Source organism: Streptomyces sp. NPDC001492 (assembly GCF_053597275.1).
This window is the reverse complement of record NZ_JBSFHW010000026.1, coordinates 57,672-113,053: the sequence shown is the minus strand read 5'-3', so window position 1 is coordinate 113,053 and position 55,382 is coordinate 57,672. Positions and strand designations below refer to the sequence as shown.

At 68.3% G+C, this 55,382-nt stretch carries 53 protein-coding genes and 4 pseudogenes (1 of these 57 only partly in view); 34 read left to right on the top strand and 23 right to left on the bottom strand.

What is annotated here, in order from left to right; all coding sequences use genetic code 11:
• Positions 1 to 845: 845 nt before the first annotated feature.
• On the bottom strand, positions 846 to 1,583 hold the full coding sequence (locus ACWC1K_RS30115) for an alpha/beta hydrolase (protein WP_450835981.1): 738 nt from the start codon (positions 1,581 to 1,583) through the stop codon (positions 846 to 848).
• Between the two features lie 535 nt (positions 1,584 to 2,118).
• On the opposite strand from ACWC1K_RS30115, the gene ACWC1K_RS30110 reads away from it, so the two are divergent.
• A complete protein-coding gene (locus tag ACWC1K_RS30110; RefSeq protein WP_450836032.1) occupies positions 2,119 to 2,694 on the top strand; it encodes a transcriptional regulator in 576 nt (191 codons plus the stop codon).
• Between the two features lie 268 nt (positions 2,695 to 2,962).
• Here the strand turns inward: ACWC1K_RS30110 and ACWC1K_RS30105 are convergent, their stop codons facing one another.
• Entirely contained in the window at positions 2,963 to 3,397 is a 435-nt protein-coding gene (locus ACWC1K_RS30105) for an Rrf2 family transcriptional regulator (protein ID WP_450835979.1), read from the bottom strand.
• A 128-nt stretch (positions 3,398 to 3,525) separates the two neighbouring features.
• On the opposite strand from ACWC1K_RS30105, the gene ACWC1K_RS30100 reads away from it, so the two are divergent.
• Positions 3,526 to 4,281, top strand: coding sequence for an SDR family NAD(P)-dependent oxidoreductase (locus ACWC1K_RS30100; protein ID WP_450835977.1), 756 nt, complete (start codon positions 3,526 to 3,528; stop codon positions 4,279 to 4,281).
• A gap of 208 nt (positions 4,282 to 4,489) precedes the next feature.
• Here the strand turns inward: ACWC1K_RS30100 and ACWC1K_RS30095 are convergent, their stop codons facing one another.
• Positions 4,490 to 5,080, bottom strand: a complete 591-nt coding sequence (locus tag ACWC1K_RS30095; RefSeq protein WP_450835975.1) for a TetR/AcrR family transcriptional regulator — start codon at positions 5,078 to 5,080, stop codon at positions 4,490 to 4,492.
• A 93-nt stretch (positions 5,081 to 5,173) separates the two neighbouring features.
• On the opposite strand from ACWC1K_RS30095, the gene ACWC1K_RS30090 reads away from it, so the two are divergent.
• Positions 5,174 to 6,058 carry an SDR family oxidoreductase gene (locus tag ACWC1K_RS30090; RefSeq protein WP_450835973.1) on the top strand — a complete coding sequence of 295 codons (885 nt, stop codon included), beginning with the start codon at positions 5,174 to 5,176 and terminating at the stop codon, positions 6,056 to 6,058.
• 111 nt (positions 6,059 to 6,169) lie between these two features.
• On the opposite strand, the gene ACWC1K_RS30085 is transcribed toward ACWC1K_RS30090, so the two are convergent.
• Together ACWC1K_RS30085 and ACWC1K_RS30080 are read right to left on the bottom strand one after the other, a co-directional pair.
• Positions 6,170 to 6,691 carry a hypothetical protein gene (locus tag ACWC1K_RS30085; protein WP_450835971.1) on the bottom strand — a complete coding sequence of 174 codons (522 nt, stop codon included), beginning with the start codon at positions 6,689 to 6,691 and terminating at the stop codon, positions 6,170 to 6,172.
• A 13-nt stretch (positions 6,692 to 6,704) separates the two neighbouring features.
• Positions 6,705 to 7,250 (bottom strand): S1 RNA-binding domain-containing protein, encoded by a 546-nt coding sequence (locus ACWC1K_RS30080; protein WP_450835969.1) that lies wholly within the window; start codon positions 7,248 to 7,250, stop codon positions 6,705 to 6,707.
• Positions 7,251 to 8,030: 780 nt separating this feature from the next.
• On the opposite strand from ACWC1K_RS30080, the gene ACWC1K_RS30075 reads away from it, so the two are divergent.
• The 4 genes from ACWC1K_RS30075 to ACWC1K_RS30060 all read left to right on the top strand — a co-directional run bounded on the left by ACWC1K_RS30075 (position 8,031) and on the right by ACWC1K_RS30060 (position 11,051).
• Positions 8,031 to 8,864, top strand: a complete 834-nt coding sequence (locus ACWC1K_RS30075) for a PIG-L family deacetylase (protein WP_450836030.1) — start codon at positions 8,031 to 8,033, stop codon at positions 8,862 to 8,864.
• 146 nt (positions 8,865 to 9,010) lie between these two features.
• Positions 9,011 to 9,511, top strand: coding sequence for an N-acetyltransferase family protein (locus tag ACWC1K_RS30070; protein WP_450835968.1), 501 nt, complete (start codon positions 9,011 to 9,013; stop codon positions 9,509 to 9,511).
• Positions 9,512 to 9,702: 191 nt separating this feature from the next.
• A complete protein-coding gene (locus ACWC1K_RS30065; protein ID WP_450835966.1) occupies positions 9,703 to 10,080 on the top strand; it encodes a VOC family protein in 378 nt (125 codons plus the stop codon).
• A 215-nt stretch (positions 10,081 to 10,295) separates the two neighbouring features.
• Positions 10,296 to 11,051: a class I SAM-dependent methyltransferase gene (locus ACWC1K_RS30060; protein WP_450836028.1), complete on the top strand. Its 756-nt coding sequence runs from the start codon at positions 10,296 to 10,298 to the stop codon at positions 11,049 to 11,051.
• A gap of 74 nt (positions 11,052 to 11,125) precedes the next feature.
• Here ACWC1K_RS30060 and ACWC1K_RS30055 read toward each other — a convergent pair whose 3' ends face one another.
• Complete coding sequence (locus ACWC1K_RS30055) at positions 11,126 to 11,449, bottom strand: hypothetical protein (RefSeq protein WP_450835965.1); 324 nt, start codon at positions 11,447 to 11,449, stop codon at positions 11,126 to 11,128.
• A gap of 289 nt (positions 11,450 to 11,738) precedes the next feature.
• Between ACWC1K_RS30055 and ACWC1K_RS30050 the strand changes: the two genes are divergently transcribed.
• Positions 11,739 to 12,797, top strand: coding sequence for an alpha/beta hydrolase (locus tag ACWC1K_RS30050; protein ID WP_450835963.1), 1,059 nt, complete (start codon positions 11,739 to 11,741; stop codon positions 12,795 to 12,797).
• 238 nt (positions 12,798 to 13,035) lie between these two features.
• Here ACWC1K_RS30050 and ACWC1K_RS30045 read toward each other — a convergent pair whose 3' ends face one another.
• Positions 13,036 to 13,602, bottom strand: coding sequence for a hypothetical protein (locus ACWC1K_RS30045; RefSeq protein WP_450835961.1), 567 nt, complete (start codon positions 13,600 to 13,602; stop codon positions 13,036 to 13,038).
• A 261-nt stretch (positions 13,603 to 13,863) separates the two neighbouring features.
• Between ACWC1K_RS30045 and ACWC1K_RS30040 the strand changes: the two genes are divergently transcribed.
• A complete protein-coding gene (locus ACWC1K_RS30040) occupies positions 13,864 to 14,100 on the top strand; it encodes a hypothetical protein (RefSeq protein WP_450835960.1) in 237 nt (78 codons plus the stop codon).
• Between the two features lie 720 nt (positions 14,101 to 14,820).
• Here ACWC1K_RS30040 and ACWC1K_RS30035 read toward each other — a convergent pair.
• The gene (locus ACWC1K_RS30035) at positions 14,821 to 15,855 is read right to left on the bottom strand and encodes a polysaccharide deacetylase family protein (protein ID WP_450835958.1); all 1,035 of its coding nucleotides are present in this window, start codon (positions 15,853 to 15,855) and stop codon (positions 14,821 to 14,823) included.
• A 315-nt stretch (positions 15,856 to 16,170) separates the two neighbouring features.
• On the opposite strand from ACWC1K_RS30035, the gene ACWC1K_RS30030 reads away from it, so the two are divergent.
• A complete protein-coding gene (locus ACWC1K_RS30030) occupies positions 16,171 to 17,622 on the top strand; it encodes a putative glycoside hydrolase (protein WP_450835956.1) in 1,452 nt (483 codons plus the stop codon).
• A 612-nt stretch (positions 17,623 to 18,234) separates the two neighbouring features.
• Here the strand turns inward: ACWC1K_RS30030 and ACWC1K_RS30025 are convergent.
• Positions 18,235 to 19,164 (bottom strand): alpha/beta hydrolase, encoded by a 930-nt coding sequence (locus tag ACWC1K_RS30025; protein ID WP_450835954.1) that lies wholly within the window; start codon positions 19,162 to 19,164, stop codon positions 18,235 to 18,237.
• A gap of 47 nt (positions 19,165 to 19,211) precedes the next feature.
• On the opposite strand from ACWC1K_RS30025, the gene ACWC1K_RS30020 reads away from it, so the two are divergent.
• Positions 19,212 to 19,718: a MarR family winged helix-turn-helix transcriptional regulator gene (locus tag ACWC1K_RS30020; RefSeq protein ID WP_450835952.1), complete on the top strand. Its 507-nt coding sequence runs from the start codon at positions 19,212 to 19,214 to the stop codon at positions 19,716 to 19,718.
• Between the two features lie 140 nt (positions 19,719 to 19,858).
• Positions 19,859 to 20,089, top strand: coding sequence for a hypothetical protein (locus ACWC1K_RS30015; protein ID WP_450835950.1), 231 nt, complete (start codon positions 19,859 to 19,861; stop codon positions 20,087 to 20,089).
• 195 nt (positions 20,090 to 20,284) lie between these two features.
• On the opposite strand, the gene ACWC1K_RS30010 is transcribed toward ACWC1K_RS30015, so the two are convergent.
• A complete protein-coding gene (locus ACWC1K_RS30010) occupies positions 20,285 to 20,953 on the bottom strand; it encodes a TetR/AcrR family transcriptional regulator (protein WP_450835949.1) in 669 nt (222 codons plus the stop codon).
• A 211-nt stretch (positions 20,954 to 21,164) separates the two neighbouring features.
• Here ACWC1K_RS30010 and ACWC1K_RS30005 point away from each other — a divergent pair, with 211 nt between their 5' ends.
• From ACWC1K_RS30005 to ACWC1K_RS29995, 3 genes are all read left to right on the top strand, one after another.
• Positions 21,165 to 21,752 (top strand): cysteine hydrolase family protein, encoded by a 588-nt coding sequence (locus ACWC1K_RS30005; protein WP_450835947.1) that lies wholly within the window; start codon positions 21,165 to 21,167, stop codon positions 21,750 to 21,752.
• A gap of 265 nt (positions 21,753 to 22,017) precedes the next feature.
• On the top strand, positions 22,018 to 23,172 hold the full coding sequence (locus ACWC1K_RS30000) for a hypothetical protein (protein WP_450835946.1): 1,155 nt from the start codon (positions 22,018 to 22,020) through the stop codon (positions 23,170 to 23,172).
• 99 nt (positions 23,173 to 23,271) lie between these two features.
• Positions 23,272 to 24,498 (top strand): CynX/NimT family MFS transporter, encoded by a 1,227-nt coding sequence (locus tag ACWC1K_RS29995; protein WP_450835944.1) that lies wholly within the window; start codon positions 23,272 to 23,274, stop codon positions 24,496 to 24,498.
• 364 nt (positions 24,499 to 24,862) lie between these two features.
• Here the strand turns inward: ACWC1K_RS29995 and ACWC1K_RS29990 are convergent, their stop codons facing one another.
• Positions 24,863 to 25,591, bottom strand: a complete 729-nt coding sequence (locus tag ACWC1K_RS29990; RefSeq protein WP_450835942.1) for an MgtC/SapB family protein — start codon at positions 25,589 to 25,591, stop codon at positions 24,863 to 24,865.
• An 84-nt stretch (positions 25,592 to 25,675) separates the two neighbouring features.
• Here ACWC1K_RS29990 and ACWC1K_RS29985 point away from each other — a divergent pair.
• From ACWC1K_RS29985 to ACWC1K_RS29965, 5 genes and pseudogenes are all read left to right on the top strand, one after another.
• Positions 25,676 to 26,148 (top strand): annotated as a pseudogene (locus ACWC1K_RS29985) (hypothetical protein).
• 39 nt (positions 26,149 to 26,187) lie between these two features.
• Positions 26,188 to 26,724: an SRPBCC domain-containing protein gene (locus ACWC1K_RS29980; protein ID WP_450835940.1), complete on the top strand. Its 537-nt coding sequence runs from the start codon at positions 26,188 to 26,190 to the stop codon at positions 26,722 to 26,724.
• Entirely contained in the window at positions 26,721 to 27,065 is a 345-nt protein-coding gene (locus tag ACWC1K_RS29975) for an ArsR/SmtB family transcription factor (protein ID WP_450835939.1), read from the top strand. The genes ACWC1K_RS29980 and ACWC1K_RS29975 overlap by 4 nt, the downstream gene beginning before the upstream one ends.
• Before the next feature lie 495 nt (positions 27,066 to 27,560).
• Positions 27,561 to 28,073 (top strand): hypothetical protein, encoded by a 513-nt coding sequence (locus tag ACWC1K_RS29970; protein ID WP_450835938.1) that lies wholly within the window; start codon positions 27,561 to 27,563, stop codon positions 28,071 to 28,073.
• 470 nt (positions 28,074 to 28,543) lie between these two features.
• Positions 28,544 to 29,362 carry an SAM-dependent methyltransferase gene (locus ACWC1K_RS29965; protein WP_450835936.1) on the top strand — a complete coding sequence of 273 codons (819 nt, stop codon included), beginning with the start codon at positions 28,544 to 28,546 and terminating at the stop codon, positions 29,360 to 29,362.
• Between the two features lie 15 nt (positions 29,363 to 29,377).
• Here the strand turns inward: ACWC1K_RS29965 and ACWC1K_RS29960 are convergent, their stop codons facing one another.
• Both ACWC1K_RS29960 and ACWC1K_RS29955 read right to left on the bottom strand, forming a co-directional pair.
• Positions 29,378 to 30,298: a helix-turn-helix domain-containing protein gene (locus ACWC1K_RS29960; protein WP_450835934.1), complete on the bottom strand. Its 921-nt coding sequence runs from the start codon at positions 30,296 to 30,298 to the stop codon at positions 29,378 to 29,380.
• Positions 30,299 to 30,394: 96 nt separating this feature from the next.
• Entirely contained in the window at positions 30,395 to 30,625 is a 231-nt protein-coding gene (locus tag ACWC1K_RS29955; RefSeq protein ID WP_450835932.1) for a DUF397 domain-containing protein, read from the bottom strand.
• Positions 30,626 to 30,902: 277 nt separating this feature from the next.
• Between ACWC1K_RS29955 and ACWC1K_RS29950 the strand changes: the two genes are divergently transcribed.
• The 4 genes from ACWC1K_RS29950 to ACWC1K_RS29935 all read left to right on the top strand — a co-directional run bounded on the left by ACWC1K_RS29950 (position 30,903) and on the right by ACWC1K_RS29935 (position 33,379).
• A complete protein-coding gene (locus ACWC1K_RS29950; protein WP_450835930.1) occupies positions 30,903 to 31,355 on the top strand; it encodes an ATP-binding protein in 453 nt (150 codons plus the stop codon).
• A gap of 4 nt (positions 31,356 to 31,359) precedes the next feature.
• The gene (locus ACWC1K_RS29945; RefSeq protein WP_450835928.1) at positions 31,360 to 31,860 is read left to right on the top strand and encodes a hypothetical protein; all 501 of its coding nucleotides are present in this window, start codon (positions 31,360 to 31,362) and stop codon (positions 31,858 to 31,860) included.
• A gap of 605 nt (positions 31,861 to 32,465) precedes the next feature.
• On the top strand, positions 32,466 to 32,918 hold the full coding sequence (locus tag ACWC1K_RS29940) for a hypothetical protein (RefSeq protein WP_450835927.1): 453 nt from the start codon (positions 32,466 to 32,468) through the stop codon (positions 32,916 to 32,918).
• Between the two features lie 329 nt (positions 32,919 to 33,247).
• Positions 33,248 to 33,379 (top strand): hypothetical protein, encoded by a 132-nt coding sequence (locus ACWC1K_RS29935; protein WP_450835925.1) that lies wholly within the window; start codon positions 33,248 to 33,250, stop codon positions 33,377 to 33,379.
• 211 nt (positions 33,380 to 33,590) lie between these two features.
• On the opposite strand, the gene ACWC1K_RS29930 is transcribed toward ACWC1K_RS29935, so the two are convergent.
• Both ACWC1K_RS29930 and ACWC1K_RS29925 read right to left on the bottom strand, forming a co-directional pair.
• On the bottom strand, positions 33,591 to 35,300 hold the full coding sequence (locus ACWC1K_RS29930; protein WP_450835923.1) for a protein kinase domain-containing protein: 1,710 nt from the start codon (positions 35,298 to 35,300) through the stop codon (positions 33,591 to 33,593).
• A 390-nt stretch (positions 35,301 to 35,690) separates the two neighbouring features.
• A complete protein-coding gene (locus tag ACWC1K_RS29925; RefSeq protein WP_450835921.1) occupies positions 35,691 to 36,227 on the bottom strand; it encodes a GNAT family N-acetyltransferase in 537 nt (178 codons plus the stop codon).
• Between the two features lie 240 nt (positions 36,228 to 36,467).
• Here ACWC1K_RS29925 and ACWC1K_RS29920 point away from each other — a divergent pair, with 240 nt between their 5' ends.
• Complete coding sequence (locus tag ACWC1K_RS29920; protein WP_450835919.1) at positions 36,468 to 36,950, top strand: GNAT family N-acetyltransferase; 483 nt, start codon at positions 36,468 to 36,470, stop codon at positions 36,948 to 36,950.
• 77 nt (positions 36,951 to 37,027) lie between these two features.
• Here the strand turns inward: ACWC1K_RS29920 and ACWC1K_RS29915 are convergent, their stop codons facing one another.
• Positions 37,028 to 38,167 carry a helix-turn-helix domain-containing protein gene (locus ACWC1K_RS29915; protein WP_450835917.1) on the bottom strand — a complete coding sequence of 380 codons (1,140 nt, stop codon included), beginning with the start codon at positions 38,165 to 38,167 and terminating at the stop codon, positions 37,028 to 37,030.
• An 86-nt stretch (positions 38,168 to 38,253) separates the two neighbouring features.
• On the opposite strand from ACWC1K_RS29915, the gene ACWC1K_RS29910 reads away from it, so the two are divergent.
• From ACWC1K_RS29910 to ACWC1K_RS29900, 3 genes are all read left to right on the top strand, one after another.
• Complete coding sequence (locus ACWC1K_RS29910; protein WP_450835915.1) at positions 38,254 to 39,309, top strand: ferredoxin reductase; 1,056 nt, start codon at positions 38,254 to 38,256, stop codon at positions 39,307 to 39,309.
• A gap of 7 nt (positions 39,310 to 39,316) precedes the next feature.
• Complete coding sequence (locus tag ACWC1K_RS29905; RefSeq protein WP_450835914.1) at positions 39,317 to 40,438, top strand: fatty acid desaturase family protein; 1,122 nt, start codon at positions 39,317 to 39,319, stop codon at positions 40,436 to 40,438.
• A gap of 438 nt (positions 40,439 to 40,876) precedes the next feature.
• A complete protein-coding gene (locus ACWC1K_RS29900; protein ID WP_450835912.1) occupies positions 40,877 to 41,467 on the top strand; it encodes an alpha/beta hydrolase in 591 nt (196 codons plus the stop codon).
• A 634-nt stretch (positions 41,468 to 42,101) separates the two neighbouring features.
• Here ACWC1K_RS29900 and ACWC1K_RS29895 read toward each other — a convergent pair.
• Positions 42,102 to 42,929 (bottom strand): ZIP family metal transporter, encoded by an 828-nt coding sequence (locus ACWC1K_RS29895; protein WP_450835910.1) that lies wholly within the window; start codon positions 42,927 to 42,929, stop codon positions 42,102 to 42,104.
• 61 nt (positions 42,930 to 42,990) lie between these two features.
• Positions 42,991 to 43,368 carry an SDR family NAD(P)-dependent oxidoreductase gene (locus ACWC1K_RS29890; protein ID WP_450835908.1) on the bottom strand — a complete coding sequence of 126 codons (378 nt, stop codon included), beginning with the start codon at positions 43,366 to 43,368 and terminating at the stop codon, positions 42,991 to 42,993.
• A gap of 262 nt (positions 43,369 to 43,630) precedes the next feature.
• Between ACWC1K_RS29890 and egtA the strand changes: the two genes are divergently transcribed.
• Positions 43,631 to 44,911 (top strand): ergothioneine biosynthesis glutamate--cysteine ligase EgtA, encoded by a 1,281-nt coding sequence (gene egtA / locus ACWC1K_RS29885; protein ID WP_450835906.1) that lies wholly within the window; start codon positions 43,631 to 43,633, stop codon positions 44,909 to 44,911.
• A 164-nt stretch (positions 44,912 to 45,075) separates the two neighbouring features.
• Here the strand turns inward: egtA and tnpA are convergent.
• A pseudogene (gene tnpA, locus ACWC1K_RS29880) lies at positions 45,076 to 45,351 on the bottom strand (IS200/IS605 family transposase); the annotation flags it as partial.
• An 8-nt stretch (positions 45,352 to 45,359) separates the two neighbouring features.
• Here tnpA and ACWC1K_RS29875 point away from each other — a divergent pair.
• Together ACWC1K_RS29875 and ACWC1K_RS29870 are read left to right on the top strand one after the other, a co-directional pair.
• Positions 45,360 to 45,791: a hypothetical protein gene (locus ACWC1K_RS29875; protein ID WP_450836038.1), complete on the top strand. Its 432-nt coding sequence runs from the start codon at positions 45,360 to 45,362 to the stop codon at positions 45,789 to 45,791.
• Between the two features lie 135 nt (positions 45,792 to 45,926).
• Complete coding sequence (locus tag ACWC1K_RS29870) at positions 45,927 to 46,457, top strand: zinc ribbon domain-containing protein (RefSeq protein ID WP_450836027.1); 531 nt, start codon at positions 45,927 to 45,929, stop codon at positions 46,455 to 46,457.
• Positions 46,458 to 47,094: 637 nt separating this feature from the next.
• On the opposite strand, the gene ACWC1K_RS29865 is transcribed toward ACWC1K_RS29870, so the two are convergent.
• Positions 47,095 to 48,321 (bottom strand): acyl-CoA dehydrogenase family protein, encoded by a 1,227-nt coding sequence (locus ACWC1K_RS29865; protein WP_450835904.1) that lies wholly within the window; start codon positions 48,319 to 48,321, stop codon positions 47,095 to 47,097.
• A gap of 938 nt (positions 48,322 to 49,259) precedes the next feature.
• On the opposite strand from ACWC1K_RS29865, the gene ACWC1K_RS29860 reads away from it, so the two are divergent.
• A complete protein-coding gene (locus tag ACWC1K_RS29860; protein ID WP_450835902.1) occupies positions 49,260 to 49,910 on the top strand; it encodes a BBE domain-containing protein in 651 nt (216 codons plus the stop codon).
• A gap of 198 nt (positions 49,911 to 50,108) precedes the next feature.
• Here the strand turns inward: ACWC1K_RS29860 and ACWC1K_RS29855 are convergent, their stop codons facing one another.
• Entirely contained in the window at positions 50,109 to 51,584 is a 1,476-nt protein-coding gene (locus ACWC1K_RS29855) for an alginate lyase family protein (protein WP_450835900.1), read from the bottom strand.
• A gap of 931 nt (positions 51,585 to 52,515) precedes the next feature.
• A complete protein-coding gene (locus tag ACWC1K_RS29850) occupies positions 52,516 to 53,151 on the bottom strand; it encodes a hypothetical protein (RefSeq protein ID WP_450835898.1) in 636 nt (211 codons plus the stop codon).
• Positions 53,152 to 53,271: 120 nt separating this feature from the next.
• Here ACWC1K_RS29850 and ACWC1K_RS29845 point away from each other — a divergent pair.
• A pseudogene (locus ACWC1K_RS29845) lies at positions 53,272 to 53,979 on the top strand (transposase).
• 216 nt (positions 53,980 to 54,195) lie between these two features.
• On the top strand, positions 54,196 to 55,080 hold the full coding sequence (locus ACWC1K_RS29840) for a TIGR03619 family F420-dependent LLM class oxidoreductase (RefSeq protein WP_450835897.1): 885 nt from the start codon (positions 54,196 to 54,198) through the stop codon (positions 55,078 to 55,080).
• A gap of 27 nt (positions 55,081 to 55,107) precedes the next feature.
• Here ACWC1K_RS29840 and ACWC1K_RS29835 read toward each other — a convergent pair.
• Positions 55,108 to 55,382: pseudogene (locus tag ACWC1K_RS29835) on the bottom strand (IS630 family transposase) (it continues 871 nt past the right edge of the window).

Below are 55,382 nucleotides of genomic sequence, written 5' to 3'. Positions count from 1 at the left end.
TGTGCTGCGCGACGACATGAGCTGCACCGCAGCACAGGGCTGGCGTGTAGAGATAGTACGGACAGCGGGAGCAGATTGTTCCGCACAGCAACCGCCTATCTCTGGCGCGACTGCTCGTTTCAGAAGGTGGGTTGCCTCCAGGGGCTTCCCCGCCCCTACGAGATGCGCGCCGGTCTTCACCTTGTCCTGGTCAACTTGCCTACGGCAGCGTCTGCCTGGGGCGGCTCCGCAACTCATTCGTGCCGTGAGGCTCCACTGCGCCATCTCCCTCCTTGGCAACGGCACTTTGCCACAGCAGTGCTCCGCCGAATGAGGTCAGAGCGACCAGTGCAGCTGGCAGCGCGGCGCGTGCTGGAGAAGCACGGGTGATGGTGGCCGTGATCCAGAGCTAATATCGCTGACCTGCCACCGACCTGAGGAAGCGGGTGGATCGGCCGCCTTGGTGCTGGTTCACGGCTTGTATCACCGGCCCGAGCACTTCGCCCTGGTGACAGAACCGGGCCATCGACCCGGTCCTGCAACGGAAGATGGCCTCGCGTTGCACCCACGTACGCGAGTGGCAGACAGGTCACTCCCCGTGCGTAGGTCAGCCCGGTCGCATCGTGGATCTCCTGCAGGAACTGCTCGCCACCCGGGCCCCGCGCAGGCGAGATTGAGCAGACGCAGGCACTCGTTGATGCGCCGTCGCGATCGCCGCGTCGGCCATCGCGGAATTTCATGGCTTCGGGCAGGGCGGGCCCCTGCCGAGTTGGCAGAGGCCCGCGAAACGATCCAGGACCTGCCCTCGCCGAGCGGCATCCTGGCCCACCACGCTTACCGGCTTCTGATGGCCTGGCGGCCCTGTCTCACTTCAGGTGCCGGACGAAGAACTGGGCCGCGGCGTCGCCCGCAAACTGTGGGACGCCCGTGTGCCCGCCCATGTTGGCGTGCAGGGACTTCTCCTTGGAGCCGAAGGCGTCGAACAGGTCCAGGGCCGCCTGCCGGTCGTTCCCTTCGTCGTCCCACTGCAGCAGTACATGCAGCGGAATGGTGACCTGACGGGCCTCCTCGAACGTGGCGCGCGGCACGAAACTCCCGGCGAAGAGACCGGCGGCCACGATCCGCGGCTCAATCACCGCAAGGCGAACCCCGATGGAGATCACTCCCCCCGAGTATCCGACCGGGCCGCCGATTTCGGGGAGCGACAGGAGGGCGTCCAGGGTGGCCTGCCATTCCGGGACCGCCCTGTCGACGAGGGGGAGGATGAGGGCGTCAATGATCTCGTGGCTGACCGGCTCGCCGGCTTCCACAGCGCGGCGCACGTCGGCGCGGGCCTGGTCGGCGGCGGCCCAACGGGGTCGGTCACCGCTCCCGGGGAGCTCGATGGTGGCCGCGGCGAAGCCATCCGCCGCGCACTGCCGGGCCCGTGCCGCGAGCCGGGGGTACATCCTGTGCTGCCCGCCGGGGTGGCCGAGCAGGATCAGCGGCGTCGGTGCGGATGCGGAAGCAGGTGTCCAGAGGATGCCGAGGATCTCACCGAGGGTGAATGCGCGTTCCCGGACCCGGTCGTCGAGGCGCTGTTCGGAAGTGAAGTGAAGGGCCATGGTCGTTGCCTTTCGGAGCACTGTTGAACGGTGCTCCCGGACGACCTATCGCCCGACCGTGACCCCCAAGGAGAGCACCCATGTCGATTCGTTCACGGGTACCACCTCCTCGTTCTCTCGCACGGCCGCCGCGAAAGTAGCAGGGGCCGCCGTGGTCCGCCAAACGGTTTCTCGCGCGGGCTCGCCACAGCTGCCTGCCAGTCGCCTGGCCATGACGGAGGGCACTGAGCTTCATCCGGGCAGGCTTTGGCCGCCACAAGCAGGCACACGGCGCGGACGGGACACATTTCGACCGGTACATACGGGATCTGTGCATCGATACCCACTCACGACCCTGGCGCTCGCAATCCGGCGTGGGGTTTGGCGACGCATGACAGGAACTCGAACGAGATGGCGCCGCAGGTGGCACGCTGCCGGGTCTCCGGCCGAACGCGCGGCAGCGACAATCCGAGGGCCGAATTCCTGTAGTATCGCGTTGCGTTGGAGTGGACGCTTGTGAGTGTTCACAAAACACCAGAAGTGCGAGGGGTTGAGAATGCCGGAGAGGAATATCGATTTCGGCAAATTCGGCGCACGCGGTGTCAAGGGACATCAAGCCGTGGCCCGACAGCTCGACTCGCTCGCCAACTTCATCTCCACGCCGATCACCCAGCGGCGCGGCCTCTTGGCCCGGTTGCACTACCTCACCCGTACCGACCACGCCCGCGCAGCGGCCCGCGAGGCCGGCCTCACCGTCACCGACCGTACCCTCAAGGCCTGGCTGGACGGCAGGCGGAATCCGTCGAGGAAGAACCTGGAGCGCGTTGAGTCCGTGTATTACACGGTGCGCCGCCACAACGTGGCCCGCTACCTGCTCAACCGTCTCAACAGGGAAGGGCGCGGCACACGGGTCGAGTTCCACCCGCTCAATCAGTCCCAGGTCCCGCGGCCGCGTCAGCGTGAGCTCGGCTTCAGGACCCTCAATGTGCGGCACTGGGACCGCATTGTCGAGGCCTGGGCCGCGGACGATGACGCGGCCTTGGACGATGCCTGGCTCAGCGATGCCGTGGTCGACCTGGGCAGTGAGTGGGGGCAGTACGAGTACGTCTCGAACATCGGTTTTGCAGCCTGATTCAGGCAGGGAAGTGCTCCGGCAGCGCTCGTAGCGGAGGTTGACGCGACGGCCGGCCGGACGCCGGGACCGCTTCCAGCCCGGAGATACGGCCGGCTGGTGACACCGCAGGTCTGCGTCGAGTTCGCCAACCGCGTTCAACTCGGCGAGCAGGATGGGATGTCGTTGGCCGAACACCCGAGCCTGCTGCCACCGCTCCAGGTGCCGCCAGCAGGTGTGTCCGGAGCCGACACCAGCTGCATGCTGATGTCACGGCGTACCGGGAAGGCTAGCGAGGTGCCGCGAGTACGTCCCGGAGCACGGTTTCGAGCGTGACGCGGGACAGCTCGTGTCTCAGGGTCTTCTCGATGTCCTCGTAGATGCCCTGCATCGCCGGCTGGATGCCGTAACCCACCACGCAGTCCTGGTCCGGGGTGGTGCGGTGCATCGCGAACAGCGGGCCGGGTTCCACTGCCTCGTACACGTCGAGCAGCGTCATCGACCCCAGCTCGCGCGCCAGCGACCAGCCCGCGCCCACGCCCCGCCGGGACTCCACGAGCCCAGCCCTGCGCAGCTCGCCGAGCAGCCGCCTGATCACCACAGGGTTGGTGTTCGCGCTGGTCGCGATCTGCTCGGAGGTGGCGACCTCATGGCCCTGGCGCTGGTAGAGACCGATCCAGGCCAGCGCGTGGGCGGCAATGGTCAACCTGCTGTTGGCGCTCATGAACCCCTCCTCTCGGCCGCAACGCTTTATGTTACGACAGCGTAGTCGTAACAGTGAAGGTTGCGACAGACTGTCGTAACAATTAGTGTTGCGACTGTTGGGAAGGGTCAATCGACGAGGTGAGAAGAATGAGCAAGTCACTCCTGGGCAAGGCCGCACTGGTCACCGGGGGGTCGCGCGGACTGGGGGCCGCGACCGTACGACTGCTGGCCGAGCAGGGTGCCGACGTCGCCTTCACCTATGTCAGCTCCGAGAAGCAGGCGCAGGCCGTCGTCGACGATGTGCACCGCAAGGGAGCGAAGGCCGTTGCCCTCAAGTCCGACCAGGCGGACATGACGCAGGCGCCGGCGCTGATCGACGACGTGGTCGCACACTTCGGCGGCCTGGACATCCTCGTCAACAACGCGGCGATCTCGGTGGAGCAGGGCCGCACGGTGGACGACCCGGACGTCGACACCGCTGCACTGGACCGGATGCACGCCACCAACTACCTCGGTGTGATCGCCGTGATCCGGGCCGCCTCCCGAGTGCTGCGTGCGGGCGGACGCATCATCACGGTGAGTTCCGGGCTGGGTTCCCGGGTCGGTGCTCCGGGCCTTGCCGACTACTCGGCGACCAAGTCAGGGATCGAGAGGTACACCATGGGGGTCGCACGGGACCTCGGGCCCCGGGAGATCACGGCCAACGTCGTGGAGGCCGGGCTGATGGAGGGCGGTATGGAAGGGCCGGGCCCCGAGACCCTCAAGGCCCTGGTCGGCTCGCTGTCCCTGCAACGCATGGGTCACCCCGAAGAAATCGCCGCGGCGATCGCCTTTCTGGCGAGCCCCGCCGCGTCTTACGTCACGGGCGCGGTGCTGGACGCCCATGGTGGCTACAACGCCTGAACAAGACGCCTGCCGGCGCCCCGCCGGAAAACACGTCTTCGGGGCGGGCGCCGCCAACCACCCGGGCGGCTGCGGGTGGCGTTCATGGCCGGGCCGTCGGTGGGCGCGCCGAGGAGATCGTGTGGATCGCGGACCCGGGACGCCTGTCCAGCGCGGGTGTTGAAGATGGTGCGTACTGCTGCGGGAGGTGGATGCGGCCGATGCCGCGTCATGAGCCGGATGCCGGTCCTTCCGCTCCGTAGCGGAGGCCGTCGAGGAGGAGGTCGAGAAGGCGGTCGGCCCGTTCGCGTTGGTCGGGAGCGCTGGTGATCAGTGCGACGCCGGCCAGGCTGAAGCCGACATCGAAGGGGTCGATGTCCGGGCGCAGGAGACCGGCGTCGGCGCCTGCGTGCAGCAGGGTGCCGAGCGCGGTGCCGAGCTTGTCGAGGGTCTCGGCGAAGGGGTCCGCACCGGATGCGACCGCGGCCCGCAGGGCGTCCGCCATGCCCTGCTTGGCGGCCAGGTAGTCGATGAAGCTGTCCATCCACAGGCGGATCGCCCGGTCGGGCGGGTTGTCGGCGAGCAGCTTCACGGCGCTGTCGCAGACACGGGCCAGCTCGTTGCGGTAGGTCGCCTCGACGAGCGCCTCGCGGGTGGGGAAGTGGCGGTAGAGGGTGGCCGAGCCGACGCCCGCGGCCTTGGCGATGGTGTCGATCGCGACGTCCGGGCCCTTCTCGGAGAAGGCGCGCACAGCCGCTTCGAGGATGCGCTCCCGGTTGCGGCGGGCATCGGCGCGCAACACGCTCGGCTTGCTGGTCAAGGCTGCTCCCTTCCTCGGAAGACCAGTCTAGCTGGACAACCGGGGAGTTCCCCGCTTACCGTTGCGGATAACTGGGGAACTCCCCGGTTACGGGTGTCGGCCCGTTGTGTTCCCCAGGCAAGGAAGACCCTCATGACCTCCCCGAAGACAGTTCTGATCACGGGTACGTCCTCCGGTATCGGCCTGGCCGCCGCCATCGGCACCGCCAGGGCGGGCTGGCAGACCATTGCGACCATGCGCGACACCGGCAAGGCCGAGGCCCTGCTCAAGGCCGCCGACGAGGCCGGTGTCGCGGACCGGATCCAGGTCAAGCGCCTGGATGTGACCGACCCCGAGGGCAGTACCGCCTGCCTGGACGAGGTCGTCGCCGAGCACGGCCGCCTGGACGCGTTGGTCAACAACGCCGGCGCCGCCCAGGTCGGCACCATCGAGCAGAGCAGCGTCGACGACGTCCGCGCGGCCATGGAGGTCAACTTCTTCGGCGTGGTGGCGGTGACCCGGGCCGCCCTGCCGCACCTGCGTGCGTCGAAGGGCCGGGTGATCACCGTCACCAGCGTCGGCGGCGCCGTCGGCCAGCCCTTCAACGAGGCGTACTGCGCGGCCAAGTTCGCCGTCGAGGGCTTCATGCAGTCCCTCGCGCCGGTCGCCGCCACCGTCGGTGTCGACGTCACCGTGGTCGAGCCGGGCGCGGTGGCGAGCGAGTTCGTCGCCAATCTCGGCCTGGACGTCCCGACACTGCTCGCCGCCGCGGGGCCCTACGCCCCGGCGCTCGAGGCCTACATCAGCCGCACCCGGCAGTCGTTCGGCAACGCCCAGACCCCCGACGAGGCGGCCGCCCCGATCGTCGACGCCCTGACCGCCGCGCGCCCGCCCTTCCGCATCCAGACCTCGCAGTGGGCCCGCGACTTCGTCGCCACCTCCCTCGCCGACCTCGACGGCTCCTCCGTCCAGTCCCTCACCGACACCTGGGTGCGCTGACCGCCCCGCGAAGCGTCCGAGTGGGGGCCGGCCGTACCCGGGCGCGGGTCGAAGACCGGAGCACACCGGACGCGCCTCGATACGCCGCTGGCCTGCCCGACAGCGCCGGTTTCAGGGCAAGTGCTGGCGCACGGACACCCAGCTTGCGAGTTGATCTTTGATCTGTCCGGGCGGAAGGTTGGGCATCAGCCGGTCGATGTGAGCGGTGAGGTTCTTGTGACGGCGCAGATCGCCGATCTGCTCGATCGGGAGGTCTCGCCAGCCAGCCGCGAGCGACTTCGCCCGGCGCGGCTCGAGCGAGAGTGCGGCGAGGGTGTCGTTGGCCAGAGATTCGGGGTTCCAGTCCGGGTCGGCGTCGGCGCCGAGGCGTTCAATGACCCAGGTCCGAAGGGCGAATTCCTGACGGCGCATACGGGCTTGCTCCCACAGGCCGACGCCGTGAAACCGCCTGTTCGCCGCCAGGGACAGCTTCGCCCAGCGAAGGCGGGCATCGCGCGACTCCACAGACCGATATACATGGGACTGCGCAACCGTGCGTATGCGCTCCAGCTCCTGCCCATGCTGAAGCCTGGCCATGTGGGTCTCCAGGCTCTCGATGCTCCAGGAACTCAAGTCGAGATGCGACTGGTCCATGTGACGCCTCCCCTCAACGTCCGTTCGGTGCGGCCAGGAGGATCCGATACCGCTCCAGGTCGACGCCGAGAATCACGACCATCAACTCCTGCCCTTCCACAACAGGCGTCTCAGGGAGTTCTTCTGGTCGGATGAGTCCTTCGACGCAGTCCGCGACTCGGACGAAGGCGCCGATCGGCGCCGGCTTGGTGACCTGGCCACCGACAGTCTGGCCAATCATGTCGGCGAATGAAGTCAGCAGATCTGCGTGTTCGTCCCACTCGGTGAGCTTGATCTTGACCTGGTGGTTGTGGTCGGCATGCCACAGGACGAGTCCGGCGACGGGCTCTCCAACGCGCGGAAGTTCCATGCACCGGGGCATGGCGGTGATCTCGGCCAGGCCGATGGCTTCGGGGCGGTGGTCGATGGCGAGAAAGACGCCGAATGGCCGGCGGCCGACGACCTCGCCGGTGACCGCGGTGCCTACGGGGAGGTTGTGAACGGTGTCGGGCCAGGCGGCTACGACGCGGGTTTCGTAGTCCTTGTCGCTCCCCCAGTCGGGCCAGGAGTATTCGGGCACAGCTGGATCATGGCAGGCTCGGCCGCGATTCGGGGTGGGTCCGGTCGGTCATAGTCGGATGGTGTTGCTGGGGCCGAGGTTGTCCGTTCGGGGAACTCCTGGTCGCGGCCTGCAGGCGTTGGGGGTTCCGCCCTGCACAAGAACGCCGAGAGCATGAATCACCATGATTCAGGAGGCATTCCGAATGTTCTGACAGCCGGGGTTACCAAGAGTGACCTGGGCACGCCAGGACCGGTGGCTTCCGTTGATGCGCTCAGGTGCCGACCAGGGATCTGCAGCGTCCGGAGTGGCCGTCGCCGACGCAGGAGTGAGTGCGCCGGGAGGTGGAGAGCTGCTCCAGCGGGCGAATTGCGGATACGGCGGCGGAACGGGAGTCGTACCTCTCGCGCTCAGGGGCTGGCGGGTCGGGCCGCTGCCGAGCGGCGGGTCTCCGCGAGGACACCACCTTCGCGACCAAGCCGGAAATGACCCTCTTTCTCTACGACTGTCATTGGCCTCGTGGAGCCAGTAAGGTGCCGCCGCCAGTGTGGCTGTACCTGGCGGGGACAGGCACGGGCTCGCGCCGGTGACTCGTTCGCGTGGGACGCCGACGTCGGGAATGCAGAGCGCCCGCGGCGGGAACAGCCGGTCGGCCGGCACGGTTGCATCGGCCGAGGGGTCGGCGCCGTAGGGGCATGGAGGACGCAAGATCGTCCGTCCCCGCAGGATCCGGGCCTCAAGATCGCGGCACGGCTGCCGCGCTATGTGAAGCAAGACATATTTCTGATGGAGGACTTTTTCATGACTGACCGGCCCTTGACACTGATGGCAGTGCACGCCCACCCCGACGACGAAGCCACCGGAACCGGAGGGGTCCTTGCCCGGTATGCCGCGGAAGGCATCCGCACGGTTCTGGTGACGTGTACCGACGGCAGTTGCGGTGACGGACCGGGAGGTGTCAAGCCGGGCGAGCCCGGGCACGATCCGGCGGCAGTCGCTTTGATGCGTCGTCAAGAACTCGAGGCGAGCTGTGATGTGCTGAAGGTCAGCGATCTGGAGATGCTGGGCTATGCCGACTCCGGGATGATGGGCTGGCCGAGCAACGACGCGCCCGGGTCCTTCTGGCAGACCCCCGTGCAGGAAGGCGCGGCCCGCCTTGCGGAACTCATGCGGCACTACCGACCTGATGTGGTCGTCACCTATGACGAGAACGGTTTCTACGGCCATCCCGACCACATCCAGGCCCACCGCATCACCATGGCGGCGGTGGAGATGAGCGAGCTGGCACCGAAGGTGTACTGGACAACCGCGCCCCGCTCGATGATGCAGCGCTTCGGCGAGGTCATGCGCGAGTTCGGCGAGAACATGCCGGAGCCGGATTCTGCCGAGGCCGACGCGATGGCCGAGATCGGCCTCCCCGACGACGAGATCACCACGTGGGTGGACACGACCGGGTTCAGCGGCCAGAAGTTCGACGCGTTGGCCGCGCACGCCAGTCAGGGCGAGAACATCTTCTTCCTCAAGATGGGCAAGGAGCGGTTCGGCGGGTTGATGGGCGTGGAGACCTTTGTACGTGTCCAGGACGCCACCGGAGCGGCCGTACCCGAGAACGATCTCTTCGCCGGGCTGCGCTGATCCGCCCCTCCGACCGGCCGGGACAGCGCATCGATCTGCACGCGAACGAACCTCTGTTGACGGGCGTGGGTGTCTCCGGCGGGTGGGTGGGCTGGGATACTCCGGTCGTGGGTGGTGGTGTGTGGGGGAGGGACGGGGGTTCAGGGATGGCGGTGTCTGCCGGGTCCGCGTCGGCGGGCCACGGGGGCTGGGTGCTGCGTGGTGCGGTGGCGGCGGACGTCGAGGTGATCGCGGAGTTGCGGGCCGCGGTGATGCGTGCGGATTTGGAGCGCCTGGGGCGCTATGACGAGTACCGGGTGCGGCAGCGGTTGCGGGACTCCTTTTCCCCGCAGCACACGTCGGTCATCATGCTCGGCGGTGAATTTGCGGGATGTGTCACCGTACGGCCCGCCGAAGGCAGGCTGTGGCTGGAGCATTTCTACCTGGCTCCGCACTGTCAGGGCCGCGGGCTGGGGTCTGCGGTGTTGCGCACGGTATTGCAGCGGGCGGATGCGCAGGGTGTGACGGTGGGCTTGAACGTCTTGCGGGGCAGCGCTGCCCGGCGGCTGTATGAGCGTCATGGTTTCGTCGTGGAAGCCGAAGATCCGGTCGACGTCTTCATGATGCGCCCGCCCGAGGTGAGGGCGGGCACCCCTGCGAGCGCCTGACCCATGACGGTGTGAGGGTTTTCGACGGCCGGGTGTCGGTCTTCCTGGTGTGCGGAGCGCAGGCAGCTTCTTGTGGTTCGTGGGTGACCAGGGCGTGTCCTCGAGCATGGCTGGAGCGGGCCTGGTGAGGCGGTCGGTTTCGAGGTCGGCCGCCTCTGGACGGTGGGAGGGATTCATGATCGGCTTGGGGCATGAGTTCTCTGATACGGCACATCACCATCGATGCCGCGGACCCGTACGCTCTTGCGGGCTTTTGGGCTCAGGCCCTGGACGGCTCGCTGGCTGATGACGACTTTCCCGGCGACCCGGAAGCCATGGTCACGACGGCTGCCGCCACCTTGCTGTTCGTGAGGGTCGACGACCGCAAGACGGTGAAGAACCGTGTACATCTGGATCTCCAGCCCCAGGACCGCACCCGGGACGAGGAGGTCGAGCGTTTTCTCTCGCTCGGCGCCACGCTTCAGGGAGATCACCGAAGGCCTGACGGAACCGGGTGGGTGACGCTGCATGACCCAGAGGGCAACGAATTTTGTGTGGAACGCAGCGCGGCGGAGCGGGCGAACGGTTGATCACCTGTTGCCTGGTGACGTCCGTGAGGGCCGGATCCAGATGAGCCAGCTTGCGCTCCAGCGCCCGGTTCGACATGCCCTCGCGAGCGTCACGCCACAGCGCGGCATACAACGCGACCTTCGACTGGCCCTTGCGAAAACCATTGGTGCCCGGCTTGCTCCGCTGATGGACTGACGCCCTACCGTGAGTCTGCCGCGTGACGGAGGTAGTGGTTGTGACAGGCTATGACGTGCTTGCCGAGGTGTACGAATGGCTCATCTCGGATGCAAAGTTGCCTCCAGCCGAGTTCGCTGCGTCGTTCGACGACGTCCTCAAGCTCCTGCCGTCGAACGCTCACGTCCTCGACTGTTCGTGCGGAACCGGACAGTTGGCGGTTGGCCTCGCTGGTCGTGGCATGCGGGTTGTCGCGACTGACGCCAGCGAGGCGATGGTTCGTCGGACCGCGGAGTTGTCTGAGGAGTTCGGGGCATCCGTCCGGGCCGTACGGGCGAACTGGGAAGAGTTGCCCGACCATTTCCAGGACAACACGTTCGACATGGTGTTCTGCGTTGGCAACTCGCTTCACCACGCCGCGGGCGCGACAGGCAGGGGTGCTGCTCTGGAGTCGATGTCACGGCTTCTGCGCCCCGGCGGGCGCTTGGTACTCACATCCCGCACTTGGGAACTCGTGAGGGCCAGAGGTTCCCGGCTGGAGATCAGTGACCGACTCGTCCGCCGGAACGGTCGCGATGCGGTCGTGGTCTACCGCTGGGAGATTGCGCCGCATTGGGAGGAGGAGCACCACATCGAGATTGCGATCGCGCAAGTTGATGCGACCGGGTTGGTTCTTGTCCGCTCGGAACTGCTGTCCTGCTGGCCCTACCGGTACGAGGAACTCGAAGTCGAGCTGCACCGGGTCGGACTCCAGACGGAACTGAGCACGTTCGATCTTGAGGCCGAGAATTACATGGTGGTCGCGAGCAAGGCATAAGCACCGGACTCTCAGTCCTCGGCCGGACCGCGCGGTTGCTCGCAGGACGCTTGCGCCCTCTCATCGGCGCGGGTTCAAGTGGTCAACGCAACGCCTCGGACGAGGAGTGCTCGTCGATCAGACGGCGGTAGATCCGGGGTGACGGTGTGGCGCTGTTTCCTGGTCGCGTCCAGATCACAGAGCAGGATCTCGTCGATCAGCAGCGTGAACGGATCCAGCTTCGACGGCCGCGCCGAAGCGGTTGTCGTGCGTGGCTGCGGCCAAGCCGAGGTCAGGGCCTTGTTGACCGTGCTCCAGGTGACTCCGTACTGGCACTGCAACGCCCGGTTCGACATGCCATCGCGGGAGTCGTGCCGCAGCGCGGCGTACAACTCGACTTTCGACTGGCCAGGCGGCATCGGGGGTGCTCCTTTACTGAGCACATCCAGCTTGACACCGAAACCCCGATGGTGACGTCAGCATGCGCGAACATCTTTCTGGGCCATCACCTCGCTGTCGACACCGACATGAGCGATACGAAGGGGTCCCTGCCGGGGGATCCGGGTGCGGATGCCGGGCTGGGTGGCGGGTCGGGGCGGGCGGAGGTCCTCTGCCAGCGTCTCCCGATACTGCTCCAGGGAACCGTTGATCGCGAAGATCCCTCTTGCTCAGGGGGGTGTGGGCAAGGCGGTAGCGGGAGGTGGTTGTGTGTCCCTGACCAGCACGTCATTCTTCGCTGTACTCATCGTCGCGACGGTTGTGATGATGGTCGGCGCGATTGCGCTGTGGCCGAAGGTGCGTGGGCCCAGAGCGCTGCGCTGGCTCGTGCACGCCGTCATGATCGGCCTGTGTCAGCTCACGGCCATCGGCGTCGTGGCCACCTGGATCAACAACAGCTACGGCCTGTATGCGTCCTGGGACGACCTGCTCGGCAACGCGAACACCAACGCGGTCGCGATGCCCGGGCCTCCAGTCCACCGGGCGAAGTTCAGCAAGAGCACCAAGGGCGGCGTACTGGACACGTATTTCCACGGCCGGCGATCCGCGCTGTCCGGTGAGGTGCTCGTGTGGACGCCGCCGCAGTACCACGAGGCCGCCTACGCGAAGAAGCGGTTCCCGGTCATCATGCTGCTGCACGGTGTCCCGGGATCGCCGCAATCCTGGCTGGAGCATGGCGGTATGCCGGGCGCGTTCGCGGATCTGCTCAAGCAGAACAAGGTGCACCCCTTCATCCTGGTGATGCCGGTGGTCAACCCGGGCAGCGTGGACACCGACTGCAGCGACCTGCCCAACCGCAAGGTGGCGACCTGGATGACGGCCGACGTCCCGGACCTCGTCAGCCACAAATTCCGCACGTTGCCGGGCCCCCGCGGCTGGGGCCTGATGGGTTTCTCGACCGGCGGGTTCTGCGCCGCGAAACTGCCCCTGCAGTTCCCGAAGGTCTTCGGGGCGGGCGCCGCCCTCGACCCCGATCCGCTGACCGGCGACGAGTCCGTCCTGCCGGATCCGGCCGTGCGCAGGCTCAACAGCCCGACGTACCTGGTGCGGCACACCAAGGCCCGCGTCAGGCTCTTCCTGGCGACCTCGCGGCAGGACCGGTTCAGCCCGCCGTCGTACATCGAGACGTTCCAGGCGTCCGCCAGGGACACCCCGGTGGAGGTCCGCACTCTGGTGCTGCCCAGCGGCGGGCACAACTACAACACGTGGTCGGCCGAGTACCCCGCGGCATTCGGATGGCTCAGCCAATGGCTGTCCGCACCGCGCTGAAGGCCGGGCGGGCCACTGCCGTGCGGGCCACTGCTCCACCAGCGAAAGCCCACTGTGCGCAGCACCCACCTGTGCTGGCCAGGGATGGCGGGACGACAGGCGCGTCGGCCGAGGCGTCTGGATCGCCGCACACAACCCGGCCCTCAACTTCGGCGCCACGGACGCCCCTTCGCTGCATGGAGCAAGATGACTCTTGCCCACCACTATGCGCCGTCACCAACGTCCTGACCCGCAACCACTAGGGACCAGCCGGATGGATGCCGTATTCGGCCAACCATCCGAGCAGCTCCTGGCGGGAGGACCGGACGAGGCGCCCACCGGTGAAGCGGGCGTCGTTGGTCACCTCCACCACGCACTCAGCAGGAGGCACGAAGGACTGCGCTTCCTCGTCGGTGGTGAACTCGGCCTCGGCGAGCACCAGACCCTGAAGGCGGCCCTCGAAAACGTCAACGCCCAACGGAGGGACGCTGAAACGGACCTTGGACAGCAGCGCGGCCGGCAGCGAGGCGAGCACTTCGTACTCGGCCGGCGACAAGTACGTGTTCGTGATCAGGCCCTGAACGCCGCCGAGCCGAGGGACCGGGACTTTCTGGGTGAGCTTGAGCTCGTAGCGGCCGTCCGAGAATTCGGCACGCCGTAGTCTCAGTCGTGTTCCCAGCAGATACCGGTCGGTGATCACACGGCTGACGGCGACCGAGCACGGCTCGGGCGGATTGGCCAGCAAGAACCGTCTCTCCCTCTCGACCCGTGCGTACTTGCCCGGGTGAACCGTCTGACCTTCGAGGCCGCCTGCCTTGTCCGTCATGGCGACAGGTTCTCAGCTGCCTCGTCCGCTTCAACGGTATTTTTCAGCAGGCTCCGGCGTCGCAGGCAGCCGCGGTGGGGGCTGCGGAGCCCTGAGCCTTGAGCCTTGGACGAAGACCCCGGGCCGCCCCACCGGGGACTGGCCCGTTTCGAGCCCGGCGACGCCGACCTGTTCTTCGGCCGCGACCGACCCCCGGCTGTGCGAGGTTACGGTCGAGGTCCGTAGAGGTCGATCGTCAGTGGCGGTGTCAGAATCCGTGGCATGCCAGACGCTGACTACTTCTCTGCCGCCGATGATGAGTCAGCCGTTGCCGTGATCGAGGCCGGCGTACCGGTCCGTGCAGCGCTGGACGTGATCTTCCTCAAGGACATCGATCCGGTCGATGCCATAGCCCAGGTCGAGGCCGTGTGTCCGGCTGCAGTTATGAAGAGGCAAGCCGGCGCCCGAGGGTGGGACAGCGGTTGTCCTCTGAGGACGTCGACAGCCCGTTCGTCTTGACCGTGTCGGACACGCTGTGTGATGTCCTGGTCTCCGCCTCCGGGGAGGACCTTGTGGCCGCGACCGAGGCTTGGTCCGCAGCAGGCGGGGTCGTCGGACTCGATACGGCGGCGGCAGCAGTGGCCCTGGAGGCCCTGGTCGGCGTCGCCAGACGGGCTCGCGCCGCGGACTTGGGCCTGTATTGCTGGTGGACTCTGTGACGGCTCACTCCCCGTCCGGCCAGGTCATTGGCCGGCAGCTCGCGTCGGGCCCGGGTCCGGAGGAGTCGCCGGTGAGCGTGCGGCCCTCTGTGAGGTGGACCGGTCGCATTGGGCGACCTGACCGGTTCGCAGGTGACGCGATTGACCGGCTCGATGCCCGTGTACGCAGGTCGGATCTGCGCGAGCCGCTTGCGCAGCGCCCGGCAGCGAGTAAGGCCGGCCGATCCGGTCGGCGATCGCCAGGGCGGGCATCCGTGGCCATTCCTGCAGCGAAGGCCTGCATCTGGGACTTGTAGCCGCCCGCGAACTGGCCGCGGGGCTCGCGTTCGTAGGGCGAGGCGGGCCGCCTCGGACCGAGGCAGGCGTTCGCTTGCCTCGAGGCAGGTGTCCGGGACGCCTCCCAGCCTGAGGGCGGCTCGCGCAGCCGCTGAAGCTGCGCTTGTGTCCATGCACCGTAACGGCGACGTCTTCGTCCTGCCGCCCTCTTTGACCATTGAAGTTCGGATCCTGTTTTCCCCGTTCAGTACGGCCGGGCGGCCTGCTGGTGAGCCGGGGCGAGGCGGGTCGCCTCGGACCTGGGGAAGCTGATCTTCTGCGGGTCTCCGTCCGAGGTGTACCGCTTGACCGTCCCGTCGCGGAGCTTGTCCAGCCAGACCGTCGAGGTGAACTGGGCTTCTGGGCCGGTCGCCGCCTGGGAGCGAATCCGCGGGATGGCGCCCGGGTCGAAGGCGGTCGAGAAGGGGGAAGGAGCGGGGTCGGCTCCCACCAGGTAGACGCCCTGATGCTGGTAGCGCACACCGTCGGCCGTTCCGTGCAGGGCCAGTTGCCGGGAGTGGGGCATCGAACCGTTGGGAAGTGCCATCGACACCACGGACAAGCCGGGCACGGCTTGGGTGATCGCCCTCTGGTTGTCGGCGATGGCCTTCCGGGCGGTGTCGTCGTCCACCGTCCCAAGGGCGGTGTGCCGCAGGGTGTGGTTGCCGACCTCGAATTCGTGTTTGACGAGCCAGTCCAACGACTTTCGGCCGCCCGGCTCGCTGAACGGGTCGGCGTTGACGAAGAAGGTGGCCACGGGGCGGAATCCGGAGTACTTCCGGGCGACGTCCAGCAGGATGCCCACCGCGGTGTCGGACGCGGGCAGGCCGTCCGCACCCAGACGGAACTGGGTGACCGTCGAGTCGTCGAAGGTCAGCACCACAGGATGAGTGCCGGCGGGAATGTCAATCTTCCCACTGCTGAACTCCCGTGCGGTGACAGGTACGTATTTCTCCAGTGCCAGCCGTTCCAACTCGGCGCGGAAGTCCTGCGGCGTGCGGTCGTACACACTCCTGGGCTCGGCCACCAGCTGGTGGTACATCAGCACCGGGACCGCACCGAGCTCGTTGGCCTGCACCGTCGCCGGGTCGGCAACCGCTGCTTGCCCGGCCTCGCGCGCCCGTACTGACGGCCCGTCCTGGCCCCCTTCCAGCGGGGATTGAGCTGCCGAACAGGCCGTGGCCAGCAGAATGACCGATGCGACGACGACGGCGGTGCCGCTTCGGTGGGTTTGACGCATGATGCCTCCGGAGTGAACGAGATGCTTCCCGTCGCCTCCAAGCCTCGGGCAACAGCGCGGTGCACACCCGGCACGATAGGCCGAATGCATGATTACCCGCCCGGAACCTCTTCGGTGAACGGCGTGGCGGCTATGCCATATCGCAAGGAACCCTTTTTCGAGAACGGCAGAGTGAACATGCGCGGAAAACGACTCCGAACGCGATTCACGGTCATAGCCATTTCCGTGCTGGTCCCGGTCTGCGCGGCGGTCGGGGCCTTCGCGATACAGGCCTCATCAAGCCGGCTCCGGTTCGAAGGGCTCAGCAGCAAGGATGTGTTGGGCCGAGCCGACGTCCGCAATCCGCGCCTTGCCATCACAGCCGAGGAAGGGGCCGACCTGGCCGAGCTGGAGGTGCGGCTCGACGGCAATCCGGTGCACACCCACCAAGCCGACGGCCGGCTCATCCTCGACATCCCCTCGTTCGCCGAGGGGAAGCACGAACTGACGGCCACATCCCCCAGTGGACTGCCGTTCCTGGATGACATGTCCCGGACGTTCGTCGTGGACACCACCGCCCCGAAACTGCGGCTGTCACCTGTCCGGGCCACCGGGCCCGGCGCACCGGTGACGGTACGCGGCCGGGTCGAGGACGCCGGCCAGGTGAAGGTCTCCATAGCCGGTGCGCCCGTGCCCGTCGGCGACGACGGAACCTTCTCCCGCCGGTTCGAAAAGCCCCCCGCCCGTATCGAGGTGGCGGCCAGGGACGAGGCCGGCAACGTCACCCGCGAGCACGTGAACGCGGTCGCGCCCTATCCCCTCACCCGGGCCGCGCACCTGACCGCCATCGGCTGGTCCTCGTCCGAGGTCCGCAACCCGGTTCTCCAGCTCGTCAAAGACAAGAAGCTCAACGCCGTCGAGCTCGACATCAAGGACGAAAACGGCGAGGTCGGTTACGACTCCTCCGTGCCCCTGGCCCGCGAGATCGGCGCCGTGAAGAACCGCTACGACGCGCGCAAGGTGATCGACACCCTGCACGGCATGGGAGCCCGCGTCATCGGCCGCATCGTCGCCTTCCGCGATCCCATCCTGGCCCAGGCGTCCCACCGCCAGGGCAAGGACGACCGCCTGGTCCAGGCCCCTGACGGCAGCCCGTACGACGGCGGCCACTACGGCACGCTCTCGTTCACCAACTTCGCCGATCCCGAGGTCCGCCAGTACAACATCGCCCTGGCCACCGAAGCGGCGAAGCTGGGCTTCGACGACATCCTGTACGACTACGTGCGCCGCCCCGACGGGAAGCTCTCCACACTGCGCTTCCCCGGCCTGGGCGACCAGACCCCCGAACAGTCCATCGCCGAGTTCGTCGCCGACACCCAGCGCCGCATCCAGCCCGAAGGCAAATACCTCGGGGTCTCGGTCTTCGGCATCGCCGCCACCCGGCCCACCGAAATCGCCCAGGACATCCCTGCCATGGCCCGCCACGCCGACTACATCGCTCCCATGGTCTACCCCTCGCACTGGGCCGCCGGCGAGTACGGGATCGCCAGTCCGAACGCCAGCCCGTACGAGATCGTCAACCGGTCGCTGGCCGACTTCGCCAAGCAGGTCAAGGGCACCAGGGCCACGGTCGTCCCCTGGCTCCAGGACTTCTCCCTGGGCGTCCACTACGGCCCCACCGAAGTCGCCGACCAGATCAGAGCGGCGGCCGGGGACGGCATGAACTCCTTCCTGCTCTGGAACGCCGGAGCCACGTATCAAGGGACGGCACTGAGCACCCTGAAATAGCGGTCGGTCTACGGGCGTGACAGGTCATGACGGGGGATGGAGCGCACCGCGCAGATGGCGACGACGAAGTGCCATGGGGCCGACCGACCGCTGTCCCGAAAGACCGGCGCGCTCAGGCGCGACTGTCGCGCACCGCTGCGCCGGTTCGACCCCTTTCACCTGAGGGAGCTCAGATGCGGTCAGCGAGAGGCAGTCTCCGCCATTCAGTTCCGGGCTGACGCCCTGGCCCACGACCATGAGCAGCTCGCCGCCCAACTCCCGTGACTCTGCGACCGCTTGGAGCTGCCGGAGCCCGACCGGCAGGGGAGCCTCCCATACGCCCAAGCGATGGGCACGATCATCCGTGGCAACGACGACTGGAGCAGAGGCAACGGCCGCTCTAGCACCCACCTGGCCAGAACCATCACTCCCCACACAGCTGGATTCCTCAACTGCGATGACCTGACCCTGCCCCTCCGGGCCGAACGCGCGGCGCCCTTCGACGACCGACGGCGACCCACGCCAATCAAGTTTCGATGGCCTGCGATCAACCTGGGCTGACGCAGGGACAGCTGTCGGGCCCGTCGAGGGAGACCACGGGCTCGGCGCGCGCCAGGTCGTCGACGTGACGCGTCAGTGGACCGGTTCGAGACGGTCGGCGCCCGGCTGCCCGGTGCCCAGGTGGGCGGTGAGGAAGCGGGCGGCGCGGTCGAGTGCGGCGGTCGCCTCGTCGAGGCGGCCGTAATGGTGCTGGAAGACATGGGGGAGGCCGGGCCCGACTTCGAGCGTGACCTCGACGTCGTCGGCGCCCGCGCGGCCGGCCAGCCGGACCGCGTCGTCGAGCAGCACCTCGTTTGCCCCGACCTGCACGAGTAGTGGGGGCAGTCCCGTGAGGTCGGCGAACACCGGGCTGGCCAAGGGGTGCGCCCGGTCGCCCGCGCCGACGTAGAGATCGGCGTAGTCGCGCAAGTCGGCCTCGGTGAAGATGGGATCGGCGCCCTCCTTGGAGCGGATGCTTCCTCCGGCGAGGGTGAGGTCGACCCAGGGGGAGAAGACGACCACGGCGGCTGGTTGCGGCAGCCCGGCCTCCCGGGCCGCGAGCAGCGTGGCGATGCTCAAACCGCCACCGGCGGAGTCACCGGCCATGACGAGGTCCCGTGGGTCGGTACCCGCCGCCAGCAGCTCGCGATAGGCCGCGAGCCCGTCGTCGACGGCCGCGGGGAAGGGGTGCTCGGGTGCCAGCCGGTAATCCACCGACATCGCTCGCAGCCCCGCGCGGCGGGCCAGTTCGCCGACCAGCCCTGCATGGGTGTCCGGTGAGCCGACGATGTACCCGCCGCCGTGCAGATAGAGCAGCCGGCCGCCGCCGGAGAGCTTGGCCGGCTCCAGCTCCAGGGTCGGCCGCCCGCCCAGGACGGTCCTGCGGGTGGCCACACCCTCCGGCGCGGGACGGGTGAGAGCCGCGGTGAAACCGCTGCGCTGCTGCTCGAGAGTGGGCCGCTCCTCGCTGCGAGGGGCGGAACGGAGCATGGCATCCAGGGCGTCGCGCTGCTGTCGGGACATCTCGGGCCTCCTGGTCGGGGTGCAAGGATGGATTCCTGGGAATCCACTTGTCCGAGTCCAACCGGATTCCAAGGAAGATGATTCCCAGGAATCTACTGGAGGTTTTTGTGGTCCACGTCACCCCGATCTTCACCGACCTCGTCCGCGTCGAGACCCGGCTCTACAACGCGGTGAGCGCCCGGCTGCGCGCCGAGCAAGGGCTGGGCCTGGGGCAGTTCGAGCTTCTGGAGGTCATCGACCGCGTGCCGGGGTGCCGCGTGCTCGACATCGTGGGCGAACTGGCGATCACCGTGGGGGCCGTCAGCAAGGCGGTCGACCGGCTGGTGGCTGCGGGCTGGTGCCTGCGGGTCGCGCACCCTCAGGACCGCCGCTCGTCCGTTCTCCGCCTCACATCGGAGGGCAAGAAGCGGGTGGCCGCTTCCCGCCCCATTGTCGAAAGCGCACTCATCTCCTTGACCGCGGCGGTTCCCCCTGGCGAGCTGACCCGCATCGCCGCAACCCTGGCCACCCTTCGCGCGGCTCTCGAAGCGGGCTCCCACGGCCAGCCGGGCTGAGGGGACCGCGGCACTGCTTGACATGGCCCCGCGAGGCCGACGCCGGCGATCCTCAAAGAGCTGTACGACGAGCTGGTGAACGTGGAGCGGCGCCCGTACGCAAGCCTGGACGACGACACGACGCTGGATCCGCTGGAAAGGTGGACGTCACCTCCCTGGGGGAGGTGAACCTCGACTTCGCCGGCGTGCAGGTCATGTTCCTGCCCGATGAACTGGAGCGGGCCGAGGCCGCGTTCGACGCGGCGCGGTCGACGGCGACCGCGGACCGGCGGTGGGTGGCCGGGCTGGAGCAGTGCGAGCCGGTGCTCGATGCGCTGGAGGCTTCGCCCGCCGGGTACAAGATCGGCAACAGTGCCACGGCGCCCGGCTGATCCTTGCCGTGTTCGAGCGGCACGTGGGGAGCCGGCCGAGGGCTGGTTCGAGGCTGCTTCGGGGAACCGAGCGGGAAGGGCGCAGCCCCATGGGAGACATGGCACGCTCAGCGGTGAACGTGTCGAATCCAAGAGCGACGCCACCAACAGTGACGCCCAAGAGCCGGTGGGGGCTTCGTGTTGCGTGCCGCACCTTCAGGTGGCGAGGGCGCGGGCCACCTGCTCGATGGTGGTGCTGTCCACGGGCGCGGTACCGGTGAGGGTTCCGGCCAGCGCGCGGGCCAGAACGGTCGCGGCGCTGATCCGGGTGTCTTCCTGCTCGTCGCCGGTGACCTTTCCGATCACGGCGTCGCGCACCGCCTGTGAGATGTCCAGACTCCCGAACAGCTCGGGGTAGGACAGCATCATCAGGCACACACCGACGTTGGCGGCCAGAATCGACTGTCCGGCCAACTCGGGTGCCAGACGCAGCCGCCCGGCGTCACCGCAGCGCCTCAGGGCTTCGAGAAGGAGGCTCTGGGCCTCCTTGACCGCCTGCGGCTTGGGTTCGCCGCTGGGGGTGAACATCAGCCGGTACAGGTGAGGGTTGGCCAGGGCGAACGCGACGTGGCTGTCCCATGCCGTACGCAAGTCCGCGACGGGGTCGGCCGTAAGGGGATTCCGTCTCTTGTTGGCCAGGAAACGTTCGAAGCCGAGATCGGCCACCGCCGCGAGCAGTCCCTGCTTGTCCCCGAACTGCCGGTAGATCTCCGGGCCGCCCACCTTGGCGCGCTCGCAGATGGCGCGTGTGGAGATGGCCAGCGCGTCACTCTCGGCGAGTAGCTGCGTGGTCGCTTCCAGGATGCGCTCTCGGGCCGTCGTCATGCATGCATGTTAACAGCAGGTGCTAGTTCCGCTTACATGCGTGAGCTGGGGGTCCTGTGCCGTGGACACCGCAAAACCTCAGTCTGAAGATAGCGTCGTTTACGAGATGTGTTAGCGTCGTAAACGCCATGGGGTGGCCCGGCTGCGACGCGGGGCGATCACCCCCCTCATGGCACGACATCCGGCCCGAAATACGAAGGTGGTTTTCCCCGTGGCTACGACGACCCTGCGCGAACTGAACGGCTTCGACGAGACCCCCGCCTCCCTGGCCGACGCCGTGGTGGTCCTGGTCGACTTCCAGAACACCTACACCGATGGCGTCATGGAGCTGGACGGTCATGCCGAGGCCATCGCCGAGGGCAGGAAGCTCCTTGCTGCCGCCCGCGAGGCCGGCGCCCCCGTCATCCACGTCCAGGACCAGGGCTACGACCTGGACTCCGAGGGCGGAAAGATCATCGCTGAGGTCGCGCCCGTGGACGGTGAGGGCCGCGTCATCAAGTCCGTCCCCAACGCCTTCCACAACACCGACCTGGCTCAGCAGATCGAGAAGACCGGCCGCAAGAACGTCATCCTGGCCGGGTTCATGAGCAACATGTGCATCCTGTTCACCGCCCAGGGCGCCTTCCTGGAAGGACTGCACCCGACTGTCGTCGCGAACGCCTGTGGCACCCGCGCCCTGTCCACGCGCGTCAGGGGCGGCGGCACCGCCCTCACCGCGCAGCAGATCCACGACAGTGCCCTGGCGACGATCACGGAACTCTACGGGGTGGTGGTTTCCTCGGTCTCCGACCTGTCGTAATACACCTTCCTGCGCGACGCGCAGAGCGGGCGTCCGGGCTTCAGCTCGGGCGCCCCTTTTTTTGGTCATGCATCCGAAACCATTCCATCCGGTTTATATGTTCGCATAGCACCGATGTGTGATCCCTGTGTCATCAACTCCTATTTTCCAGCCAGTTGGGGGCAGTAGCGTCTTTTTTCGTCGGGCGCGACAAAAACCCGTCATCTCTGACCCCGGCGGAATGCCCGGTCAGAGACGTAAAAATCGCAGCTGGGGGAAACAGCACGTGACCACGCGTAGAAACTTCATCGGCGCTGCAGGCACCGCCGCAGCCGCTACTCTCCTCACCGGCACCGCCTCACAGGCGGCAGGCGCCACGGCTGCCGACGCGGCCACTCCCGCCGGAAACGGAGACACGGCCGCCGACACCGCGACCGCGAGGAAGAACATCCTCCAGGTCGACACCGACATGCGCACCAACTACGACAAGCTGCGGGCCAACGTCCTCCAGCAACTCGGTCCGGTCATCGTCGTGGAAAACGGTATGCAGGGCGGTAAATACACCCTGGTCCACCAGGGCCAGCAGTTCGTCGAAGAGCCGATCTCGCAGATTTTCCAGCTGGCGAAATCCGTCGCGCACGTCCCGCTCGGCATCTTCTCCGTCATCGCACCGTCCCTGGACCCCAAGGTCCCGGCGGGACAGACCGACATGGACGCCCGCGACCTCCAACTGGTCGCCTACGCCGGACCCTCGAACACGGACTGGATCACCCCGCTCCAGGCATTCGGCACCGACCTCGACGCCGCACGGCGCTCACTGGAGGACGCAGACCTCCCCGCCGACCTGAAGACGTCCTGCGCTCACATCCTCGACGCCGGCCTGACCTACATCAACGAGATCACTCGGCGCCGTACCTTCGACATGCCCGGCTTCCAGAAGTTCACCGGGAAGATCGCCGACGACATCAAAACGAACATGTACTGGGCCGCGAAAGTCCAGATCGAAGCCGTCAAGGACCTGTTCGGCCGCTGGAAGGACAAGGTCGGCGCGGACGCCTGGCACGAGCTGTACGTGGTTGTCCTGTCGATGTGGACGACGTCCGAGCTGAACCAGAACTCCATCATCATCAAGCACTTGATGGACAAGGGCATGGTCGACAGCCACCTGATCGACCTCGTCTGCGAGGCGCCTTCCATCCCCAACGCGGTCCACGTCGCACTCGACAACCTCGCCCGCATCGTGATGGACAACATCGCCGCCGAAATGGTGTTCTCCAAGGACCAGCAGCTGGCCGACGCCCTCAAGGGCAAGCCCGACCTGCTCAGTCAGGAAATCCTCACCCTCCTCGGCGACACCAACGCAACCGCGAACGCAGCGGCCCTCAACGCCTGCCCCTTCCACACCAAGACGAAGGCGAAGCAGGCCCTCATCAACGCCTGACCCACCCGCGCCGCGGGGACACCCCTGGCGGCCCGCAACACCAGCGGCTCCCCCTACCGACTCAAGGGGGAGCCGCTGCCATGTCAACGGGGAAACTTCATGCGCACGTCGCTCACCCTTCGCGCCGCCCGCATCTGGGCACTGGCCGGACTCGTACTCCTGACCGTCAACCTACGCGCCGCGATCACCTGCATCGCCCCCCTGCTCACCGACCTCCAACGCACCTTCCGTCTGGGCGCCTTCACCACCAGCCTTCTGACCACACTCCCGGTCCTGTGCCTCGGCATCTTCGCCGCCCTCGCACCACCCCTCAGCCGCCGCATGGGAACCGAAGGCGCCATCACCCTCGCCCTCGCCCTCATCACCACCGGAATCCTCCTGCGTACGATGCCCTCCGCAACGGCCCTGTTCGCCGGAACTGTGCTGGCCGGAGCCGGAATCGCCATCGGAAACGTCCTGCTCCCCGTAGTCGTCAAACAGCACTTCGCCCACCGCGTCGGTTCCCTCACCGGACTCGCCATGACCCTCATGGCCGCCTCCGGCGCCGTTGCCGCCGGCCTCGCCGTCCCCCTCGACCGCGCCGCAGGGTGGCGTATCGCCCTCGCCGTATGGGCCATCCCCTCAGCCGCCGGAACCATCCTGTGGGGACCCCTCGCACGTCCCGGAGACGGGAAACGCCGTAAACGCCCCAAGCGCACCAACGGCCCCACCGTCAGCCGATCCCCGCTCGCCTGGGCTGTCGCCGCCTTCCTCGGCCTGGTGTCGCTGACGTTCTACGTCCTGGTGTCCTGGCTGCCCGAAATCATGCAGAACGCCGGGGTGCACCCCGCGCAGGCCGGAACGATGATGTCGGTGATGCTGCTCATCGGTATCCCCATGGGCTACCTCGTCCCCGTTCTCGCCGCTCGCCTCGAAGACCAAAAACCCCTGGTCATCACCATCGCCATCCTGAAGATCACCGCGCTCTCCGGCATCCTCCTCGCCCCGCAGACCCCATGGCTGTGGGTGATCCTGCTCGGCCTCGCCACCGGCAGCGCCTTCCCGCTGGCCATCACCCTGCTCACCCTGCGCTCCCCGGACCCGCAGACAGCCGCACACCTGTCGGGCATGGCCCAGACCAGCGGATACCTCCTCGCAGGCGCCGGGCCGCTGACGATCGGTCTCCTCCACAGCGCAAGCGGCGGCTGGACCCTCCCGCTGTTGCTGCTGCTCGGCGTGGTCGTACCGGAAGCCACCGTAGGAATGAAAGCGGCACGAAACGGTTTCGTTGTTTCAGCCCCAGGGTTCCCACAGGACCGCGTCCGCGTACCTGCTGGCCACACCTGAGGCACGGGCCGCGACGCATTGGATGGTGTCGAGGTGGAAACGCCCTGTCGGAAGGCGAGTTGGTGACCGTCACCGGTCCGCAGCAAGGCCACGGAGGTCATGGACACGAGCTCCGGCCTCCAGCACAACAACGCAACTCTCCTCAACGGCACCCAGCGGTAGGCGTCGTACCACTCCGGCACCGCCGCTGCCGTATTTCGGTGTTCCGCAGGGCACCACGGCGACACCCGGGCGCCCGGACAACCGCCCTGCACGGTAAACCAGCCGAGCGCGGCGGACACCGGACTCGGCGGGTATACGGCAGACCCCATCGGCCATCTGCTGCAGACCCGAGGACAGCAGATACGTGCACAAGGTGCTCGCACTATTCGTCGGTGGCCGCGGTCATCTCGACGTCGATCACGCCGTCGTTCTGGAACAACTCGGCGGTGAGTGGGCCGGCGTCGGCGGTGCCCTCCAGTTCGAGCAGGACGCGTGCGGCGGGGTCGGTTCTGCCGGGCAGGCGGTCGACCTTGACCTGGAGGATGCGGAAGCCGCGTCGGGTGCAGGTCTCCATGAGCTGGGGCAGCAGGGCCGTGCCCGTGCGGTACGTCATGCGCAGTTCGAAGGCCGATGCGGTCGCTCCGGGTATCAGACGGTCGGCCAGCAGGGGATAGCCCCGTACGACGAGGAAGTGCAGGGCGGTGACGGCGCAGGCGAGGATGGGCAGGCCGCCTCCGCAAGCCATGCCGACCGCGCAGGTGAGCCAGATCGTCGCGGCGGTGGTCAGACCGCGGACGGCGTCCCGTCGTACGAAGATGAGGCCGCCGCCGATGAAGCCGATACCGGAGACGATCTGGGCCGCCACCCGGGAGGGGTCGAAGGAGACGTTGTCCAGGCCGAGCACGTTGGTGAAGCCGTGCTGGGAGACCTCCATCATCAGGGCGCTGGCGATCCCGACCAGGGTGTGGGTGCGCAGGCCCGCGCTCTTCTGCTGGGCCGCCCGTTCCCAGCCGATGAGGCTGGACAGCAGCAGGGCGAGCCCCAGTTCGGCCAGCTGACGCAGGCCCTGTCCGTTGTCCACGTCCCACAGCGGGACCGCCAGTCCGGTCATGCGCACCTCCCGTCCACGCAGGGCGTCTACCCCGACGGCGGACGCCAAGGCTGTGACCCGTGCGACGGGACACGGCCACGGACGATGACGACACCAGTGCGACGCGTGGGTGCATCTGGCAGTTCGGCCGGTCGCGAGCGGGGTCGGAAGGGAGTCGGGACGGAGGCCGACCTTCTTCTGGCCGAGGGCGTCACCGCCGTACCGGTGCGGCAGCAACCGACCGCGATCGACCTGCGCGTCGGGGTGACCTCGCTACGGATGAGCGCCGATCTGGAGCGCGCGGGTGAGCTGGCCCCGCACGCGGCCAAGGTGACCAGGCTGCGTATTCCCGAGAGAGCGGTCAGGACGACGACCGTGTGGACGAGGTGCACCGTGCGGTGTTCCAGCGGCTTCTCGACGAGCGGTGGGAGGACTGGGTGGCGACGGCGGCCGACTTCACGCTGGCGGCCCGTTCCTGCGAGTGGTTCGCCGACCAGGCGGTGTCGGTCGGCCGCCGGGTTGTCTCCCTCGTCACCGGCGAACGTGCCGCCGATGTCGCGCCGTTGGCCGCTCTGTGACGCGTGCGGCATCGCCATCCAAGTAGGCTCGGCCTCCATATGTGCAACCATCCGGTTGCGTATTCGATGGCGGATGTGCAACCGTTTGGTAGCGCATTCGGACGAGATGAGGTTGCCGTGATTCCCGACTCCATCGAACGCACCATCGTGATCAACGCTTCCATGGAACGGGTCTGGTCGGTGCTGACCGAACCGGCTTTCCTGGGGGAGTGGTTCGGCAGCGGGGAGCCCGTGAAGATCGACCTACGGCCGGGCGGGCTGCTGCTGTTCGACCACGGCGTTCACGGTGCCCTCCCTGCCCGTATCGAGACGGTCGAGCCGCCGCACACCTTCTCCTGGCGCTGGTCGCAGGGCGCCGCAGGCGAAGAACCGACGGACTCCAGCGCCACGCTCGTCGAGTTCACCCTCACCGTGGACGAGGCAGGGGCAGGCACCCGGCTGACGATGACCGAGACGGGCTTCGCGCGCCTCGCGCTGCCGACCGATGAGGCGGCTGACCGTCGGCGCGCGAACAGCCTGAACTGGCCCGGCAAACTCGACCTGTTGCGCGCAGAGTGTGAGCACAGCGGGGCATGACCGGCACACACGACGGCGAACAGGCTCTCGAGGAAGTCCTGTTGGCGATGGCCGACCCGATCCGCCGCCAGATCCTCAATGCCCTCGTCAGTGAAGGCGGCGCGACATCCACCTCGCTCGCCGCAGCGCTCCCCGTGACACGCCAGGCGGTGGCCAAGCATCTGGCCGTCCTGAACCGCGCCGGCCTGGTCCGCGGCCACCGCACAGGGCGGGAAGTCCGCTACGAAGCGCACGTGAAACCCCTGGAGCGTACGACCCACTGGCTGAACGCCCTAGCTGCCCAGTGGGACCGCCGCCTCGAGGCGATCAAGGACCTCGCGGAGCAGGAAGAGCCCTCTTGAACGGCAGTACGCCAACGCCGGGCTTTGCCGGGGCGATTCCGGCCGGAACTCGGGCGCGACGTACGGCTACTGGCTGGCGGCGCGGGTTCGGGTCAGGCCGAGGCCGCACGTGATCGCCAAGTATGCCAACTCAATGCCGTCCCCCGGGGCGGAGTCGCGAACGGCGCCTCGACCACATCGGCAGGGATCATCGCCGCTGACACAGACCCACAACTCGCCTATGCGCTGCGGTCTCGCCGGCGTCATGGCAGCGACCTCGGCGCCGGCTCACCCGCGCTACCGCCGGAGCAGGAGCGTGGACGCCGCAGGGAACGCCCGTCTGGCCGTCTACGCTGACGGCGACGAGCCGGCGAAGTCGTCGAGGAGAAGCTACGAGGCTACGACATGCTCAGAAACATCGAGCAGGGCTTCGTCGACGCGCTGGTCGCCCGCATGGGAACGGAGAAGCAGAAGCCATGACGAGGCCGAACGCAGCAGAGAGCTAGGCAAGAAGGCATGAAGGCGCTAGGACTCCTCACGGTCATCGCCGTACTCGGCGCATGGCTGGTGTGGAACGCGTGGAACGTGTTCCGCCTCGTCACCGGCGCACGGGACGGCTCGTGGTGGCGCCCCATGTGGTGGACGCGCCTGTGCTCCGTCGCGCTCTTCGTCGGCGTCGCCGCATGGATCCGAGGCCTGTTCGCCACCGGCCTGGACACCCGCAAGACGTGCCTCTTCGTCCACCACGAACGATACGACGAGGCGTACCGGCATTCCCACGCCGCCGAATTCAGCAAGATCTTCCCGCTGCACGACATGTGCAACGCGCACGCGGACCTGGTCCCCGCCTGGGTCAACCCGACGATCGCGGTCTGCGGAGTCGTCGCACTGGCTGCCGCTGCGGTCGTTCTGTGGTTCCGCGTCCGCCGTCGGCGTCACTCGATCGCTCCACTGGGCGGGCCCAAGCGACCGAAGTCCTCAAGCCGGTCGCCGGCCGGAACGTCAGGCTCCTCTGCGCGCCCGATCTGAGTGGCGCCGCCGCCCTGACCGAGGCGGTCGTCCCCCTGTCGGCGAACTGCGCGATACGGGAAGCCGCCGGTGCGGAACGCTCGACCGCCCGCAGCTTCCGCGACGCACGTTGTTCCTGGGGTTGTTCACCGCACAGATCGTGCGCGGTCTGAGGGTGGCGACGCAGCGGCAGCGCAGGAACCCGGCGGAGCCCTTGATTACGCCCCCTGCCCCATCCTGCTGGTGTGGTCGGCCCGGCCACGAGCGCCGGACAGCGCCCACCTCCGCCCGGGACCGGTTTCGGCGTCCTTCTGGGCCTGTAAGTCGCCAGCTGGCTGGACTACCGACGTACCCCTGGGGCGGCTGAGCCTGCTGTGGCTGCAGTTTCAGCAAGGTTTTGATCAATGGGGTGGTTGGGCCAACTGTGGTGTCTCTAGGATGTATTGACTTGCATGCTGGTACGCCGGGATGGTGCGGGAGTGGGGGCGACGATGGAGTCGGGAAAGCAATTGTCGACGAAGATTGATGCGACGGTCCCGACGGCCGCCCGCATGTACGACTACTACCTGGGCGGCAAGGACAACTACGCCGTCGACCGGGCTGCCTGCGAGGAACTGGACAAGGTGGTCCCGAGCACGCGGGCGCTGGCGCTGAACAACCGGCGCTTCCTGCAGCGGGTGGTGGGGACGCTGGCGCGGGAGTACGGCATGCGTCAGTTCCTCGACCACGGATCAGGGCTGCCGACGCAGAACAACGTGCACCAGGTGGCACAGCAGGTCGATCCGGCCTCGCGAGTGGTCTACGTCGACAACGACCCGATGGTCCTGGTGCATGGCCGGGCGCTGCTGGAGCAGAACGAGCGCACCGCCGTCATCCAGGCCGACCTGCGTGAGACCGAGGCGATTTTCTCCCACCCCGACACCCAGCGGCTGATCGACTTCTCGCAGCCGGTGGCGGTGCTGTTCAACTCGGTGTTCCACTGCATCCCGGACAGCGACAGTGACGGACCGCCGGCGGTGGTGCGGCGCGTGGCCGAACGGCTTGTGCCCGGCAGCTGTCTGGTGATGTGTCAGCTGGTCAGCGAGGACGCCAAGGTGCGGGAGTTCGTCACCGATTTCATGGATCAGGCCACGCAGGGACACTGGGGCCGGGTGCGGCAGGAGAAGGACGTCGCGGAGTGGTTCGAGGGGACGGACGTCCTCGAGCCGGGCCTGGTGGAGGTGTCCACCTGGCGGCCGGACAACGAAGCGGCGCCGCGGCAGCTCACCCAGGAGTGGATCGAGTTCGGCGGGGTGGGCCGGCTCCGGTAGTGAGGCGCGCGGGGGTCATGCCCCCGCGTAGCGCCGCTCGACGGTGTCGCGCAGGAGCGCAAGCGACTCGCGGGGGTTGAGGGCCTCGTCGCCCAGCCGGTCCAGAGTCACCCGGTACTCCTCCGTCTCGTCGCGATCCTCCAGGAAGGTGGCGCTCCTGATGTGCTCGAGATAGACGATGTCAGGCAGGTCGAGGCCGCCGAAGCGCAGGTAGGTGACCGGGATGGCCGGTGCCGAGGCGTTCGTCACGTCCAAGGGGACGATCTGGATCGTCACATGGGGCAGCTGTGCCATCGTGATCAGGTGCTCCAGCTGCCCGCGCATCACCTCGCGGCTGCCCAGGACGCGCAGCAGCACCGACTCGTCGACGATCGCCCACAGCCCGGGCGCATCGGCACGCTGCAACAACTTGCTCCGCCGTGTGCGGAGTTCGACGCGGCGCTCCACCTCGCGGGCCGGTGCCGAGGGCAGGCCGCGCTCCACCACGGCGCGGGTGTAGGCCGGAGTCTGCAGCAGTCCCGGAACGTACTGGATTTCGAACGTGCGGATCGCTTGAGCCGCTTCCTGCAGGCCGACCAGCCGGTCGAACCACTCCGGCATCAGCCGCTTGTCGAAGCGCTGCCACCATCCCGGCTCCCCGGCCCGCCGCAACAACTGCAGCAGCACCGACGTCTCGTAGTCCCCTGTCTTGTACAGCTCCAGCAGGGCTCGGACATCGCCCTCGGTGGGCGGGCGGCGGCCCTTGCCCGCCTCGATGCGCGACAGTTTCGCGGGGCTGAACCCCACGGCACGGGCGGCCTGCTCCTGAGCCAGGCCGGCGTCCTCGCGGATTCCCGCCAGCTGCACCCCGACCAGCATCTTCAGCAACGTCGGAGCGGGCTCGGTGCGATTCAGATACGGTTCGAGGCGGGAGATGCGCGGTGACTCGGAGTGCATCGTGACTCCCCGTGGGCAGATATGGGCAGTCCGCATTATCGCATTGTTGCCGTCTGCCCGGGCATGCCTCGGCCGAAGCGGTCGGCGGTCACAGTGTCACAGCAGGTGGTCGAACTCTCCGTCCTTCGCTCCCGCGAGGAAGGCGGCCACCTCGACCGGCGTGTAGACGAGCGCCGGTCCATGCGGGTCACGGGAGTTGCGCACGGCGATGCCCCCGCCGGGCAAGGCGGCCACTTCGACGCAATTTCCCTCGGCGTTGCTGTGACGGCTCTTGATCCACTCCACGCCCAGCGAACTGGCCCGCACCCCATTCTGAACTGACGGCATGGCGCTCTCCTTGCATGTGTCCCGTCACACCGACCGCCCCTCGCCCCGCGGGTGCGGGCCGCAGCGTGCGGTGCCTGTCTTCCTCTCGACGCGCGCAATTTCCCATGAAATTGCACGGAGTCGCTCTCGGCGTGGATAATAGCCAAGGCGTCAACCTCCATGCAGACGCCCCGTCCTGACGTCCTCTCAGGGAGGCGCTGTGTCGCCCGCGCACCGAGCAGCCCTGTTCAGCCCGGCTACGAGCACGGCCGATCGGAGTGCACCGCTGGATGTGCGCATGCACGGCGCGCCGAGGACGGCCGCCCTGCATCTGCCCGATACGGGCCAGGAATGCGCCCAGGCGCGCGCCTTCACCCACCGCACCCTGGCCTGCTGGGAGTTGGACCACTGCCGTGACGACGCGCTGAGCATCGTCTCCGAACTCGTCGCCAACGCCGTGGTGCACGCCCGACCGGACAAACACTGCGGCGACGCCGAGCCCGGGGTATGGCTGAAGCTCACCCTGCGCCCCCACCACCTGGTGTGTGCCGTCACCGACCCGGGCGGCAGCACGCTGCCGGCCTGCCCGAGGACGACGGACCAGCTCGATGAGCACGGCCGCGGCCTGCACATCATCGATGCCCTGTCCCAACATTGGGGCTGGACCCGCTCCGCCCCCACCGGCAAGACCGTCTGGGCCATGCTGCCCACCCGGCACGGCGCCCGGCCGGACGGTACGGCGATGCCCTGACACGATGAGCATGCTTGTGGGACACGACCGGCCGGCCGCCACTCTCGGGGACGTCGCGCAGGTGCCCTGGCGCGAGATCAAGGACACCACCGGGTCCGCTGCGGCCATCCCCTTCCTGCTCGCCGCCCTCGCCTCGGGCGACGCAGGCGCGGCGCGCACCGCGCTGGACAGGCTGCGCAACCGGATCTGCCGGTACGGGTTCGTCGTCGACCAGGCAACCGCCGTCACGGTCCCCTTCCTGTGGCACCTCGCCCAGCGCCCCGAGGTCACCTGCCGGGCCCAGATTCTTGATCTGCTGCGGAAGATCGCCGGCGCGCGCCAGTGGGAGACCACGGCCGCCGCCTACCCGAAACTGCGGCGCCGCCATGGCCACTACGTCGTGTGGGAAGACGCGGCCCGCCGCGCGGTCCGCGCACACAGCGCTGCCATCCCGCGACTGCTGAACGATCAGGATGCCGAACTGGTCCACGCCACCGAGGAACTGGCCTCGGCCCTGGCCACCTGAGGTGGCATTGCGGGGCCGGGTGGGCGGCGAGGGCCGTGGAGCCCGCAGGGGGTGGACCTGGCGGGCGTGCGCTTCCACGCCGGTACGGTCGAGGGTAGGCCCGCCGAGATGCGTCCCGTTGGCCGGCATCCCTACGTCTCGTCCCTGACCGTCGACCGGCTGTGTGCCGGAACAGCCTGGACGCAGGTCCGGGCGAACCCCAGGCGGTACGCGTCGAGATCGTCATGTCCCGGCAGCCGGGAAGTCGTCCGCAGACAGCTCCGCCCGCCACCTGCCTGGCCCATCCCTTGACGACGGCCACAGCGCCGCTCACTCGTTGACCAGCCCGCTGGCCGCCTCCGTCCCCGCTCTGCGACCGACCGGACGGCGACCCTGAGAGCAGCAAGGCCAGTGAGCGTGCGTCGACGTTGGCGGCCGCGGTGTCGGGCGCCGAGTGTGAGGAACCGGCGATGACATATGCGTCTGGTGCCCTGGTCCTGGGCAGGCTGCGGTGCGGCGAACCGGAGCCGCGGTCGGCCCGGGAGACAAGCAAAGGCGAGACCGATCCCGCGGGCCGACGGGACTGAGGGGCGGGCTGGGGGCCTGCCCGGGGAAAGGGGTGGGGGATGACCGGTACGGGGCAGGGCGCGGGCTACTACCGGATGGAGGTGCAACTGCAGGACGGGCGGGAATGGCGGGTGCAGAAGATCAGCCCCGAGTGGGGGTCGGGCGGCAGCCCGATCGATCTGGCGGTGGACGCTTTCCAGGCCTACCTGAGCCAGCACGGCCGCAGCTTGCAGGAGGTCACCGCCGCTGGGGCACCCGCGGTGCGGGTGGTGGTGCGTTCACCGCAACGCGCCACGCGGCCTGCGGTGTTCGGGCTGCGTGAGCTGATGGAGCAGCGGGTACGGCGGGCGGCCGCGCTGCGCGCGGATGCCGAACGCCGGCTGCGGGATGCCCGCCACCTGCTGCGCGCGGCGGTGACCGAGGCATCGGCCGCCGGGATCTCCCAGTCGGTGCTGGCGGGATTGTCAGGATGGAGCCGGGAGACGCTGCGCCGCCAGCAGCGCGACGGCTGACCGTCCCCGAACGGCTACCAGCTGTCACCATCAAGGCCAACCGGGTTGGCCTACCTGTGTGGCCAACCAGCTTGGCCCGCATGTGACGCTGCGTCCGCGAAACATCGCCCGCCGAGGTCAAGGATGCGGGGAATGAAGGCAGTTGGGTCATTTAGCAATGAATTACGTTCGGCGACAGGTAAGTCCCTGGGCGTACTCACCCCTCAAAGGAGGGTGACGCAGAGGCACACCTCTGCCGACGCTTGGGGCACTTTCCGCGGCAGGCCCCGGATCTCCATGTCGGCACATGACCGGGGCCCGCCACCGAGCATCGACGAAAGAGGCCCGGCATGTACTACGACATCATCCTCTCGCTGCTGGAGCGATCGGAACGGTTCCCCCAACCCACGGTCGTCTGCCTGGTGCTGATCCTGATCATCATCCGGCGGGGCACCGTCCGAGCGCGCTGCGCGGCCTGCTGACGCAACGTGAGCCTGGTGCGGTGTGGGGCGCTGCCCCGGTCCGTACCAGGCAGCCGACGGCATCCCCGGCCGGCTGGTGCGGCGCGCCCGGGGAGCGCCCCCGGTGGTCCGGGTGTCAGCAGCGCGGCGGTTGCGGCGGCCGGCGTTGATGCGTTCCGGACATGCGCGACGCCCGAGGGCCCGCCAGCTCGGTGAGTGCGCTGCCGGAACGTCAAGTTGCGCTGCGCAGCGCGCCCCATGTGTCGTGTGCCACGATGCCGTCGGCTTTCAGCCCCCGGTCGGCCTGGAAGGTCCGGACTGCGGTTTCCGTATCGGATCCGAACTCGCCGTCCACGCCGGTGCTTCCCACGCTGTATCCGCGCTTGGTGAGCATGCACTGAACCTGCTCTACGCGTTTGCCGCTGTCGCCTAGGCGTGTGCGTCCGTTGCCGGAGTAGTACGTGCAGTCGGAGAGCCAGGGAGCGGTGTCGGCGTCGGTGGACGGGCTGTCGGCGGACGGTGCGGGGGAGAGGGAGGCGTCCGGCGTAGTACCCGGGGCAGAGGCCTCGTCGTGCTGATCGTCGGCTGAGCCTGATGCGCCGGTCCGCGGGGCGGAGCCGGCCCTGCTCCCGCGCTCTTCGACTGCGACGCCGTCGACGTTCGGGCGGGGCTGTCCGTTCGTGCTGGGGGACACCTGGGCGCTGGAGCCGCCACCGGGCGCGGTGCCGATGGCCTCTGTGGCACCGCCTTTCGCGGAGTCGGTGGAGGGAGGGTCCTGGCGTGTGAGCAGTACGGCCACGGCGACAATGGCGCAGGCCGAGATGCTTGCCACGGCGATCAGCCACGGCTTGCTCCGGGCCAGGGCAGGCGCTCTCGCCGGGACGCCCTCGCCCTTGACCGGGGGCTCCATGACAGGTGGAGCAGGCTGAGGCACCTGCGCGGACGGGACCGGCGGCAGATCACCCGGAGACCCTGAGCGGGGCGTGCCTGCGACAGGCACGCGGTGCAGCGCCTCGTACGCCCGCTGTCGGGCCAGCACCTTGCCGCCCAAAGGCTCGGGCCAGGTGGACAGGACGGCGCGCGCTCCGGCCGCGTCGATGAGCTCCTGTGGGGTGGGCCGCCGCTCGGGCTCCTTGGCCAGGCACGCGGTCAGCAGTGAACCGAGGTCCGCGTCCGCCGTCGAGATCTGACCGATCACCTCGGGACGGGGGTCCTCGAACGCCACCCGGTGCATCACGTCGACGCCGGTTCCGTCGCCGAACGGCGCCCGTCCTGTTGCCGCGTAGACCAGCGTCCCAGCGAGCGAGAACACGTCCGACGCCGTGTCGGACCGCCCCTCCCTCAGATGCTCGGGCGACATGTAGGCGGGAGTCCCCACCCGGTTTCCGGTACCGGTGATCGCACTCGCGTCTGCGGCCTTCGCTATACCGAAGTCGATCAGGTGCGCGCCCCGGACGGACAGCAGTACGTTGGACGGCTTCAGGTCCCGGTGGACGATTCCCTCGTCGGTGAGGTCCGCCAGTGCCTGCCCCAGCTCTGCCACCAGCCGCCAGACCGCGACCGGCTCCAGGGCGCCGTCCTCCTGTACGGCCTCCGCCAGATCGAAGCCGGGGAGGTACTCGGTGGCCATCCACAGCAGCTCGTCGTCGAAGCCCGTGCCGGACAGTCGTGCAGTGTGCGGTGTACGCAGACGGGCGTGCACCGACGCCTCCCGCTCGAACCGGCGCCGGAACCTGGGATCCTCGGAGTATTCCGGCCTGATCACCTTGACCGCGACCAGACCGGGGCTGTCGTCCAGAGGACGGGCCAGAAAGACCCGTCCCATGCCACCACTGCCGAGCAGTGCCATCGGCGCATAGGGGCCGACGCGCCTTGGGTCGCCGACCCGCAGTGGAGAGGCACCGGTCTGCCGCAGCGCGGCAGCCGCATCGTCCGTCGGCACCGGCCGCTCTGCTAACAAGAAATCCCCCGAAGTCACGTTCGACGCACGTCAGTTCACGCGAGTGGAAGACGAGGTTAACTCCAGCCCGTGCGTGTGTTCAGGGAATCGGTTACTTCTGTCGCGCGGGTCACGGGACGCGGAGATCGCGGGCGCGGCAGATCCCCCTTTGACGATTACGGGGTGCCCGTGCCCGCCGCCTGCCACCGGACCGAACTCTTGGAAACTGCCCCCTATATGACGGCCCTTACGCTCGCGCTGCCGCGCCGGTACACATCCTCGGATGCCGCCGCCGGCCGCGGCGACCCGCGTGATGTACCTGGGGCCGCCGGGATGCCGGTCAAGCCCACTCTGGAGGACGCCGTCGTCCTCGGCGATTCCATCAGGGGCCCGTCACATGGGGAGCGAGAACAGCCGCACTGGTCCCGAGGGCCAGCGGACGTCGTCGCGCAGGGGCGTCACCATCGTCCGCAGCGGCATGGTCGCCAGTCGGCCTTCGGGCTGTTCGACGAGTACGTCCGTGTCGAGCGGGTGCCATCCCAGGCGCTGGTAGAGCGGCACGAGGGGAGGTCGGCAGAACAGGAGTGCGTGCTGAGGACCCATCGTGCGGGCGTGCTCCAGGGCAGCAGTGACGACGAGCCGAGCCAGGCCCTGACCTTGCATGTCGGGTGCGACGGCGACTCCGCCGACGCCCACCACCTCTGTCTCGGTGTCGCCGATCGCGACAGGCAGTCGCAGCAGGCCGGAGTGTGCCACGAGCCGACCGTCGCGCCTGATGCCGAAGTGATCTTCTTTCGGCCGCCAGGTCAGACCTGTCCAGGCGACACCGAAGGGGTCATCGCTGGTGCCCAGGATCTCCTCCTGGTCCGCCTTCGTGTACTGGGCAAGTCGCACCACAGTCGGTGCCACGGAGGATGAGTTCTCAGGCATCCCCACATGATGATCTCTCCGGCGAGCACGGGCCAAGTGATTCCACACCTCAGGTGGGTTTGGCTTGCAATGGAACCTTTGCGCCGAGTGCTTCGGTGTGACTGGTCCCGGCGGCCGGAACCGGGACGGCGCTGATCGGGGCCTGGGCGAGCGGTTTTCGGGAGCGGTGTCAGAGCGAGCGCCTGTGTCAGCAGCCGACCCGCCGCAGGAGGGGACTCCCGGGTGCGAAATACTCTCCGGATGAGTTCACGCACTTCCCCGGTCAGCCAGCCGATCACGATACGGAGGGCTGTCGCGCGGGATGCCAAGCGGCTCACTCGGCTGGTGCGTGGTTCAAGCGCTTACGAGGGTAAGTACGCAGCCGCAGTCGCGGGCTACCGGGTCGGTCCTGACTACATCGAGGCACACCGCGCCTTCGTGGCCGTCGGCGCCGACGAGTACGGAGGCCGGGTCCTCGGGTTCTACTCGCTCGTCCTCGATCCACCGGAGCTCGACCTGCTGTTCGTCGCAGACGACGTGCAAGGGCGGGGTATTGGACGACGGCTCGTCGCGCACATGGAGTCCGAGGCCCGTGCCGCCGGGCTCGACCGTCTCAAGGTCGTGTCGCATCTTCCCGCCGAGGACTTCTACCACCGCGTCGGCGCGGTGCGGACCGGGACCGTGTTCGCGAATCCGCCCGCCGTACCGTGGGACCGTCCCGAATTCGAGTTTCGCATTTCATGAGCCAGCTGTTGGCGCCAGGGACGAGGCACGGTTCCCGGAGCGCGTGCGGGCGTGGTCATGGACGGTCCAGGCATGCGTCAGTTAGCCGGGAGGCCGACTGCCAGGGTCAGTTCAAGGACTCGGTGTGGTGTGGCGAGGTCGGGAAACAGTTCCCGCAGTTGTGACATGCGGTATCGGACTGTCTGGGGGTGGATGAACAACGCTGCTGCGACCTCGTCCCGCCTGCCCTGGTGCAGCAGCCATGCCCGCAATGTCTTCTCCAGCCGCCGTGCGGTCGCGTCGGGCAGGGCCCGCAGCGGTGCGAGGGCTCGGGCACGCAGGTCCGCCAACGCCTCCGCGTCGGCACTCAGCACCAGCTCGGGCAGGTGGTCCTCGGTGTCGCGGATATCGCGGGAGAGGGAGCGCGCGCGTGCGGCGCGTGCGTATGAGGCGGATGCGCGGGTCCATGGCCGGGGCGGACCGACCACGGCGGAGCGGTCGGTCAGCTGCCGCAGGAGGTGTGATCGGTCGGCATCGGGCACGAGCAGCACACCGGTGGCATCCGGCAGATCGTCGAGGACGAGGGTGCTCGGGTCGAGCGCGCGGTAGGCAGGCCGGGCCTGGTCGGCTGGCAGCAGGACCGCGGTCAGCGAAACCGGGGGCTGCCACGCGGCCCGTTGAGCAGAGGCCCACACCACGTCCGGGCTCGCCCCGGCGAGGAGGTCGCGGGCCAGCTGTTCCAGGTGGCGCTCTTGGGCCCTGCCCCGGGCGGCCAGTTCGTCGGCGTGGCCCGCGGCGCTCGCCGCGGAGAGCTCGTCGATGTAGGCGAAGGTCAGCTCGGCGAACTTGGCGACCTCGGCGGCGGGCAGGCCTGCCGGTACGGCACCCGCTGCCAGGCAGCGCCAGGCCACGCGGGCGCCGACACGGTAGGCGCTGAGCAGGGCGTCCATCGAACGGCCGTCGCGCACCTCGCCGCGGCCCAGCTCATAGGCCGCGTCACCGGCATCGCCGCCTGTGGCCTGCCCGCTCGCGAGGTCCAGGTAGTGCCCCAGAGCGGTGCGGACGGCTCGGCGGATGGTGGCGCCCATGTGGCCCGTGAGGGCGTTGGCGTAGGGAGGGACCTCGTCGATGATCGCCTGGACGACCTCGTCGGCGGTGGTCTTCAGCGCGGCCCGAAGCGCGGTGACCGTCGTCTCATCCAGGGCCAGTTCGCTGACCCTCCGCATTGCATGGCTCACGTTTTGTTCCCTGCGAACAATTCAACCGACCAGATTCACGTCCTGTGGTCAGGACTTTACGCCCTGAGGCACAGCAAGCTGGAATCATGACGAGTACAGCCCTCCGGAGCAGGGCGTGGAAACTGCTCGAGATGGTCACGACGCCTCTGCTGCCGTCGGACTACCTCGACCTGATCAGCCCACTACGCGCGGGCGCCGACCTGCGGGGGCGCATCGAGGCCGTCCACCCCGAGACGGGTGACGCCGCGACCATCGTGATCAGACCAGGACGAGGCTGGCGTGGCCACACGCCCGGCCAATACGTGCGGATCGGCGTCGACGTCGACGGGGTGCGCCTGTGGCGTGCCTACTCCCTCACCTCGCCGACAAACCGCCCGGACGGCCGCGTCACGATCACCGTGAAGGCGATCCCCGACGGCAAGGTCAGCAACCACCTGGTCCGCAGGGCCAAACCGGGCACGCTGATCCAGCTCGACCAGCCGACCGGTGACTTCGTGCTGCCGCAGGCCAAGCCCGCCAAAGTGCTCTACCTGACGGCCGGCAGCGGCATCACACCCGTGATGGGCATGCTGCGCAACACCGAGTTCGACGACGTCGTCATGGTCCACAGCGCGCCACAGCCGCACGACGTGATCTTCCGCAGCGAACTGCACGACCTGGTCGCGGACAACAAGCTGCGGCTGACCGAGGTGCACACCGACACGGACGGCATGCTCGACATCGCCCGCCTCGACGAACTCGTGCCCGACTGGGCCGAGCGCGAGACCTGGGCCTGCGGGCCCGCAGGCCTGCTCGACGCCGCAGAAAAGCACTGGAGCGAGCACGGCGTCCCAGAGCGCCTGCACACCGAACGCTTCCGCCCCAGCATCGTCGCCACCGGCGACGGCGGCGAGGTCACGTTCAGCACCACCGGCACGACCGTCGCCGCGGACGGCGCCACACCGTTGCTGGACATCGGTGAGGAAGCCGGCGTGCTCATGCCCTCCGGGTGCCGTATGGGCATCTGCTTCGGCTGCGTCACGCCGCTCAAGGCGGGCGCCGTCCGCGACCTGCGCACCGGCGAGATCACCGAGGCCGAGCCGGGCGTCCTCATCCAGACCTGCGTGTCCGCCGCCGCGGGCCCCTGCGACATCGAACGGTAGGAGCACCTTGACCGCCATCGACCCCACCGCCCACCTGACCGCGGAGCAGATCGAGGAGCTCGGCCGCGAGCTGGACGCGATCCGCGACGAGGTGATCGCCGGCCGCGGCGAGAAAGACGCCGCCTACATCCGTAAGGTCATCTCCGCCCAGCGCAAGCTGGAGCTGGTCAGCAGGGGCGTACTGCTGTTCTCGATGTTCCCGCCCGCGTGGCTGCTCGGCACCGCCGGACTGTCCGTGGCGAAGATCATGGACAACATGGAGATCGGCCACAACATCCTGCACGGCCAGTGGGACTGGATGCGCGACCCGAAGATCCACTCCACCACCTGGGAGTGGGACCACGTCTCGCCGGCCGACCAGTGGAAGCACTCCCACAACGAGCTCCACCACACGTACACCAACGTGATCGGCAAGGACAACGACCTCGGCTACGGCATCATGCGCGTCGACGAGGACCAGAAGTGGTACCCCTTCCACCTCGGCCAGCCGCTGTGGAACTTCCTCAACGCCTGCTTCTTCGAGTACGGCATCGCGGCGTACGACCTGGAGCTCGGCAAGAACCTGCAAAAGCGCCGCCGCAACAATCCGGAATTCCGCGAGCGGGCCAAGGCCGTGGGCCGCAAGATCCGCAAGCAGGTGCTCAAGGACTACGTGATCCACCCGCTGCTGTCGGGCCCGTCGTTCCTGCCCACGCTGGCCGCCACGTTCACCGCGAACCTGGTTCGCAACCTCTGGTCCCACTCGGTGATCATGTGCGGGCACTTCCCCGAGGGCGTGCAGGTCTTCGAGCGCCGGTCGATCAAGGGCGAGACGCGCGGCCAGTGGTACCTGCGCCAGATGATGGGCTCGGCGAACATCAGCGGCAGCAAGGCCATGCACTTCATGACCGGCAACCTGTCGCACCAGATCGAACACCACCTCTTCCCGGACCTGCCGAGCAACCGGTACGCCGAGGTCGCGGTGAAGGTGCGCGCGCTGTTCGAAAAGTACGAGCTGGAGTACGTCACCGGGCCGCTGCCCAAGCAGGTGTTCTCCGCGTGGCGCAAGGTCTTCCGCCTCTCGCTGCCGAACAAGAAGACCACCGACGTCAGGATGCCGGACCGCGAGAAGGAACTCGTCGCGGCCTGATTCCCGGTTGGCAGGGCGGGGCCATTGGGGCCCCGCCACGCTTTCCGTGAGGGCGATCATGCTGGCGTGCGCCGGTGACATGCAGTCATGTCGCCGGGATCCTGGCTGACGGGTGCGGGCTTGATCGAGAGGCTGATTCCGCATCTGGAAGCGGTGGGCGTGGCGCACCGGGTGCCCCCAGAAGGCGTGTGACGTGTGATGTCGCGCCCCCGGGACGAGCTGGTGTACGCCTTGCCGGCATGGTCTCGGCGGGCGCACATACGAGCGCCGACGCGCCAGTGGCGGCCGCGGCAAAGTGATCGAACTGCTGCTGGCGGCGGTGACGGCCTGCTGGGTGCGGGAGCGGATCGCCGGCGGTCACGTGATTCCCCAGGTGGTGGTCGTGGTGGCGTTCGCGCACCGGGAGTCACGTGATCAGCTGACAAGTATTCTGCGGCCATGTCTGATCCCGTCCCCTTCGCCATGCCCACCCGTTTCGACGGAGGCCGAGATCGTGTCGCGGTGGTCGTTCCAGGTGTCGGTTACTCGCCTGCCCGGCCGCTACTGCACTTCGCCCGGAGCGTCCTGCTCCAGCATGGCTGGACGGTCCAGGAACTGTGGTGGCAGATCCCCGATGGGTTCGCGCAGTTCACGGTGGACGACCGGATCGCATGGGTGGAACGGCAGGTCACCGGGGCCATCGAAGCCGAGGCGGGGGCTTGTCGGCTCGTCGTCGGCAAGTCCCTGGGCTCTCTCGCCTGCGGCATCACAGCCGACAGGAACATCCCGGCAGCCTGGTTGACCCCTGTCCTGACCATCGACCACGTTGCCGCCGCTCTCCGGCGAACCATGGAGCCGACCCTCCTCATCGGCGGAAGCGCCGACAATCTCTGGGATTCACGCATTGCTGCGGCCCTGCGACACGATGTCCTGGAAGTGCCCTCGGCGGACCATGGCTTGGAGCTTGCTGACGATGCCGCAGGATCGGTCGAGGTCCTGCGGCAAGTCGTCTCTCGGCTGGACCGCTTCATCGGCTCGCTCGACCGCTGAGGGCCTGTAACAAGATCGGCTCGGGGAAGGGGGATACCAGTCGCCGGGCGCCCTGTTGCTGGTGATGATCCGGGACCCGCCCTGTCGTACGAATCACGCGCGGATCAAGCTCCGGGCCGAACTCCGTCTCCGCGGCTACCTGGTGGATTCCTGCGTCGGAGGAGAGATGAAAAGGGCACACCGGATGCGCCGTTGACAGCCGCACGGGCGGCGAGCCTCACCGCGGTCAGCGAGCCGTGGCTGTCCTGCGACGATTGCTTCGACCAGATGGGCGGCTGCGTCGAGACACTTCTTCATGAGAGTCGCGGACTCGACGCACCGACACGTGTGCATCTCGCCGGATACCCCGCATGTCACGCTGAAGTCGAGACACTCATCGTGCCGGCAGCGGCCGGGCACGGCATGGGTGCCGACCAGGCGCTTGGCGTGTTCCGCTCCCGTTTGTGCCATCCGTCCGACGCACGGACGAAGCGGAGCACCGTCCTCGCCCGACTGCTCAGGGGGCACCGGAACACTGCCTGAGGGGCCCGGAGTGTTCGGCCGGCACGGCTGCGGGCCCTCGTCACCGCCGCGGGCCCGTACGAGGTGCAGGTACGAACCGTTGAGGTGCCCGTCGCGCCGACGTACGGGAGCTTCAGGCCCCGGCGGCGGTGACGATGGCGTCGGTGGCGAAGCCGAGGACGAGGCCCAGCAGGATGCACCAGGTGGTCAGGGTCTTCAGCGCGGCCTTCCGGGCGACGGCCAGCAGCTCGATGACGACGTAGAGGATCGACCCCGCGGCCAGCCCCAGGAAGGCGATCGACACGGTTTCGTTGACCAAGTGCTGGCCGATCACGGTGCCGAGGAAGGTCGGGCCGCCGCCGATCAGGCCGAGCAGCAGCAGCGTGGCCCAGGAGGGGCGTTCACCCTCGGCGGCCAGCGGGGCGACGATGCCGAACCCTTCGGTGGCGTTGTGCAGGCCGAAGCCGATGACGAGGAGTACGGCGAGGGAGAGTTCGCCCTGGGCTGCGGAGTTGCCGATGGCCAGGCCCTCGGCGAAGTTGTGCAGGCCGATGCCGGTGGCGATCATCAGTGCGAGCGAGCCCGCCTGGCTGCGGACCCTGGGGGCCAGCTCGGCGGATGCGGCGGCACCGGGGCCGACGGACCGGGCTGCGGAGGCCGCGCGGCGGGCAATCCAGCCGTCGTAGTACACCAGGCTCATCAGCCCGACTCCGAGGCCCACGGCGAGGGTGAGGCCCCCGGAGGTCACGGTGCCCCAGTCGTGCTTGCCCAGCGCCTCGTCGACCGGCTCCCAGGCGTGTGTCAGGACGTCCCAGACCAGGAAGATCAGGATGCCGATGGCGACGGCGTTCAGACCTGCGCGCAGCCGGGGGCTCGGGTTGCGCAGTCGGCCGAGGGGCAGGCCGAGGTAGATGGTGAACCCTGCGATGGCGCCGAGCAGGGCTACCTGGGAACTGGACATGAGGGGGGACTCCAGTTGGACGAGCGGAGAAGTTACCTCCTGAAACTAGATGAGGCAAGCCTTACCTAATAGATCTCTGTGGGTTGATTTTGAGAAGTCTTGGCCAATTCCTTGCGCTCCAGCACTGCCGGAGGTGACACCGCCCGCGGGGCGTCCTGCCGCGGTGGTTGATCTGCGTCAGGTCGCCGCACTCGCTGATGAAGTCGGTGAGGCTTGCGGAGTCGGCCCGGACCGTGAACAGCCGGGCGCCCTGGTCGGACATCTTGTCCAGTTCTTCGGCCGCGCGGTCGAGGCGGGCACCGTCGCGGCCGGTGATGACGATAGCGGCGCCGGCTTCCAGGAGCAGACGCGCGGTGGCCAGGCCCATCCCGCTGGTTTCGCCGATGATCAGGACGCCCCGGTTGTGGAAGCTGGTCACATCGCTGTTGCTGTCGGTCATGACCACAGCCCCGCCACCAACCCTTGGGCCAACCAGGCCCAAAACAACTTGGGTCTCCCACAGGATGTCCAACGATGCGACGCGCACCACCCGGCCCTGCACGTCCACCCCCGAAGGGCTTCCGGAGCCGACCACTCGGTCGTCCGGCAAACGTGCTCTTGTCATGACACGTCAGGGCAGCGGACCCTTGCGGCAGGCAGAGCGGTACGCGTACCGGACGTCGGATCCCCGACGGCCCTGAGGCGGCTCAGGAGGCTCCCGGATGTCGGTTCCACCGGAGTGCGGCGTTGATGGTGCTGCCGTCACCGAACACCACGCGGAGGCGCTGGTCGAGGGAATCAGCTTCAAGGCAGGCCCGCCGCGCAGCGTCGGCGTAGAAGTGGAATGGCTCGTCCACAGGGAGCGTGCGCCGCACGACTCCGTAGGCCGCGAAGAGCTGGAAGCGGCCCACGCCGTATTGCGGGCCCTGCCGCTGACATCGGGCCTGAGCGTCGAGCCCGGCGGGCAGGTGGAGCTGAGTTCGCGGCCTGCCCCGTCGCTGACCCGATGCGTTTCGGAGGTGTCCGCCGATCTCGAGGCGGTGCGTACCGCGCTGCGCGAGCTCGGCCTGACACTGGCGGGCATGGGCGTCGATCTGTGGAATCCGCCCCGCCGGTTTCTGCGAGAGCCGCGCTACGACGCGATGGAGGCGTGTCTGGACCGTACGGGTCCGGCGGGTCGGATCCTGATGTGCAGCTCGGCCTCCGTCCAGGTGTGTCTCGATGCCGGACGGGAGGAACCCGGCGTGATGGGGTTCGCGCGCCGCTGGTGGCTGGCACACCACCTCGGTGCGGTCCTGGTGGCGGCGTTCGCGAACTCGCCCATGGCCGAAGGCCGGGCCACGGGCTGGCTGTCGACACGGCAACAGATGTGGACGGAACTCGACCCGGGACGGGCCGGTGGGCCGTTGCTGTCCCGGGACCCGCGCCGCGCCTGGGGCCGGCGGGTCCTCGACGCACCGCTGATGTGCATACGGCGGGACGGCCCCTGGGAGGTGCCGGACGGAGTGAGCTTCCGCGAATGGACCCGCTCGCGCAGCATGCGCCCCCCGACCCACGCGGACCTCGACTATCACATCAGCACGCTGTTTCCGCCCGTCAGGCCGCGCGGACACCTGGAACTGCGGATGATCGACGCGCAGCCCGGCGAGGACGGGTGGATCGTTCCGCTCGCGGTGGTCACGGCCCTGTTCGACGACCCGACTGCCGCCACGCTCGCGAACCGGGCGGTGGAACCGCTGGCCGAGCGGGCCGCCGGAGCTCCCCCGCCGCACAATCCGCTGTGGACGGACGCGGCGCGCCACGGCCTCGCCGACCCGCAGCTGAAGCGCGCCGCCGTGACCTGTTTCGCCGCGGCACTGGACGCCCTGCCCCGACTGGGGGCGAGCACCAGGGTCGTGGACGCCGTCGCGGTCTACGCCGACCGCTACGTCCACCGCGGCCGCTGCCCGGCGGACGACGTGCTTGATCGGGGCCCGTCCGTACGGCCCCCGGCCCGACGGTGACACGTACGAACCGCGCTGCCGTGATCGCGGTGCGGCGGGGGCGGCTTGGAGCGGAATGGCGAAGAGCATGATCTAGCGCGGGACCCCGGGCGTTCGCGCCCGGGAGGTAGCGGTTCTCAAGATAGGGGTGACCCGTACGGGCGCACGAGTCTGCACTGTTGCCCTCAGCCGGGTCGCTTCTGGTTCTCGATGTGCTCCTTGATGATCGCCAGCGGTGCGCCGCCGCAGGATGCGGCGAAGTAGCACGGGGGCCAGAAGTGGTCGCCCCGCAGGTCCTTGCGGATGTGGCCGGGGAACTCCTGGCGGAGCCTGCAGGCGGACACCCTCTTGAGGGAGCCGACCAACCGCGAGACGGCGGTCGTGGGCGGGTAGAGCACGAGTAGGTGGACGTGATCGCCTTCGCCGTTGAACTCCACCAGCTCGGTTTCGAAGTCGGCGCATAAAGAAGGTGCGTGACGCCTACACCACCTTGAGGGCGAACATCCGGGCAGGAAATCTCGGCAAGCCGAAGTCGACACGCCGCTGCAAGGCGGAGTCCAAGCCGATCACGTTCCGTCCCGATGCCGCACAGCCGCATGACGACCGGTGTTTGAGCTGGCAGTACGACCGGCGGACGGTCTCGATCCGGACCACCGAAGGCCGGCTGAAGGGCGTGCGGTTCGTGTGCTCGGCTAACGCGCTCAAGGTGCTCCAGCAGTACAGCAAGGGCGAGTCCGACCTGATCGAGCGCGACGGGGTCTTCTGTCTGATCGCCACGTGCGAGGTGCCCGAGGCCGAGACGTACGAGCCGGACGGTTTCATCGGCGTGGATCTCGGCATCGTCAACATCGCCACCACCTCCACCGGCTACATGGCCGCCGGACGCGCTGTGAACCGGTAGCGCAAGAGGCAGCTTGCCCTGCGGGCCAAGCTCCAGAAGAAGCGCACCAAGTCCGCCAAGCGCCGGTTGAAGGAGCGCTCGCGCCGCGAGGCGCGGCACGTCAAGAACACCAACCACATCTTCGCCAAGACGATCGTGACCGAGGCTGAACGCCCCTCGGCCGGGATCTCCCTGGAAGAACGCAAGGGAATCCGGCAGAGGGCACGGCTCCGCAAGCCCGTGGGGGTACCTCCCACGCCCTTAAGGCAGTGGGGGAGGGTCGCACTCCGCTCCTGGGCCTTCGCCCAGCTCGGAGACTTCATCGTCTACAAGGCCAAGCGGGCAGGAGTGCTCCTGGTCTTCGTCGATTCCGCGTACACGTCCCAGACATGGGCCAGTGCGGCCACATCGACCGTCTCAACCGGATCTCCCAAGCCAAGTTCGTATGCCGGTCGTGCGGCCTCGTTGCGCACGCCGACCGGAACGCTTCCCACGTCCTCGCCCGCAGGGGCGAGGACGCGTGGACTGCGGGGCGTGAGTCACGCGTCCCTGCCACCCCGTAGGGGTGTCTGGACGGAGGAGCCCACCCCAGCAGCCAGTTGGGCGCTACCTCCAAGCCCGGTCCTTTGGGGCCGGGTCACGTTGACTGCCATCAGGAGTGTCTGCTTCCGCGTCAGGGGTGCGTGAGGCAGCCGTGGCGCAGGTGTGCCACGGCGTGCGGGGTCACGTGAGAAAAGAGGGTGGAGAGGGTCAAACGAACGGGCGGCGGGGCCGCCACCGGCCCGGGGAGGGCGGGATCAGCCCGTACACAGACCGCTGGACACCAGCAGCAGATCGACATGGCGCCGGGAGCACGACATGAACGCTGTCGCCATGCCGTCCTCCTGGGTTCTGGCCCGCCTCGGGGGCCGGTGTGAGCGCACTCTCGATCTACGGTGTACGCGAGCTACGAGTTCCGGTGATCAAGCCCTGGCTGGCCGGACGGCCCGGATGCAGGATCATCCGTCGACCCCGGCTGGTGTGGCCCCACCGGCCGTCCGCGTCGCGAGCCACTCGCGCGGATGCCGGCCTGCGACGAATCCCTGGTACGAAGTGGACTGGTCGTAGCCCCGCAATTCCCGGAGGACCGTGGGAAGTTGGGCGATGTTCTCCGGCAGGACTGCCGAGCGTGTCGAGCTCGGCGCCGCTCACGGTGGCATGGTGGCGCCGACCCAGGATCAACGGCGCGCCTTTTCATGCAGCCGCAACGATCCGCCCCGCACCTCGTGTGTGCGGTCGACGACATGTGGGCCTTGCCGCTGATCCGGTGTTGCTGGTTTCCCGGTCAGGCCGGCAGTACGAACGGGGGGTGGGCGCCGTTGAGGAAATAGTCCCCGGCGTCGCGGAACTGGTGGGCGACGGGCCTGTGCAAGGTGTGGGCGCGGGCGTTGCGCCAGAAGCGGTCGAGGCCCAGCCGTGCGGATGCGGAGCGGGAGCCGACGACGTCCAGGGCGCGGCTGGTGGATTCCTGCGCGGCCTTGGAAGCGGCGGCCTCGGCCATCGTCACCTGGACCGAGATGTCGGCGTACTCGTCGTAGGTGAGGTCTTCGCCGCGTGCCAGCCCCCCGTGGACGGCTGCCAGTGCCTGATCGGTGAGTGCGGCGGCGGAGCGGGTGAGGATCGTGAGTTCCCCGTAGGTGGTCAGTACGTGCGGATCCTGGGGAGAACCGTCCGGCCAGGCGGGGTGACAGGACGACCGGCCCGCCCTGCTGTACTCGCGCGCTTCGGCGAGTGCGCCTTCGGCGAGGCCGAGAAGGAGCTGGACGGAGAGGAGACGCCCGATCGGTGAGGCCAGAGCGGCCGACGGTGAAAGGACGTCGTCGTCGGCGGCGAGGGAACCGAGCACGTCGTGGACGGTGACGGGCACGGCGTCGAATTCCACGTCGCCTCCGGCCGCGAGCCGCTGTCCGAAGCCTTCCGCGGCGTCGATCCTCACGCGGGGATGGGCGGGAGTGACGACGACGGCGACTGGTTCGCGGTTGCCGGCCCGCTCGGCCCGCACCGCGAGGCGGTCGGCGACCAGAACTCCGGTGGCGTAGCTCTGCCGGCCATCGAGGACATAGCCTCTCCCCTTCCTGGTCAGGACCAGCGGGAGACCCTGAGCGGCGAGACCTCCTCCCCAGCACCACTGCTCCGTCGCCGACAGCCGTTCGATCCGAGTGGCGAGGTCAGGTTCGGCGAAGGACCGGGCACTCCATGACAGGAAGTAGTGCGTGCCCAGCAGTTGGGCGATGGCGGCGTCGGTGGAGGCGATCTCCCGGACGACTGCGTACGCGGTGGGCCAGTCCGCGCCGCCTCCGCCGAGTTCGGCCGGTATGAGCAGGGTCAGCAGTCCGGATTCACGGAGTCCGGAGACCTCGCCGAAGGGGGCCTTGCCCGCATGTTCCCTGGCCGCCGCGTCCGTGGCGAGGTCGTCCGCCGTCTCACGGGCCACATGCAGCCAGTGGGCGCGGCCGGGCCCACTCCGGTCGGACGCCGGGGCGGGTTGGGTCGGCATGGTGGCAACGCCCATGGTGGGTGGTCTCCTCAAGATTGTCGGTTGGCGTGGTGTATTCATCCGCCGGGAGGACCGGGCATCTATTCCTAGTAATCCGATAGGAATTATAGGGAATGCGCGAACGGCGGGTGTGCCCGGTGGAGTTGGGGTGCTCGGTGTGCGGGCGGAACTGCGAGCGGGCCGTGAGGCGGCAGGCAGTCTGCGAGATGGCCCCTGTCTCAAGAATGACGTGAATAAACCGGGGTGAAACCCTCATTTTCCGCATGGGCTGTGTCGGCATGCGAGACAGTCGTCAACTTGTGTTGTCTTTGTGGAGGTCGCTGCTACTGTTCCCGCCGTGATGCGGACATCCCTGCCGGCGCTGACTCGGCGTCGCGTCGTCGATCTGATGCGTGTGGGCAGCGCCAGCTGTTGCCCCGGCGTCGCCGTGGCCTGCTGCTGAGTCGGACCGACACTCACACGCGCACTCACTCCTCCCGGCCGTGACCCCCACGTGCGCGGGCACGCCAAGGCACCTTCCTCTCCTGACGCGAGGCCCAGAGCAGCAGGAGGCGGCATGGGCGCTGTCACCGCCGTAGCGGATGCCCGTCCGAACGGATCGGTGAGGACCTGGACGTTCGTGACGCCCAGCTCGGCAGCAACGTTGCCCCACTGTCGGGTCAGGCACCAACAGCGCTTGCCGAGAACGTCTCTCTCGCGACCCCGTTGACCGCCCCCGCATTGCCGGTCGCGACGCGGTCTCGGCAGTTCTCGACACCTAAAGGCGAGCCTGGGCGTCGGGGGCACGAGGTCATGCGGACGGGTGCTCGGCGTCATGAGGTCGCCAAGGATCCATTGATGTGTCGCGGCGGCAACCTGGGCGGTCTCACAGGGGCCTGGCGCGCAGCCGGGCCTCGTCGCGCAACATCGCCACCGCCGACGGCTGCCTGGCCTCCCGGTACCTGGCCACTTGAGTGATCATCGCCGGGCCCCCGCTGCCGTTCGTCCCCGAGGATCTGGTCGGCCGCCCCGCGCTCGCCCTGGTCGCCTGCTGCCTAGGCGAACCCGGCACCGCCGAGCGCACCCTCGCGCCTCTGCGCCGCTACGGCCCGCCCGTGGCCGACGTGCTCGGCCCGATGCCGTACGCCGCCCTGCAGGGGATGCTCGACGCGGGTGCGCATCGCGGTATGCGCAACTACTGGAAGTCGGGCTACCTCTCCGGGCTCCCCGGCTCGGTCGTCGACGTGGTGGTGGAGCACGCCGCCCGGATGACCTCGCCGCTCTCCCAGGTGCACCTGCACCATATGGGCGGCGCAGTCCGCCGCACCGGCTCGGACACCGCCGCGTTCGCCCACCGGGACGCCGAGTTCGCCCTCAACATCGTCGGCACCTGGGCCGACCGCGCCGACGACCGGACCGGGACCACCTGGGTCCGTGACTTCTGGGCCGCGATCCGGCCCCACACCAGCGGGGTGTACGTCAACTTCCTCGGCATGGAGGGCGCCGATCGGGTCCGCACCGCCTACGACGACCGCACCTGGACCCGGCTGACCGAGGTCAAGCAGCACTGGGACCCCGACAACGTGTTCCGGCTGAACCAGAACATTTCGCCGCACACGGGGTAGTGCTCAGTTCCTCGAACGGTGAACACATGTCGGCGCCGCACTGCCCCCCATCACCGCCTGCCTGGTTGCGACCTCGCGGCGGATCGGCGGAGTGCCGGGCCCTACCCCGACAGCTCCACTTGATCTCGCGACAGCGCACGGCGCGTGTAGGGAGCCCGACTGTGGTCAGTCACCGGGTTTTTTGTGTCACCGCGGGTGTCACTCCGCGTCGCGGCGGGCCTGGCCGCGGCGGCGGAGCAGCAGGAGGCCGCCGGCTACCGCGGTGACGCCGGTCGCGGCCGTCCACAGAGCGAGGTCCGAGGTACCGGTGGCGGCCAGGTCCTTGTCGCTCTTTCCGCCCTGGGTGCCGGCGTCCCCGGAGGACTGCCCGGCCGGGGACTTGGATGAACCGGATGTTCCGGACTTGGCGGCCGCCGACTTCGAGGGGGACGGTGAGGCCGACGCCTCGGCCGCGGTGGCCTTGTCCCGGGTGTACGCCAGCGTGCCGAAGCCGAGTTCGTCGAATCCGCCACTGTTCGGACCGTAGTCGCCGCCGCCTCCCTCGGGGCCGCTGCGGGCCACCATCTCGCGGGTGTTCGGCATGGCCATGCCGCGCCTGTTGGCGTAGTGGTTGTAGACCCGCGCCCAGACCGGGCGCCCGAGGCCACGGCCGCCTTCGGAGATGACGGTCTCCTCCGTGTTCAGGCAGTGCACGCCGTTCGTCCAGGTGTAGGTGGTGTAGGGCACCTCGCGACCCAGGTTGTACCGGGCCACGTACTCGCACGCCTTGCGGAACTTGGAGTCCTCCGCGCCGTAGAGGTCGACGCCCTGGTTCCAGGCCATCTCGCAGATGGTGCCCATCAGGCCGATGCCCAACAGGCTGTGGCCCTGGTCGCGCCCGCTCTCCTGCCACTGGGCCAGGTCGTTGCCGTAGACGTGGGGGATCGCCTTGTCCAGCGCGCCGTTGCCTGCGCCGTGGTAGAAGTAGTCGACCGTCTCGTTGAACTTGGCCCGGTCGTCGCAGAGGATCCCGATGGCCATGACCGAGGCCATCGAGCAGAGGTCCCAGTTCGCCCAGTAGTGGCCGATGCAATTGGTCTTGCGGTGTATGAAGTAGCGGTTCATGGGATAGAAGTGGTTGACCATCATGTCCTGGAAACGGGCCAGGTCGAAGCCGGGGTAGCCGCGCATGAGCTCGCCGACGTTGGCGAACTGGTACCCCTGGAGGCCCGCCAGGAGCACGACTTCGGAGCCTCCGCCGATGCCCTTCAGCGTCCCCGACCAGGCGTTGCAGATGTCCCGTGCGGCGTCGGCGTGTGCCGTGTCGCCGGTGATCTTCCAGCGCAGTGCGTTCTGGTAGGCGGCGTGGATGTCGTTGTAGAGAACCCAGTAGTTCTGGACGCCGCTCCCTCCCCGGACCGCGGTCGCCAGCGGGTTGGGCCGCCATGTGCTCTGCGAGTGACGGTTGGCGGTGAGCCTGGCGAAACCTGCCGTGTAGGGGGCGGCGCCCGCCTTCACCTTGGTGGCCATGCGCTCGAGATCTGCCTGGGTGTGGAGCATCCCGGGGTGCGCGAAGGACGTGCGCGCCGCCGTCGCGGGGGAGGCGGCCACGCCCGCACCGATACCGATACCGACCGCGCCGGTCGCCGCTCCCGCGGCCTTGAGCATGGTGCGTCGGCTGATCTGAAGTGTCACTGTGTCGTTCCTTGGGCTCTTATGGGGACAGTGCCTACGTAGGGAGACGTGATACGCAGCGGGCGATAACACAAAAGTGGGCACCACCGATGAGAGGCAGAGGGAACGTCACGTACGGCGCGACGGTGAACGTCGCCCAGGGGGACCCACACGAGGTCAGGTCCGCCTTGTCACCGTCAGGGTCGGTGACGGTGTTCCGCAGCACCGCCCGGCCGCCCGCACCTGCCACTTGCCGCCGGACTTTTCAAAGCCGGGCCCGGCTTCAAGGGCCTTGCCCGATTGCGGGATACCGGGGCCGGCCGCAGCAACGGCAGCAGCCAGTGCCTGCGCCTGCTGCTGGCCGACAGTCTTACCGTTCCTCCGTGCGCGACGCCGGTAGCCCGTGATATGCACAAATACTTGCGCCCTTCCCCGTAGGAATGCTCAAACGTTTGTGCGATTGCCGCCATGAATGGAGGACCCTACGGGGAGAGATCACGGGAGCTGAAGGCTATTTATGGTCACTGCACGGGCGCCCCACAGAAGTCAGCCATGCGGCAGTTCCCAGACCGCGAACTCCACTACGTGGTCAGGGGCTTCCAGGCAGGTGCTCTCCACGTGGCTCGCTCCGGATTGGTCGGGACGCGGCTGGAGGCGGGGCTGGGCTGGTGATACCTGGCGTGAAAGCGCCTGATGCCGCGCTGGCCGATGAGGAGCGATTGAACTGGCTGGTCGGAGTCAGCCACAGCGCCTACGCCATGGGGCAGAAGGGAGGGCATGCCGAGGCCGTCGCCGCGCGACGCCAGCCTTCTCCATCAAGGCCGCCGCGAACGGCTTGCCCCGGCCAAGGTCACCGCACGACTACTGAGGGTTTCGCTTCGGGGTGACTTGCGGCGCGGTCAGGGTGAGCCTGGTCAACGGTGCAGGCAGCGAGGTTGCTCAGGTCCTTCTCTCAGTTCCGGATGCGTTCTGCCAGGCGTCGACGTGCCCACTGCACGAAGGGAGGGAAGTCGCCCGTCCTCTCCTCCTCGTCGATCAGTGCACCAACCTCCTCGACCGGATCGTCATCCACCCGCAGGACGATCTCACCCCTCAACGGATCCATCCGCTTCATCGGCGACACGTCCGTGCCGCGCACCACCTCCAGCAGGTTGGACCGGTCGAGGAGGTGCCGCATACGCGGAAGCGTCTCCTCCCGCAGGGTTCTCTCCAGGGCCAGGCCGCAGACCTCGTCACTGCCCTCGTACGGGAACGCCCACCGCTCGCGGAAGAACGGGAACCCGTCGCGGGGGTGGTGCGCAGCCTCCCCCGGCGGCATGATGCGGCCCGTCACCATGGCTCCTGAGCTGTTTGTCAGCTTGGCACCCGTGTGCTGACGAGTGATCCATTCCCAGTAGGGGAGCGGCGCGATGTGCCAATTGGCCTCGAAGACGACCATGTCAGGCTCCACGGCGTGCGTGGAGAAGTCGAACATGGCTTGATCACCGCTGTTCGCGATCAGGCGAAACGTCCGGCCCGATCGGGAGCAGCCGGCCGGCTTGGCGAGAGGCACGACGTAACGCCGGATCAGTGCGTCAAGGGGATGCATACGGGCACCGTTTCTCGTTCTTCCGGCAACCGGCAGTTCCGCCCCGGAGCTTCACCGGATGGTACGAGGTATCCCTTCGGGCGTCGCGGCTTCGGAGGGCGGTGGGTGTAGTCCGGTGGCATGAGGTATCCCGATGGGGGTGGTCTGACCGCGGTGCAGCGGGTCCGGCGGAAGCGGCTCCGGTACCAGGCCGCCGAGATGTTCGCGGCCGGGGTGCGGCCGCCGCAGGTCGCGCGTGCGTTACGGGTATCGCGGAAGTCCGCGTATGCCTGGTGTGCCGCTTGGCGGGAGGGCGGCACGGATGCCCTGCGTTCCAAGGGGCCCTCGGGGGTGGCGTCGCGGATGAAGCCGGCCTGGCTGGCGTGTGCGCTGGAGCAGGGGCCGGCCGCGCACGGCTGGACGGAAGAACAGCGGTGGACGCTCGCTCGGGTCTCGGTGCTGGTCGCCCGGCGCTTCCACGGAGGACGAGTCGGGGCAGGCGCTCCGCCCGCCCAAGGCCCGCACCTGGAGGCAGCCCACCAGCAGCGCGGAGGGAAGATCGTGCTGGTCTGGGATAACTCCACGCAGCACACGGACGCTTTGATGCGCGAGTTACTGGCCGCCCGCAGACGGTGGCTGACCGTGTTCCGGCTGCCGGCCAACGCCCCGGACCTGAACCCGGCCGAAGGCGTCTGGGCCAACCTGAAGAACTACCTCGGCAACCTCGCGGCCTGCATCGTGGACGCCCTCGCCGATCTCACGCGCACCCGGCTGAAGAAGTTGCAGTACCGGTCTGATCTCCTTGACGGCTTCATCGCCGAGACCGGCCTCACCTGGACACTGCCATGACGTCACCCCGAAACGAAAGCCTCAGTAGTGCTCTGACCGGGAAGGTTCACCGGCTTGCGGAGTTCCCGGCGTTGGTCAGCGAGCGCCGTACGGAGTCACAGGCGATCCGCTTGATGCCGGTCGGGGATGAAATCGGGCGGTGCGGGAGTTGGGTGTGGCGACAGGGTGGTCAGTGATCGTCGTGTCGCCCTCGGACTGCCGTCGAAAGGCAACCTCATGCCCCTGCTGCGCCTCGGTGTTTCCCTTCAACCGCGCTGGCCGCTCGATGGCGGAGCCAGCGTGCTCCGCGCCGCACGCCATGCTGAGGACTTAGGCTTCGACCACGTCGCGGTCGGCAACCGCCTACTGGACAGCGGCTTCGGCCTCGACACGGACCCGCTTGTTCTGCTGTCGGCCGTCGCTGGGGCGACGACGCGCCTGAGGCTGCTGACGTCCGTACTCGTCGCGCCGTACTACCCGGCGCTGGTACTCGCCAACCAGGCGGCCACCCTGGACGTCGTGTCCGGTGGCCGCTTGATCCTGGGCGTCGGCACCGGCTGGAACCCCGACGAATTCGATGCCGTCGGTGTACCCGCCCGTGAACGCGGTGCACGCACCGACGACCACCTCGCCGCCGCCAAGGCCCTCTGGGCCCGGCGACCCGCAGATTTCGACGGGCCGTTCACGACACTGCGCGCCGCGCACTTGGGAGTGCCTCCGGTCACTGCCGGCGGTCCGCCCGTGTGGGTCGGCGGCCACAGCAACGCCGCCCTGCGCCGGGTGCTGCGTTTCGGCGACGGCTGGTACGGCACAGGCGCCGACGCCGTGGAGATCAGCGACGTCCGGCGCCGCTTGCGTGACCTCGCCGAGGCACAGGACGCCGATCGTCTGACGCTCGCGTCGGCCGCGTTCCTTACTCCGCCAGGTCTGCCCGCGGCGGCTCCGCCACCGGGACGCCCACTCGGCGGCACTGCGCCCACTGCAGAGAGCGTTGCCGACGACCTCGGTCGGCTCGCCGAGGCGGGGCTTGCCGCTTGCACCCTGTGGCTGCCTGTCGCGGCTGAACATGTCGAGAAGGCCATGGAGTGGGTCGCAGCCGAGGTGGCACCGCGGCTCACCTGATGCCGAGGCTGGAAAGACCCGGGTTGATCAAGTTGCCGGTTCGAGGGGGCGTCCGCCCCCGCGGAGGACCTTCTCACCGCAGATGCGGGGGCGTTCTCGGCGTTGGGCGGCCAGGACCTCGGGGTGGCGGGAATTGGCGTTGCGCCAGCGCAGGTAGCGGTACAGAGCCCGGGTCTGCGCGGGATGGCTGCGGTGGTTCGAACGCGCAGGGTGAACTGCCGCAGCGGGCCGAAGTGGGCCTCGATCGGGTTGGCCCAGGAGGCAGAGGTCGGGGTGAAGCACAGCTCGACCTTGTTCTTCTC

Excerpts from the sequence above, each read along its gene's own strand:
- ACWC1K_RS29990 (WP_450835942.1), bottom strand. The coding sequence starts at position 25,591 with ATGACCGGACTGGCGGTCCCGCTGTGGGACGTGGACAACGGACAGGGC.
- ACWC1K_RS29920 (WP_450835919.1), top strand. The coding sequence starts at position 36,468 with ATGAGTTCACGCACTTCCCCGGTCAGCCAGCCGATCACGATACGGAGG.
- ACWC1K_RS29925 (WP_450835921.1), bottom strand. The coding sequence starts at position 36,227 with ATGCCTGAGAACTCATCCTCCGTGGCACCGACTGTGGTGCGACTTGCC.
- ACWC1K_RS29965 (WP_450835936.1), top strand. The coding sequence starts at position 28,544 with ATGGAGTCGGGAAAGCAATTGTCGACGAAGATTGATGCGACGGTCCCG.
- ACWC1K_RS29890 (WP_450835908.1), bottom strand. The coding sequence starts at position 43,368 with ATGACCGACAGCAACAGCGATGTGACCAGCTTCCACAACCGGGGCGTC.
- ACWC1K_RS30025 (WP_450835954.1), bottom strand. The coding sequence starts at position 19,164 with ATGTCCCGACAGCAGCGCGACGCCCTGGATGCCATGCTCCGTTCCGCC.
- ACWC1K_RS30085 (WP_450835971.1), bottom strand. The coding sequence starts at position 6,691 with ATGGACCAGTCGCATCTCGACTTGAGTTCCTGGAGCATCGAGAGCCTG.
- ACWC1K_RS30110 (WP_450836032.1), top strand. The coding sequence starts at position 2,119 with ATGCCGGAGAGGAATATCGATTTCGGCAAATTCGGCGCACGCGGTGTC.
- ACWC1K_RS29840 (WP_450835897.1), top strand. The coding sequence starts at position 54,196 with ATGCCCCTGCTGCGCCTCGGTGTTTCCCTTCAACCGCGCTGGCCGCTC.
- ACWC1K_RS29945 (WP_450835928.1), top strand. The coding sequence starts at position 31,360 with ATGAGCATGCTTGTGGGACACGACCGGCCGGCCGCCACTCTCGGGGAC.
- ACWC1K_RS29995 (WP_450835944.1), top strand. The coding sequence starts at position 23,272 with ATGCGCACGTCGCTCACCCTTCGCGCCGCCCGCATCTGGGCACTGGCC.
- ACWC1K_RS29940 (WP_450835927.1), top strand. The coding sequence starts at position 32,466 with ATGACCGGTACGGGGCAGGGCGCGGGCTACTACCGGATGGAGGTGCAA.
- ACWC1K_RS30055 (WP_450835965.1), bottom strand. The coding sequence starts at position 11,449 with ATGCCGCCTGGCCAGTCGAAAGTCGAGTTGTACGCCGCGCTGCGGCAC.
- ACWC1K_RS30075 (WP_450836030.1), top strand. The coding sequence starts at position 8,031 with ATGACTGACCGGCCCTTGACACTGATGGCAGTGCACGCCCACCCCGAC.
- ACWC1K_RS29895 (WP_450835910.1), bottom strand. The coding sequence starts at position 42,929 with ATGTCCAGTTCCCAGGTAGCCCTGCTCGGCGCCATCGCAGGGTTCACC.
- ACWC1K_RS30105 (WP_450835979.1), bottom strand. The coding sequence starts at position 3,397 with ATGAGCGCCAACAGCAGGTTGACCATTGCCGCCCACGCGCTGGCCTGG.
- ACWC1K_RS30065 (WP_450835966.1), top strand. The coding sequence starts at position 9,703 with ATGAGTTCTCTGATACGGCACATCACCATCGATGCCGCGGACCCGTAC.
- ACWC1K_RS29970 (WP_450835938.1), top strand. The coding sequence starts at position 27,561 with ATGAAGGCGCTAGGACTCCTCACGGTCATCGCCGTACTCGGCGCATGG.
- ACWC1K_RS30035 (WP_450835958.1), bottom strand. The coding sequence starts at position 15,855 with ATGCGTCAAACCCACCGAAGCGGCACCGCCGTCGTCGTCGCATCGGTC.
- ACWC1K_RS29955 (WP_450835932.1), bottom strand. The coding sequence starts at position 30,625 with ATGCCGTCAGTTCAGAATGGGGTGCGGGCCAGTTCGCTGGGCGTGGAG.
- ACWC1K_RS30010 (WP_450835949.1), bottom strand. The coding sequence starts at position 20,953 with ATGACGACGGCCCGAGAGCGCATCCTGGAAGCGACCACGCAGCTACTC.
- ACWC1K_RS29935 (WP_450835925.1), top strand. The coding sequence starts at position 33,248 with ATGTACTACGACATCATCCTCTCGCTGCTGGAGCGATCGGAACGGTTC.
- ACWC1K_RS29850 (WP_450835898.1), bottom strand. The coding sequence starts at position 53,151 with ATGCATCCCCTTGACGCACTGATCCGGCGTTACGTCGTGCCTCTCGCC.
- ACWC1K_RS30115 (WP_450835981.1), bottom strand. The coding sequence starts at position 1,583 with ATGGCCCTTCACTTCACTTCCGAACAGCGCCTCGACGACCGGGTCCGG.
- egtA (WP_450835906.1), top strand. The coding sequence starts at position 43,631 with ATGTCGGTTCCACCGGAGTGCGGCGTTGATGGTGCTGCCGTCACCGAA.
- ACWC1K_RS30100 (WP_450835977.1), top strand. The coding sequence starts at position 3,526 with ATGAGCAAGTCACTCCTGGGCAAGGCCGCACTGGTCACCGGGGGGTCG.
- ACWC1K_RS30040 (WP_450835960.1), top strand. The coding sequence starts at position 13,864 with ATGCCAGACGCTGACTACTTCTCTGCCGCCGATGATGAGTCAGCCGTT.
- ACWC1K_RS30045 (WP_450835961.1), bottom strand. The coding sequence starts at position 13,602 with ATGACGGACAAGGCAGGCGGCCTCGAAGGTCAGACGGTTCACCCGGGC.
- ACWC1K_RS29980 (WP_450835940.1), top strand. The coding sequence starts at position 26,188 with ATGTGCAACCATCCGGTTGCGTATTCGATGGCGGATGTGCAACCGTTT.
- ACWC1K_RS29910 (WP_450835915.1), top strand. The coding sequence starts at position 38,254 with ATGACGAGTACAGCCCTCCGGAGCAGGGCGTGGAAACTGCTCGAGATG.
- ACWC1K_RS30070 (WP_450835968.1), top strand. The coding sequence starts at position 9,011 with ATGGCGGTGTCTGCCGGGTCCGCGTCGGCGGGCCACGGGGGCTGGGTG.
- ACWC1K_RS29865 (WP_450835904.1), bottom strand. The coding sequence starts at position 48,321 with ATGGGCGTTGCCACCATGCCGACCCAACCCGCCCCGGCGTCCGACCGG.
- ACWC1K_RS29950 (WP_450835930.1), top strand. The coding sequence starts at position 30,903 with ATGCACGGCGCGCCGAGGACGGCCGCCCTGCATCTGCCCGATACGGGC.
- ACWC1K_RS29975 (WP_450835939.1), top strand. The coding sequence starts at position 26,721 with ATGACCGGCACACACGACGGCGAACAGGCTCTCGAGGAAGTCCTGTTG.
- ACWC1K_RS29960 (WP_450835934.1), bottom strand. The coding sequence starts at position 30,298 with ATGCACTCCGAGTCACCGCGCATCTCCCGCCTCGAACCGTATCTGAAT.
- ACWC1K_RS29900 (WP_450835912.1), top strand. The coding sequence starts at position 40,877 with ATGTCTGATCCCGTCCCCTTCGCCATGCCCACCCGTTTCGACGGAGGC.